Annotated in this window: 37 protein-coding genes; 26 read left to right on the top strand and 11 right to left on the bottom strand. The window is 71.4% G+C overall.

Features of this window, described 5'->3' with window-relative positions:
- Positions 1–169: 169 nt before the first annotated feature.
- The 4 genes from ADK54_RS36555 (at position 170) to ADK54_RS36540 (ending at position 3,926) form a co-directional block, all read left to right on the top strand.
- The gene (locus tag ADK54_RS36555) at positions 170–565 is read left to right on the top strand and encodes a DUF6507 family protein (protein WP_053730120.1); all 396 of its coding nucleotides are present in this window, start codon (positions 170–172) and stop codon (positions 563–565) included.
- Between the two features lie 271 nt (positions 566–836).
- Positions 837–2,732 carry an EndoU domain-containing protein gene (locus tag ADK54_RS36550; RefSeq protein WP_159048006.1) on the top strand — a complete coding sequence of 632 codons (1,896 nt, stop codon included), beginning with the start codon at positions 837–839 and terminating at the stop codon, positions 2,730–2,732.
- A gap of 20 nt (positions 2,733–2,752) precedes the next feature.
- On the top strand, positions 2,753–3,172 hold the full coding sequence (locus ADK54_RS36545; RefSeq protein ID WP_053730118.1) for a hypothetical protein: 420 nt from the start codon (positions 2,753–2,755) through the stop codon (positions 3,170–3,172).
- Positions 3,173–3,260: 88 nt separating this feature from the next.
- Positions 3,261–3,926, top strand: coding sequence for a pentapeptide repeat-containing protein (locus tag ADK54_RS36540; RefSeq protein WP_053730117.1), 666 nt, complete (start codon positions 3,261–3,263; stop codon positions 3,924–3,926).
- A gap of 210 nt (positions 3,927–4,136) precedes the next feature.
- Here the strand turns inward: ADK54_RS36540 and ADK54_RS36535 are convergent, their stop codons facing one another.
- The 3 genes from ADK54_RS36535 to ADK54_RS36525 all read right to left on the bottom strand — a co-directional run bounded on the left by ADK54_RS36535 (position 4,137) and on the right by ADK54_RS36525 (position 9,055).
- Entirely contained in the window at positions 4,137–4,976 is an 840-nt protein-coding gene (locus ADK54_RS36535; protein WP_053730116.1) for a serine hydrolase domain-containing protein, read from the bottom strand.
- 75 nt (positions 4,977–5,051) lie between these two features.
- Entirely contained in the window at positions 5,052–6,644 is a 1,593-nt protein-coding gene (locus ADK54_RS36530; protein ID WP_053730115.1) for a serine/threonine-protein kinase, read from the bottom strand.
- A 215-nt stretch (positions 6,645–6,859) separates the two neighbouring features.
- The gene (locus ADK54_RS36525) at positions 6,860–9,055 is read right to left on the bottom strand and encodes an MMPL family transporter (protein ID WP_053730114.1); all 2,196 of its coding nucleotides are present in this window, start codon (positions 9,053–9,055) and stop codon (positions 6,860–6,862) included.
- A 277-nt stretch (positions 9,056–9,332) separates the two neighbouring features.
- Between ADK54_RS36525 and ADK54_RS36520 the strand changes: the two genes are divergently transcribed.
- The 6 genes from ADK54_RS36520 to ADK54_RS36495 all read left to right on the top strand — a co-directional run bounded on the left by ADK54_RS36520 (position 9,333) and on the right by ADK54_RS36495 (position 16,726).
- Positions 9,333–10,550 carry a sensor histidine kinase gene (locus ADK54_RS36520; protein ID WP_053730113.1) on the top strand — a complete coding sequence of 406 codons (1,218 nt, stop codon included), beginning with the start codon at positions 9,333–9,335 and terminating at the stop codon, positions 10,548–10,550.
- Positions 10,547–11,236 (top strand): response regulator, encoded by a 690-nt coding sequence (locus ADK54_RS36515; RefSeq protein WP_053730112.1) that lies wholly within the window; start codon positions 10,547–10,549, stop codon positions 11,234–11,236. The genes ADK54_RS36520 and ADK54_RS36515 overlap by 4 nt, the downstream gene beginning before the upstream one ends.
- A 91-nt stretch (positions 11,237–11,327) precedes the next feature.
- Positions 11,328–12,689 carry an aspartate aminotransferase family protein gene (locus tag ADK54_RS36510; protein ID WP_053730111.1) on the top strand — a complete coding sequence of 454 codons (1,362 nt, stop codon included), beginning with the start codon at positions 11,328–11,330 and terminating at the stop codon, positions 12,687–12,689.
- Positions 12,690–12,786: 97 nt separating this feature from the next.
- Positions 12,787–13,458, top strand: coding sequence for a GntR family transcriptional regulator (locus tag ADK54_RS36505; RefSeq protein WP_053730110.1), 672 nt, complete (start codon positions 12,787–12,789; stop codon positions 13,456–13,458).
- Complete coding sequence (locus tag ADK54_RS36500) at positions 13,455–15,878, top strand: dolichyl-phosphate beta-glucosyltransferase (RefSeq protein ID WP_234392354.1); 2,424 nt, start codon at positions 13,455–13,457, stop codon at positions 15,876–15,878. Before ADK54_RS36505 ends, ADK54_RS36500 begins: the two co-directional genes overlap by 4 nt.
- A 197-nt stretch (positions 15,879–16,075) precedes the next feature.
- The gene (locus ADK54_RS36495) at positions 16,076–16,726 is read left to right on the top strand and encodes a hypothetical protein (protein ID WP_053730109.1); all 651 of its coding nucleotides are present in this window, start codon (positions 16,076–16,078) and stop codon (positions 16,724–16,726) included.
- A 57-nt stretch (positions 16,727–16,783) separates the two neighbouring features.
- Here the strand turns inward: ADK54_RS36495 and ADK54_RS36490 are convergent, their stop codons facing one another.
- The gene (locus ADK54_RS36490; protein WP_053730108.1) at positions 16,784–17,524 is read right to left on the bottom strand and encodes an SLATT domain-containing protein; all 741 of its coding nucleotides are present in this window, start codon (positions 17,522–17,524) and stop codon (positions 16,784–16,786) included.
- Between the two features lie 376 nt (positions 17,525–17,900).
- Between ADK54_RS36490 and ADK54_RS36485 the strand changes: the two genes are divergently transcribed.
- From ADK54_RS36485 to ADK54_RS36475, 3 genes are all read left to right on the top strand, one after another.
- On the top strand, positions 17,901–18,257 hold the full coding sequence (locus ADK54_RS36485) for a YbaB/EbfC family nucleoid-associated protein (protein WP_078966903.1): 357 nt from the start codon (positions 17,901–17,903) through the stop codon (positions 18,255–18,257).
- A gap of 117 nt (positions 18,258–18,374) precedes the next feature.
- Positions 18,375–18,974 carry a recombination mediator RecR gene (gene recR / locus ADK54_RS36480; protein ID WP_053730106.1) on the top strand — a complete coding sequence of 200 codons (600 nt, stop codon included), beginning with the start codon at positions 18,375–18,377 and terminating at the stop codon, positions 18,972–18,974.
- A gap of 32 nt (positions 18,975–19,006) precedes the next feature.
- Complete coding sequence (locus ADK54_RS36475) at positions 19,007–19,666, top strand: DUF5063 domain-containing protein (protein WP_053730105.1); 660 nt, start codon at positions 19,007–19,009, stop codon at positions 19,664–19,666.
- A 33-nt stretch (positions 19,667–19,699) separates the two neighbouring features.
- On the opposite strand, the gene ADK54_RS36470 is transcribed toward ADK54_RS36475, so the two are convergent.
- On the bottom strand, positions 19,700–20,542 hold the full coding sequence (locus ADK54_RS36470; RefSeq protein ID WP_159048005.1) for a helix-turn-helix domain-containing protein: 843 nt from the start codon (positions 20,540–20,542) through the stop codon (positions 19,700–19,702).
- Between the two features lie 290 nt (positions 20,543–20,832).
- Here ADK54_RS36470 and ADK54_RS36465 point away from each other — a divergent pair, with 290 nt between their 5' ends.
- From ADK54_RS36465 to ADK54_RS36445, 5 genes are all read left to right on the top strand, one after another.
- Positions 20,833–21,375 carry an RICIN domain-containing protein gene (locus tag ADK54_RS36465; RefSeq protein ID WP_053730103.1) on the top strand — a complete coding sequence of 181 codons (543 nt, stop codon included), beginning with the start codon at positions 20,833–20,835 and terminating at the stop codon, positions 21,373–21,375.
- A 221-nt stretch (positions 21,376–21,596) separates the two neighbouring features.
- Positions 21,597–22,877, top strand: coding sequence for an aspartate kinase (locus tag ADK54_RS36460; RefSeq protein ID WP_053730102.1), 1,281 nt, complete (start codon positions 21,597–21,599; stop codon positions 22,875–22,877).
- Positions 22,874–23,932 (top strand): aspartate-semialdehyde dehydrogenase, encoded by a 1,059-nt coding sequence (locus ADK54_RS36455; RefSeq protein WP_053730101.1) that lies wholly within the window; start codon positions 22,874–22,876, stop codon positions 23,930–23,932. The genes ADK54_RS36460 and ADK54_RS36455 overlap by 4 nt, the downstream gene beginning before the upstream one ends.
- Positions 23,933–24,199: 267 nt before the next feature.
- On the top strand, positions 24,200–24,871 hold the full coding sequence (locus tag ADK54_RS36450) for a SigE family RNA polymerase sigma factor (RefSeq protein ID WP_078966902.1): 672 nt from the start codon (positions 24,200–24,202) through the stop codon (positions 24,869–24,871).
- A 176-nt stretch (positions 24,872–25,047) separates the two neighbouring features.
- Positions 25,048–26,151 carry a hypothetical protein gene (locus tag ADK54_RS36445; protein WP_078966901.1) on the top strand — a complete coding sequence of 368 codons (1,104 nt, stop codon included), beginning with the start codon at positions 25,048–25,050 and terminating at the stop codon, positions 26,149–26,151.
- Between the two features lie 119 nt (positions 26,152–26,270).
- Here the strand turns inward: ADK54_RS36445 and ADK54_RS36440 are convergent, their stop codons facing one another.
- The 4 genes from ADK54_RS36440 to tatA all read right to left on the bottom strand — a co-directional run bounded on the left by ADK54_RS36440 (position 26,271) and on the right by tatA (position 30,517).
- Positions 26,271–27,071 (bottom strand): SURF1 family protein, encoded by an 801-nt coding sequence (locus ADK54_RS36440; protein WP_053730100.1) that lies wholly within the window; start codon positions 27,069–27,071, stop codon positions 26,271–26,273.
- A gap of 305 nt (positions 27,072–27,376) precedes the next feature.
- Positions 27,377–29,152, bottom strand: coding sequence for a prolyl oligopeptidase family serine peptidase (locus tag ADK54_RS36435; protein WP_053730099.1), 1,776 nt, complete (start codon positions 29,150–29,152; stop codon positions 27,377–27,379).
- Between the two features lie 113 nt (positions 29,153–29,265).
- Complete coding sequence (locus ADK54_RS36430; RefSeq protein ID WP_053730098.1) at positions 29,266–30,225, bottom strand: threo-3-hydroxy-L-aspartate ammonia-lyase; 960 nt, start codon at positions 30,223–30,225, stop codon at positions 29,266–29,268.
- Positions 30,226–30,247: 22 nt separating this feature from the next.
- The gene (gene tatA / locus ADK54_RS36425) at positions 30,248–30,517 is read right to left on the bottom strand and encodes a Sec-independent protein translocase subunit TatA (RefSeq protein ID WP_053730097.1); all 270 of its coding nucleotides are present in this window, start codon (positions 30,515–30,517) and stop codon (positions 30,248–30,250) included.
- 173 nt (positions 30,518–30,690) lie between these two features.
- Between tatA and ADK54_RS36420 the strand changes: the two genes are divergently transcribed.
- The 3 genes from ADK54_RS36420 to ADK54_RS36410 all read left to right on the top strand — a co-directional run bounded on the left by ADK54_RS36420 (position 30,691) and on the right by ADK54_RS36410 (position 34,456).
- A complete protein-coding gene (locus ADK54_RS36420; protein WP_078966899.1) occupies positions 30,691–32,202 on the top strand; it encodes an LCP family protein in 1,512 nt (503 codons plus the stop codon).
- Positions 32,203–32,339: 137 nt separating this feature from the next.
- Positions 32,340–33,860 (top strand): alkaline phosphatase, encoded by a 1,521-nt coding sequence (locus ADK54_RS36415; RefSeq protein WP_199827110.1) that lies wholly within the window; start codon positions 32,340–32,342, stop codon positions 33,858–33,860.
- An 83-nt stretch (positions 33,861–33,943) separates the two neighbouring features.
- On the top strand, positions 33,944–34,456 hold the full coding sequence (locus tag ADK54_RS36410; RefSeq protein ID WP_053730095.1) for a hypothetical protein: 513 nt from the start codon (positions 33,944–33,946) through the stop codon (positions 34,454–34,456).
- A gap of 62 nt (positions 34,457–34,518) precedes the next feature.
- Here the strand turns inward: ADK54_RS36410 and ADK54_RS36405 are convergent, their stop codons facing one another.
- Both ADK54_RS36405 and ADK54_RS36400 read right to left on the bottom strand, forming a co-directional pair.
- Positions 34,519–35,610: a type III polyketide synthase gene (locus ADK54_RS36405; RefSeq protein ID WP_053730094.1), complete on the bottom strand. Its 1,092-nt coding sequence runs from the start codon at positions 35,608–35,610 to the stop codon at positions 34,519–34,521.
- A 482-nt stretch (positions 35,611–36,092) separates the two neighbouring features.
- Entirely contained in the window at positions 36,093–37,754 is a 1,662-nt protein-coding gene (locus ADK54_RS36400; RefSeq protein WP_053730093.1) for an IclR family transcriptional regulator domain-containing protein, read from the bottom strand.
- Between the two features lie 212 nt (positions 37,755–37,966).
- Between ADK54_RS36400 and ADK54_RS36395 the strand changes: the two genes are divergently transcribed.
- The 5 genes from ADK54_RS36395 to pcaB form a co-directional block, all read left to right on the top strand.
- Positions 37,967–38,734: a CoA transferase subunit A gene (locus ADK54_RS36395; RefSeq protein WP_053730092.1), complete on the top strand. Its 768-nt coding sequence runs from the start codon at positions 37,967–37,969 to the stop codon at positions 38,732–38,734.
- 20 nt (positions 38,735–38,754) lie between these two features.
- Positions 38,755–39,456 carry a 3-oxoacid CoA-transferase subunit B gene (locus tag ADK54_RS36390; RefSeq protein WP_078966904.1) on the top strand — a complete coding sequence of 234 codons (702 nt, stop codon included), beginning with the start codon at positions 38,755–38,757 and terminating at the stop codon, positions 39,454–39,456.
- Between the two features lie 23 nt (positions 39,457–39,479).
- A complete protein-coding gene (gene pcaH, locus ADK54_RS36385) occupies positions 39,480–40,175 on the top strand; it encodes a protocatechuate 3,4-dioxygenase subunit beta (RefSeq protein WP_053730122.1) in 696 nt (231 codons plus the stop codon).
- A complete protein-coding gene (locus ADK54_RS36380; RefSeq protein WP_053730121.1) occupies positions 40,175–40,750 on the top strand; it encodes a protocatechuate 3,4-dioxygenase in 576 nt (191 codons plus the stop codon). The genes pcaH and ADK54_RS36380 overlap by 1 nt, the downstream gene beginning before the upstream one ends.
- 76 nt (positions 40,751–40,826) lie before the next feature.
- On the top strand, positions 40,827–41,966 hold a 1,140-nt coding region (gene pcaB, locus ADK54_RS36375), incomplete at its 3' end, for a 3-carboxy-cis,cis-muconate cycloisomerase (RefSeq protein WP_053730091.1).

Genomic DNA, 41,966 nt, shown 5'->3' with positions numbered 1-41,966 from the left:
GAGATCATCCGGCTGGTGCGCGGCACGCTGGAGCTGAACGACGGCACCGCGCAGTCGACGCTGTCGAAGGCGAAGGCGGCTGTCGACGCCATCGGCTGACACGCCACAAGCGACGTACAGAACGGGCCTTGCGGGCACCGGAGTTGGGGCAACGGGGAGCGGGGAGTTTGTGGTGACGGGGTGGGATGTGGGTCCGTCGGGTGTGCGGGGTGCGTTGCAGAAGGCGGCGGTGTCGGCTGGGGAGTTGTCGACGGCGGGGTCGAATCTGAGTGACACGTTGCCGCGGACGGCGACGGCTGCGGGCACGGTTGCGTCCGGGTATACGGGGCCGGCGTTGGCGACGGGTCCGGTGGCGGCGGCGCTGGGTGAGTTCATGCAGCACTGGCAGAAGGATCTTCAGTACGTGGTGGAGCGCACGGGCAAGTCGTTGACCGGGGCGGCCGAGGCGACGAACGAGTACGTCAAGGGTGATCTGAGGATGGCCGCGCAGGCCCAGCACGCAGCTCTGGCGGAGCCGATACCGGCTCCGCCGGGGTTCTCGGGGAGGCGGGGCGGCGGTGAGTGAGCCCGAGTCGATCGTTGCCTCGGGGATCCCTCAGTTCACCGGCGACCTGGACAGCCTGGACCATGACACGGCGCTCCTGACCGCGGATGCCGGGGCGTTTCGTGATGCCGGGGCGGGCATCCACTCCCACTTCCAGGGTGTGGCGGCGTTCTACAAGGCGCCCGAGGCGGAGCAGTTGTTCGCCACGACCGCGCCGGTGGCTGCGAAGACGGCGACGTTCGCGGACAGCCTGGAGAAGGTGTCCAGTGCTTTGAGTGCCTACAGCCAGGAGGTGCGGCCGCTGGCGAAGAAGCTCGAAGACCTGCAACGCCAGGCGTTCGCGTTCACCGCGAGCATCGCGGGTGACGAGCACTGGCAGCGTGATGAGAAGAAGCGGGACCGCAACGACGGCATCAAGGACGAGGTCCATGCCACGTTGCAGGCGTTCTACGAAGCCGAGATCACCTGCCACAACAAGATCACCGCGCTCGTGGGCGGCACCACCCTGGTGCTCGGCAACCACGGTGACAAGAAGCTGGTGCGTTTCGGCACCATCGAGTACGGAGCCACCGCCGATGACCTGAGCCACCTGGACAAGGCCCCGTGGGGCAGCTACGCGGAGCCCGAGTACACCGGCCTGAACTGGCTGTGGCACCAGGGCAAGAGCCTGGTGTGGGACGGCTTCATCGTCGACGGGGTCTGGGGCACCGTCAAGGGGCTCGGCACGCTCGTCGGCACCGATGGCTGGGACGCCGCCGGGCAGGCCTGGACGGGGCTGGGCAAACTCGCCACCGGCCTGGTGATACTCAGCTTTCCCGGTGCCCGGGAGGCCTTCATGGCCACGCCCGACCGCATGATGCCGAAATGGTTCCGCGATTCCCGCACCGCGCTGAAGGAGACCGGCAAGGCGCTGATCGCGTACGACGAGTGGGGCAAGAACCCGGCCCGCGCCACCGGCGCCGTGGCCTTCAATGTCCTGACCACCGTCTTCACCGGCGGCGCCGGCTCGGCCGCGAAAACCGGCGCGGTCGCCAAGACCGTCTCCGCGCTCGGCAAAGTGGGACGGGCTGTCGACCCGATGACGTACGTCTTCAAGGCAGGCACGTTCGGCGTCGGCAAGGTCGCCGATGTGTTCAAGGGCCTCAAGGGCCTGTCCGTCGGCCCACTGTCGGACGCCGCCCACCTCACCCACGACCCCAACGTCCCCCACGTCACCGACACCTACGCCGAATGGTCCGACGGCACCAAGCTTTCCTTCAAGGACGGCGAGTACACCGTCACCCGCCCCGACGGCACGGTGTCCGCAGCCCACGTCGAGCTCTCCGCTGCCGACCGGGCGTTGCTGGAAAACCACCTTCCCCACCAGGAACCGGTTATGGCCAACGCCCATCCGGGCGGCAATTCGGCAGGGCACTCCGGGGATCACGCGACTGGTAGCGGCTCAGACAGCGGTGCAGGTTCGCACACGCCTTCCAGCGGTGGCGGTCACGGCGACCCCCCGGGGACGGTCGCTGGCGGCCACGGCTCGTCCGGCGGCAGTGGCCACGGCACCGGTCCGCACGACCGAGCAGGTCACGGTTCCGGTTCCGGTCACGGCGGCGACCCCCATGACCCCGCGGGTCACGGGCACTCGCCTCAGGACCCCGCCGACCCCGGCACGGGTCAGCCGGTCGCGGATTCGGGTTATGGCGGGGACACGTCCACTCCCGATCAGGATCCGTCGAAGGTGGAAGAGCTTCCTCGACTACCGGAGGGCGGTCGTATCCCTGAGCACACCTTCGAGCACGTGCTGCAGGGCGAGCTCAAGTACGATCGAAATGGCAACCCCAAGATCGTCGGATACCATTTTCGGCCCGGCGGCCGTGACCTCGATCCCCACAGGGTGAAGGTCCCGAAGATCATCGAGATCGATCACAAGACGGGACTGACCACGGGCAATGTGTGGATGCGTGATCCGCGCACCGGGTTCATGGCGATGAAGCGGGCCAAGACGACCTTCTTCCCCCCGGGTTGGACGGAGAACCAGGTCAGGCGTGCCATGGAAAAGGCCTTTGAGAACGGCCGGGTGGTCGACCCCATCAACAACAGGTGGCGTGGAGACTGGAAGGGCATCCAGTTCGAAGGTTATTTCGACCCGATCACGGGTGACGCGAAGACCATTTACCCGCTCATGCCGAAGCCGAAGTAGGAAAGAAGGAGAACAGAGCAGTGATCCGCACTCAGTACTACGTTGAGGACGCGTTCGAGGTGCCGGAGTTCTCTGGGCCTGACGAGCTGAGTGTCCTGGGACAGTGGGTGACGGCCGACATCCAGCTCTCGCCGCTGTCCGTCCTGGAGGCGATCGACCTGGTGGCCGAGGCCAAGGCCAACCCGGGCTTCGCGCCGGAGGATCTGGACGGAAACGCGCACACTGTCACCATCAGCCCGCAGGGTGTGAGGGTGGAGAACTACTTCGTCGAGCACGTTCAGGGCGAATACACCCTCGACGACGCGTTCCGCGTGCTGGTCGACTTCTGGGACTACTGCTGCCTGGCTATTCCTGAAAAGGTCGACGCGCGCCGACGTCAGTACACCGAGGAGAACGGGCACGACCCGCTGGCCGGAATCCGCGACTTCCTCGGGACATGACCGCCCCGCTGAGTCGTCCGCGCCGGTCGCGACTGCGGGTGGCTCAGCAGTCACAGATGCGTCGAAAGCTGTGTGTGGGGGAGAGATCGTGTCATCTGGTACCCGTAAGAAATGGGAGCCGAAGACGCTCCCGATCGACCCTGCGGCGACGCGACAGTTGCAGGATTGGCTGGCCGAGGAGGGCTACAGCCTCTTTGGTATCGAGCACGACTTCCGAGGTGCGGACCTGTCGGGCGGGGACTTCACGAGCGCGTGGTTCATCCAGGCGGTCCTGGCGGGTGTGCGGCTAGCGGGAGCGAGTTTCTACCGCGCCGACCTTCAGTCAGCGGATCTCACCGGTGCGGATCTCACCGGCGCCGACCTCGTCAGGGCGAACCTTGACGAGGCTGTGCTCCGTTCGGCGCGGCTCGACGGCGCTGACATGGTCAAGGCCTCGCTGCACGGCGTCGATGCGCCGGGCGCGAGCTTCAGAGGAACGCGGATCATGGGGGCTTCACTCAGCGACGTCGATCTGAGGGGAGCGGACCTGACCGACGCGGTCTTGTTCGAGAACACCTTCAAGGTCACAGTCGACGACTCCACGGTGGTGCGTGGCCTGACCGGCACCGTTTTCGGGCCGGTCACGCTCTTCAGCGGCGAATCCTCCCGAGAGCTGGCCGGCGCGGAGCTCGCGGCGTGGATCGGTGAGCGGGGTGGGCGGGTGCGAGTGATTCCTCGACGCCGCCCCCCGCAGCAAGGGCGGCACGTTTCCTGATGCCGCCGCGCAGTACGCCCCACCGGTCGCGGACTGGGCTCGCGGTGCCGTTCAACTCCGTTCTGGGGAAAGTGAGTTATGTGCCGGTTCCGGCGCTGTGTGGGTATACCTGGCCGCTGTTATGGGGTGGTGTTTGCCCTCGGGTCCGGACCCGTTTGTCCATACGCCGCTGCTGAATTCGGTGGTGCGGCAGCTCCGTCAGGGGTGTGCTCAGCTTGCCTTCGACTCGGCGATCTTCGTCAGAAGCCCGATGCCGAGTTCGTCGGTCTGTTCGGCGTTGCCCGAGAGGCGGTGGATCAGGACCCAGGTGCCGTCCGGGAGGGCGCCGGTGAAGACGGAGGCGTCTCGGGTGGCGCCGTTGTGCCAGCGCAGGGGGCCCGCGGTCTGCCAGAACGGTGTGGGCTCGCCCAGTTCCTGCTCGACCAGCAGGGCCACGGTGAGGCGGGCGGCGGCGCGGGGGGTGGCCCACAGGCCGCCCGCGGGCAGGATGGCGCCGTTCATGGTCCAGGGGCGGACCGGGCGGCCGAACAGCCCGGGTCGGAGCAGCCGCCGCTGTGGTGGCGGGTCGGCCGATATCTCCGTTATGCCTAGCGGGGCCAGGACTTGGCGCGCCAGGAGATCCTCGTAAGAGGTGCCCGTTGCCGAGACGAGAGCGGCGCCCAGGAGGGCGTAGCCGAGGTTCGAGTACTCCTCGGCGTGCCCCGGGGCGGCGGTGGGCAGCGTGTCGAGCCGGCGTACGAGGGTGTCCAGGGCCTGGGCGTCGAACGGGGCGTACGGGTCGCGTCGGTGCAGGTGCGGTGGCAGGCGGGGCAGGCCCGAGGTGTGGGCGGCGAGGTGGCGCAGGGTGATGCCTGTGCCGGGCGGCGCGGGGAGGAACTTGTCGAGAGGATCGTCGAGTTGGAGCTTCCCGGCCTCGGCGAGGCGCGTCAGTACGGTGGCGGTGACGGGCTTGGTCAGCGAGCCGATCTGGACGTACCGATCGAGATCGTGACCGTCCACGGCCTGGGGGGCATCGGCGCTGCCGAGTATGCAGGTGGGAACGGGGCGCATTCGGGGAGGCTTTCAGGTTTGGGTGCGTGGCAGGGCAGGGCTGCTTCGATTCGAGTGGTGTCCCGAAAGGCGCCGCTACCCGCCACCCGCCCTCGTGTAGTCGAGGAACTCCCCCGTGCCCACCGTCTGGCGGTGCAGCCGGCCGTCCGGCATCAGGGATACCGTGCTCGGCTTGCCCGGGTTGCAGGCGCCTGTTGAGCCCGGGGCCACCTCGGACGGGCCTATCTGGAGCGGGGTGTCGGGCGATGCGGGGGGTTCGGTCAGGCGGGCCTCGAAGACGCAGTGGTAGCCCTCGCCGTCGGCCGTCAGAGTGAGGACCTGGTCGCCCACCCGGCCTGCCCGGATCACCAAGTGGCGTGCATTGGGGCCCGAGTTGCTCGGGATCACGGCCGACCAGTTGCCTATGTACGGCTGCGGTACGCCGTCGATGGGGGCCGGGGGTGTCGTCGTGCCCGTGCCGTCGGGGCTCACGTCCCCCGAGTGCGTTGAACTCGTGGACGGGGAGGTGGAGTTGGTGGTCTCCGGCTTGTTCCTCTGCTCGCCGTCGCTCATGAACGCGTACACCGAACCGCCCGCGCCCACCGCCACCACGAGCGCCACCGCTATCAGCGCCGCCGTCGACTTGGCGTTGCGCGTCGGTGGGGGCTCCGGTGCGGGGGAGTGGTACGGGTTGAAGGGCGGGGGCGGGGGTGGGGGCTGGTACGAGGGCGGGGGCTTGAGCTCGGTCGGCGCCGCGTGCGTATGCGGTGCGGGCTCGCTCCCGGGGTCCTCGATGTCCAGCAACCGCGCTGCGTGGCTGCCCAGTTGGGCCACCAGCGGCGCGGGCAGCCACGGGTCCGTCGCGTCCTCCGGGACGCGTTCCAGGATGCGGTCCAGGGAGGGGCGGGCCGACGGGTCCTTGTGCAGGCAGTCGCCGATCAGCTCCTGGAGCGACTCGGGGACGCCGTCGAGGTCCGGCGGCTCCTGCGCGATGCGGAACATCAGCGCGTGCACCCCGCTCGCCGCCTCCCCGAACGGCAGCTTGCCGCTGGCCGCGTACGACAGGACCGAGCCGAGGCAGAACACGTCGCAGGCCGGGGTGATCCGGTCGCCGCGGACCTGCTCGGGGGCCATGAAGCCGGGGGAGCCGACCAGCGCGCCGGTCCTGGTCAGCCCGGCGTCGGTGCCGGTCTCCAGGGCGCGGACGATACCGAAGTCGATGACTCGGGGGCCGTCGATGGTGATCAGGACGTTGGAGGGTTTGAGGTCGCGGTGGACGAGGCCGGCCGCGTGGATGTCCTTCAGGGCGTGGGCGAGGCCGCGCGCCAGGACCCGTACGGAATGCTCCGGCAGCGGGCCGTGCGGGCCCGCCACCACGGACTGGAGGGAGGGGCCCGCTACGTAGCCGGTCGCGACCCACGGCACCGGGGCCTCGGTGTCCGCGTCGAGTACGGGTGCGGTCCACTGGCCGCCGACCCTGCGCGCGGCGATGACTTCCTGGCGGAACCGGCCCCGGAACTCGTCCTGCTCGGCGAGGTCGGGGCGCACCAGCTTCACCGCGACGGTGCGGCCCCAGTCCGAGCGTGCGAGGTAGACCTGGCCCATGCCGCCGGACCCGAGCCGGGCCAGGAGCCGGTAGCTGCCTATTCGTTCCGGATCGCCCGGCTCAAGACGCTGAGTGCTGCCCATGTCGGACGCGCCTCCCCTGCTCACACCGCCCCTACGCGCTGAGAATAGTGCGGGGGCCCTCCGGGGGTGGGGTCGGGTTGCGTAGTTCCCCGTGCCCCTTAAACCCGTCTTCGGCCGCGGGCCGTGCGTGGTTGCTCGCGCCCACGCGGCGGAGCCGCATATGTCACAGCCCCGCGCCCCCTGCGCCCGGTCGGACCGGTGCCCGCCTCACGGTTTCAGTACGCCGTGACCCGGTCGGGTTCCGGGGCGGGGTGCGGGTGGGTGTCCGTGGTGGCGCGCGGGCGGACCGGCCACCAGATGGCTCGGCCCAGGAGCGCGGCCAGGGCCGGGACCAGTACCAGCGACAGGACCAGCGCGGAGAGCATGATGCCCAGCGCCATCGCGAAGGCGACCTGCTCGCTGCCCGGGGTCGTGGCGAGGCTCGCGAACGAGCCGGCGAGCACCAGGCCGGCCGTCGCGATGGCCGGTGCCGTGTGCCGTACGGCGCGGGCCACCGCGGCGCGGGCCGGGCCCGGCCCGCGCATCTCCTCCCGGATCCGGTCGGTGATCAGGATGTTGTAGTCGGTGCCGAGCGCCACGACGAACAGGAACAGGACTAGGGGGAGCGTGAAGCTGACGCCCGGTTTTCCGAGGGTGTGCTGGAACAGCAGGGTCGCCGCGCCGAGGGTGGCGGCGAAGCCGAGACCGACGGAGACCATCAGGATCACGGGGGCGAGCAGGCTGCGCAGGAGCAGCAGCAGGATCAGCCCGATCAGCGCGGCCGCGACGGGGAAGACGATCCTGAGGTCGTGGTCGACGGCGGTCGAGATGTCGGCGATGATCGCGGGCGTTCCGCCGACGTGGGCCGTCGTCCCGTCGGGCGTGTGCCGGGCGACCGCGTCCCGGACCGGCCCGGAGGCCAGGTCGCGGGCCTCGCGGCTCTGCGGGTCGGCGGTCGGGTAGAGGTCGATGCGGGCGGCTCGGTGGTCCTTGTTCAGTACGGTCGGCGCGACCTGGCCCACGCCCTTGACCCGGGTGAGCGCCTGGGCGAGGCCGTCGAGGCGGGTGGTGGTGAGGGGGCCGCCGTCCTTGGCGGTGACGTACACGCTGGTCGGGTCCGAGACGCCGGCCGGCAGCGCGCGGGAGATCTCGGCGGCGGTGGCCGCGGCCGGGGTCTTCTCGCCCGAGCCGCCCTGGCCGTAGTCCATGCGGATGCCGATCAGGCCGGTGGCCAGCGCGCCGAGCAGGGCGACGGAGGCGGTCAGCATCAGCAGCGGGCGCCGCGTGACCAGCGCGCCCAGGCGGGCGGCCCGGCCCTCGCGCGGCTCGCGGCGCAGCGCCCGGGACGGCCAGAACATCTTGCGTCCGGCGGCCGCGAGCAGCGCCGGCATCAGGGTGAGGCTGCCGAACAGCATCACCAGGACGGCCACGGCGATCGCCGGGCCGAGCGAGCGGAACTGCCCGAAGGTCGCGACGCCCAGGGTGGCGAACGCGGCCACGATGGTCAGCGCCGCCGAGGTGATCGCGGTGCCCACCCGGGCACATACCTGCGCGGCCGCCTCGCGCGCCAACTGCTGTGGCTGGGACCGGAGTTGCTCGCGGAAGCGGAACAGCAGGAACAGCAGGTAGTCGATGCCGATGCCGAGCAGGACCACGTTGATCAGGCTCGGGGTGCCCGCGTCGAGCTTGAGCCCGGTGAGCATCGCGGCCACCGCGACGGCGCCCGCCGCCGCGCCGCCGATGACCGCGACCGCGAGCAGCGGCAGGATCGCCGCCAGCACGCTGCGGAACACCAGCACGTTCAGCAGGACGATGAGCCCCGTCAGGAGAGCTCCCCCGACCGTCGTGGCGGTCTTGTTGGCATCGGTGGTGTCCACGGTGTCGGCGAGCGCGCCGGTGAAGCCCGTACGCATCCCCGCTTCGGCGAACTGTGTCCGGGCGGCGTCCCGGAAGGCCCGGTAGACCCCCTGTACGCCGGTGTCCGAGGGGTTCCCGGTCAGCTCGACGGAGAGCAGCTCGAAGCTCCGGTCCGGCGCGGTCATCGCCGGGGCGATGCGGGGTGTCTGCGAGCGGTCCGGGACCAGGAACTTCGGCGCGTCGTCCTCCCTCGGCATGACGACCCGCCGCCCGCCGAGCTTGGCCGCCTCGGCCTCGACGCGCTTCTGGTCGGCGGCGCCGAGGGCCTTGCCGTCCGAGCGGGCGACCAACACGGTCACCGTGGTGGCATCGGGATCCACCCCGAACTGCTCCTCCGCTATGCGCAGGGCGGCGGCGGAGTCGTAGCTGCGGGGCAGGAAGTTGCCGGTCTGGTTCTGGGTGACACGGGCGAACATGGTCGGGGCCAGGGCGGTCAGGGCGAGCCCGAGGACGGCCCAGAGGGCGATGACCTTCCAGGGGTGTTTGGTGGAGTATCCGGTCAGGGCGCGGATCACGAGGTCCTCCGGCGGACGGGCTAGGGGTGTCCCATGACCCATCGGGCGCCCCCTAGGAACGAAGTACGTCGACCGGGTGCTCCCGGCTGCTCTCCAGCCCATCAGGGGGAGGGGCGGGTCGGCGTCCTGGTTGCGGATGATCCGGGCGGGGGCCCTGGGTCCCCTGCGGGGCGGCGACCAGGACCGTGGTCCTGGGCCGGGGCGGGACCCGGCGCCGATGCCGACAGGGGGAGGGCCGTGACACGCTGGCCGGGACGGACAGAAGAAGGGGACAGGCATGCGCATGAGCCGAGACGTGGGGCCCGCCGGCCCCCGAGCCCTGCCGCGCCCCGACACCCCCCAACCCCTCTGGACCCGCAACGACGCCCTCGTGGCCGGGGCCTCCTGTGCCATCAACCTCCTCAGCTACGTCTTCGTCAGCGACCCCGGCGGGCAGCGCGGCGTCAGCGTCGCCGGGTGCCTGCTCGTCGCGCTGGCCGCCGTGCCCCTGCTCGCCCGGCGCACCCACCCCCTCGCCACCCTCGCCGCCGTCCTCGTCCTCGACTCGGCGGCGTCCCTCGCCCTGGCGCTCTCCACCCACTTCGGGGCCGTCCTCATGGTCGCCCTGTACTCGGTCGCCCGGGCCCGCGGCGGCCGGGTCGCGGCGGGCGCGGTCTTCGTGACGGCCGCGGCGAGCCTGCTCAGCCAGAGCGGTGGGCGGTTTCCGCCCTGGCAGGAGGCCCTCTCCGCGATCCTCTCGCCGCTCATCGTGGTCGGCGCCGCCCTGGCCGTCGGCCGCTGGCAGCGCGAGGTGGACGCCAATCGCCGGCTCCTCGCCGACCGCGCCGTGGCCGACGAACGCCGCCGCATCGCACGGGAGTTGCACGACATCGTGGCCCACCACATCACCACCATGCAGCTCATGGCCGGCGGCGCCCGCGCCAACCTCGCCCACCCCGAGGTGGCCCGGGACGCCCTGGTCACCCTGGAGGCCTCCGGGCGGCTCGCGCTCGGCGAGATGCGCCAGCTCCTCGACGTACTGCGGGCCGGAGACGAGCCGGAATCCGCGCCGGCCCAGCCCCAGCCCGGCGCCGACGACCTCGACCGCCTGGTCGACGAGGCCCAACTTGGCGGACTGTCGGCCGAGTTCAGTGTCCATGGGCCGCCTCGCCCGCTGCCGCCGACCGTCGGTCTCACGGTCTTCCGGGTCGTCCAGGAGGCCCTCACCAACGCCCGCAAGCACGCCGGGTTCGCCCACGCCTCCGTACGGCTGACGTACCGTCAACAGCACCTGACCATCGAGGTGTTGGACGACGGCAGAGGTGCGACGCCCCCGCATTCCGGCTCCGGCGGGTACGGGCTCATCGGCATGCGCGAGCGCGTCGCCCTGCACGGCGGCACCCTCACCGCCGGGCCCCGGGCCGACGGCGGGTTCGCCGTGCTGGCCGAGCTGCCCCTCCCCCCGGACGAGGCGGCGGTCGAGCGAGAAGCCGAGCAAGAAGGAGTACGACCATGACCGAGGCTCCGATCAGGGTGCTCATCGCCGACGACCAGCCACTCGTGCGGCGCGGCCTGTCGTTGATCCTGTCCCCCGACCCGTCCTTCGAGGTGGTCGGGGAGGCCGAGAACGGCGCGCAGGCCGTCGACCTGGCCCGCCGGCTGCGCCCCGACGTCGTCGTGATGGACATCCGGATGCCCGTACTCGACGGGGTCGCGGCGACCGCCGAGCTCGCCGCCGCCGCGCCCGGCAGCCGGGTCCTCGCGCTGAGCACCTTCGACATGGACGAGTACGTGGTGGGCGCGCTGCGCGCCGGGGCATACGGTTTCCTGCCCAAGGACAGCTCGCCGGAGGACCTGAGCGCGGCGATCCGTACCGTGCACGCGGGCGAGGCCGCGGTCGCGCCGCGCCTGCTCACCCGGCTGATCTCCACCTTCGTCACCGCGCCCCGCGATCCGCGGCCCGCCCCGACGGGACTCGGTGAGCTCACGCCCCGCGAGGTCGAGGTGTGGCGGCTGATGGCCACCGGCCTCGACAACACCGAGATCGCCCGCGCCCTGGAGCTGAGCCCGTCCACGGTCAAGAACCACATCACGAGGATCTTCGACAAGCTCGCCGTCCGGGACCGCGCCCAGGCGGTCATCGCGGCCTACGAGTCGGGGCTCGTGACCGCCCGCGCGGCGGCCGGGGAACGGCCCGGGTGAGGCGGAGCCCCGACACCTTGCCGAGCCTGGAAGGTCTCGGTGTACAAGATGGCCATGGCCGCTCCCACCTGCGCGTCCTTACCCTGGAAACATGACCCCTCAAGGCATCCCCGATCCTCAGGCCGGCGCGGCAGTGAAGGCCGCCGACCGTGCGCACGTGTTCCACTCCTGGTCCGCCCAGGGCCTGATCGACCCGCTCGCCGTGGCCGGCGCGGAGGGGTCCTACTTCTGGGACTACGACGGCAACCGCTACCTCGACTTCACCAGCGGGCTCGTCTTCACCAACATCGGGTACCAGCACCCGAAGGTCGTCGCCGCGATCCAGGAGCAGGCCGCGAAGATGACGACCTTCGCGCCCGCGTTCGCCGTGGAGGCCCGCTCGGAGGCGGCCCGGCTGATCGCCGAGCGCACCCCCGGGGACCTCGACAAGATCTTCTTCACCAATGGTGGTGCGGAGGCCGTCGAGAACGCCATCCGCATGGCCCGCCTGCACACCGGCCGCCACAAGGTGATGAGCGCCTACCGCTCGTACCACGGCGGTACGAACACGGCGATCAACCTCACCGGCGACCCGCGGCGCTGGGCCTCCGACAGCGGCTCGGCGGGCGTCACCCGGTTCTGGGCGCCGTTCCTGTACCGCTCACCCTTCCACGCCACCACCGAGGCGGAGGAGTGCGCGCGGGCCCTGAAGCACCTTGAGGAGACCATCGCCTTCGAGGGCCCGGCGACCATCGCCGCGATCATCCTGGAGTCGGTGCCCGGCACGGCAGGCATCATGACGCCGCCGCCCGGCTACCTGCCCGGCGTGCGCGAGATCTGTGACAAGTACAAGATCGTGCTCGTCCTGGACGAGGTCATGGCCGGGTTCGGCCGGACCGGCAAGTGGTTCGCCTCCGAGCACTTCGACGTCGTGCCGGATCTCATGACCTTCGCCAAGGGCGTCAACTCCGGATATGTGCCGCTGGGTGGCGTCGCCATCAGCCAGAAGATCGCCGAGACCTTCGAGCACCGGCCCTTCCCCGGCGGGCTCACCTACTCCGGGCACCCGCTGGCCTGTGCCGCGGCCGTCGCCACCATCAACGTGATGGAGGAGGAGGGCGTCGTCGACCAGGCCGCCCACATCGGAGCGACCGTCCTGGAGCCGGGCCTGCGCGAGCTCGCCGAACGGCACCCCTCGGTCGGCGAGGTGCGCGGCATGGGCGTGTTCTGGGCCCTGGAGCTCGTCCGCAGCAAGGAGACGCGCGAGCCGCTCGTGCCGTACAACGCGAGCGGTGCGGACAACGCGCCGATGGCCGCGTTCGGCGCCGCGTGCAAGAAGAACGGTCTGTGGCCGTTCATCAACATGAACCGCACCCACGTCGTGCCGCCCTGCAACATCACCGAGGCGGAGGCCAAGGAAGGCCTCGCCGTGCTCGACGAGGCGCTGACGGTGGCTGACCAGCACACCGTGTGACGCTTCTGTCCCGATCCAGCGGTAAAAGCCCGCTCTCCTTTGTCCGGTTTCCGGGCACCCCATAGGGTGGCCCGAAGCCGGAGGAGGGGAGCGAGTCATGCCCGCTAGCGGAGCGGTCACCCGCAGCACCCTCCGACAACAGATCGCGGACGCGCTCCGTGACGAAGTGCTCGCGGGGCGTATGCAGCCCGGCGAGGAGTTCACGGTCAAGCAGATAGCCGAGCAGTACGGCGTCTCCGCCACGCCCGTGCGCGAGGCGCTCGTCGACCTCTGCGCACAGGGCCTGCTCGACTCCGACCAGCACCGCGGCTTCCGCGTACGGGTCTTCTCCGTCGAGGACTACAAGGGCATCGTCGAGGCGCGGGCCCTGGTGGTCGACGGGATATTCCGGCGGGCCGCGGTCCCCGGCTCCCTGGAGGCGTACGGACCGGCCCTCGTCTCGGTACGCAGGCGGGGTGAGGAGGCCGCGCGGGCCGCGCGCGGCGGCGACCTGAACATCCTGGTCGGCTACGACCTGCGGTTCTGGCGGGAACTGTGCGCGCTCGCCGGCAACACCTACATCTCCGACTTCCTGCACCGGCTGCGCATGCAGAGCTGGGTGTTCGCGGTCCCGTACCTGCGCAGCCACTGCGACCTCAGCGACTGGCTGTGGACCGGGCACGGCGAGGTCGTCTCCGCGCTCGCCCGGGGCGACTTCGAAGAGGCGCGGCTGCTGATCGCCGCCTACAACGACGAATCCCTGATGTGGGCGGAGCGGTTGCCCCGGTGATCACCGACCCGGCCGGACAGGTCGAACTGAGCGTTGTCGTCCCCGCGTACAACGAGGAGCAGCGTCTCGCGCCCACCCTGGAGGCGATCCGGGACCACCTCGGCGACAGCTGCAGCTGGGAACTCATAGTCGTCGACGACGGCTCCGCGGACGAGACCGTGCGGGTGGCCCGCGAGGCCGCCGCCGTCGACCCCCGCATCAACGTCGTCGTCAGCGAGAGCAACCGCGGCAAGGGCCACGCGCTGCGGCTCGGGGTGCTCGCCTCCTACGGGCGCCGTGTCCTGATCACGGACGCCGATCTGGCCACTCCCATAGAGGAGTTGGACCATCTCGCCAAGGCGATGACCGAGGGCGAGACGGCCGCCGCGATCGGCTCGCGCGCCCACCCCGAGGCCCGCATCGAGGTCCACCAGAGCCGGCTGCGCGAGGTGCTCGGCCGGATGGGCAACCGGCTGATCAGGGCCGTCGCCGTCCCCGGCGTCCGCGACACCCAGTGCGGCTTCAAGCTGTTCGACGGCGAGAAGGCCCGCGCCGCGTTCTCGGACGCGCGCCTGGACGGCTGGGGCATCGACGTCGAGATACTCCAGTTCTTCCGCCGCAAGGGCTGGGCGGTGTCCGAGGTGCCGGTGCGCTGGTCGCACCAGGACGGCTCGAAGGTGGGGGCGGCGGACTACGGCAAGGTGCTGTGGGAGCTGGCCCGCCTCAAGGCCCGCGCGGTCCGCCGCGTCGACCTGGTGCTCGGCGCCCTGTATCTGCTCTCCTCCGTACTGCTCTACAAGAACCTGTGGGGCGACCTCGGGCGGAGCTACCTCACCGACTCGATGCAGGACCAGAACCAGTGGGAGTGGTTCTTCTCGGTCACCGCGGACAACGTGACCCACCTGCGCGACCCGCTGTTCACCACCGTCCAGAACTTCCCGGACGGCGTGAACCTCATGGGCAACACCCCGATGCTGGGCCTGTCCGTGCCGTTCACCCCGATCACGCTCGCCTTCGGGCCGACCGTCACCTGGGCGCTCATCCTCACCCTGGGGATATCCGCGACCGCGTACGCCTGGTACTGGCTCTTCGCGCGCCGGGTGACCGAGAACCGGTGGGCGGCCGGGCTCGGCGGGGCGCTCGCGGCCTTCGCGCCGCCGATGATCTCGCACGCCAACGCGCACCCGAACTTCTGCGTCCTGTTCATGATCCCGCTGATCATCGACCGTGCGCTGCGCCTGTGCGAGGGCCGGGACGTGCGCCGCGACGGGCTGATCCTGGGCCTGTTCACGGCGTACCAGATCTTCCTCGGCGAGGAGGTGCTGCTGCTCGCCTCGCTGGGCATGGCCCTGTTCGCGCTGTCGTACGCGCTGGCCCGCCGCGATGTCGCGCGTGCGGCCGTGCGGCCGCTGGCCAAGGGGCTCGGGTACGCGCTCGGGGTCTGCCTGGTGCTCATCGCCTACCCGCTCTACCGGCAGTTCGCCGGGGCGCAGAGCTATCACAGCGTGCTGCACGGCGACAGCGCGGGCAATTCGCCGCTCGCGCTGATCGAGTTCGCGGGGCGCTCGCTGATGGGCGACGACGCCACCGCCGACAAGCTGGCCCTCAACCGCACCGAGCAGAACGCGTTCTACGGCTGGCCGCTGGTGGCCCTCGCCTTCGCGCTCGTCGTACGGCTGTGGCGGCGGCCCGAGGTCAAGGCGCTGGCGTTCACGGGTGTGGCGGCCGCGGTCCTCTCGCTCGGCCAGAAGATCCGCATCCCGTACACGGACGTGGTCCTGCCGGGCCCCTGGAAGCTGCTCGCGCACAAGCCGCTCTTCGAGTCGGTGATCGAGGGCCGGGTCGCGATGATCTGCGCGCCGGTGCTCGGCGCGCTGGTTGCGCTCGGCGCGGGACGCCTCGCGCTCAGCCGGGTCCGGGCGACGCGGGCGGCCGGCTTCACGGCGATCGCGCTGGCCCTGCTCCCGATCGTCCCGACGTCGTTCCCGACCAACGCGCGCCCCGAGGTGCCCGAGTTCATCGCGTCGGGCATGTGGAAGAAGTACGTGAAGCCGGGGGAGTCCCTGGTCCCGGTGCCGCTGCCCGATCCCGGCTCGGCGGAGGCCCTGCACTGGCAGTCGTCGACGGGCCTCGGCTTCTCCGTGCCCGGCGGCTACTTCAACGGCCCCTGGGGCCCGGACCGCATCGGCATCTACGGGGCCTCCCCGCGCTGGACGTCGAACCTGTTCGGCGACATCCGCGCCGGCAAGCCCATCCCGGACATCGGCACGGACTGGCAGAACCAGGCCCGCGCGGACCTCGCGTACTGGCACGCGGGCGTCCTGGTCCTCGCCCCCCAGCCGCAGGCGCCCGAGCTGTACGAGACGGTGACCCGGCTGCTCGGCCGCGAGGGCACGAAGGTGGGCGGGGTGTGGATCTGGGACGTGTCATCGGTCCGGTGACACGTTCCGCGTCCGGGGCGCGCTCTCGGGTCTGCGCATCCGAGTAACGGACGAGTTGGTGGGTAAACCCTCCCGACCGGGGCGCGGGGGGATCCGGTCACCCCGCATCAGGAGTTGACGGGCACTCTTCGCGCGGCGTGCCCGGCGCACTACGCTGTCCCGACCATCGCGCGAAACGAGTTGAGAGCGAGCCCGTCTTGGCCTGTGACCTGTGGCTGGTCCCCCTCGTCGATGTGCTGTGCCACAGCCCCGACAACCCGTTCGCGGAGGAGATCGCCTCGTACGACAAGGCGCTCGGCGACGCCGGGCTCCCGCCCGTACCGGTCTTCGCGTACATGCCGGGCCTTTCCGGTGACGTGGCACCTGTCGCGGGGTTCGACTACGACGCGCTGCACTTCCTGCGCCGGGCCTACCTCCTCCAGCTGTGCGGCCTCGCGGTCACGCCCGTCGACGAGCTCGGCGGCGACTACGAGCAGCTCCTGGAGATGTTCGAGGCGACCGCCCAGCAGTCGCACCTGGTGTGGCACTACGACCACGCGGGTGCCTACGTCCCGGTCGACTTCGCGATCCCGCTGTCCAACGAGGAGCTCCTCGCGGGCGGCGGACCGCTCGGTTCCGCTCAGGGGCTGCTGCGGGAGCTGGAGTTCGTGGGGCCCGCGATCGGAATAGATCCGGCCAACCCGCCGACCGCACCCGCCCCGCCGGACCGGCCCACCTCACTGGAAGAGCCGGCCGGACCGATCCCGTACGACGAGAGCCCCTTCGCGCGCGAGCGGCACGTGTGGCTCGGGCTGCACGCGGCGGCGACCCGCAGCCTCGCCCAGGGCTCGATGATCATCTTCAGCTGAGCAGGACGACCGCCTTTCGGCCGAGGGGCCCAGACCCCGCCCCCGGCGCCCCGACGTTCAGCGCGGCCCCTCCGGCGGCCGCTGGCGCGGCATGTTCGGGCGGGTGGCCGGAGGGAGCGGGAAGCGGCCGGGACCGGGGGCGCCGTCCGTGCGCGGGGCGGCCGCGCTCAGGGTCTGCATGACGAGCGGCGCGGGTCCCGAGCGGAACTCCACCATCCAGTCCGCCGTCTCCGAACGGACCAGCTCGGTGACGTCCTCGGTGAACCTGCGCAGCACCGCCAGGCACCGCTCGGCCGCCTCGCTCGCGGTGCCCTCGGTGGGCCCGAGCACCTCGCGCACGCTCTCCGACGCCCAGTCGAACTGGAGGGCCTGGAGCCTGCGCTGTACGGCCTGGGCGGTGGCGACGTCCCTCATCCAGCCCGAGGTGAGCCCGAAGTAGCGGTCGCAGGCCATGCAGGCGGCGCCGAGCAGCAGACACAGATAGCCCCAGCCCGCGGCGCCCTCCAGGGTGCCGGTCAGGTCGACGAGCGGAAGCACGGCCCCCGCGATCGCGCCGCTCGCCGTGCCGCAGCGCAGGGCGCGGGCACCGCGGCGCTTCCAGAGCCGGTCGGCGAGGTACCAGTCCGCGGTGCGCAGGGCGCCGTCCTCGACCCAGCGGTACAGCGTGTCGAGACGTTCGGCCGGCTCGCCCCAGTCGCCGAGCGGGAACGGCCGCCCGGTCAGATCGCCCGTCTGCGCGCCCTCGTCCCGCCGGGCCTGGCCCGGGGGCCCCTCGGGCTGCATGTCCGGCTGGCTCACCCGGCCGCTCCCTCCGCACTGCTGCTGTGACCCTCTGTGACATAGAGTGACGTACGGGCACCTGGATGTGTATCTGGACGTACTGGACGTGTACTGGACGTAGTAAAGGCCGTGCCGCAGTGCGGCCGTCCGCGGTGCGCGCGTGCGCATTGACGCGTGGTGACGCACCCGACCGCCATTCCTACCGCCGAATGGTGGGCCCGGCGGGCGATATCCAGGTATTTCCGCCCGGAAGTGTCCCTTGATCAGGTATAGGAACGCGCACCGCATCACTCGAAAGAGTTGCGGAGCAGGGCGCCTGTCGACCACGTAGGCTCGGAGTGCCGAAAGCGGCAGCCGTCCTGCCGACCCGCCTTACCGAAACCTGGAGCGAACCGTGATCCCTGGTGGTGGCCAGCCCAACATGCAGCAGCTTCTCCAGCAGGCCCAGAAGATGCAGCAGGACCTCGCCCTCGCCCAGGAGGAGCTCGCGGCGACCGAGGTCGAAGGGCAGGCCGGCGGCGGTCTCGTCAAGGCGACCGTGACCGGCTCGGGCGAGCTGCGGGCCCTGGTCATCGACCCGAAGGCGGTCGACCCGGAGACCGCTGATTCCTTGCGGGAGCTTGGCGAGACCCTCGCGGACCTCGTCGTCGCGGCCGTGCAGGCCGCCAACGAGAACGCGCAGCAGCTCCAGCAGCAGAAGCTGGGCCCGCTGGCGCAGGGCCTCGGCGGCATGCCGGGCCTGCCGTTCTAGGACCGGGCCACCGGCGTGCGCCCGCCCGCCCGCGTGGACGTACCCGTGCGCCTGACCTACTGAGGCGGACGCACAGCAACTACCGTAGGCGTCAGAAAACCCACGAGAGGCGTTCCGTTGTACGAAGGCGTGGTTCAGGACCTCATCGACGAACTGGGCAGGCTGCCCGGCGTCGGTCCCAAGAGCGCGCAGCGGATCGCCTTCCACATCCTGCAGGCCGAGCCGACCGACGTGCGCCGCCTCGCGCACGCCCTCCTGGAAGTCAAGGACAAGGTCCGGTTCTGCGCGGTGTGCGGCAACGTGGCGCAGGAGGAGCGGTGCAACATCTGCCGCGACCCGCGCCGCGACCAGACGGTCATCTGCGTCGTGGAGGAGCCCAAGGACGTCGTGGCCATCGAGCGGACCCGCGAGTTCCGCGGCCGCTACCACGTGCTCGGCGGCGCCATCAGCCCGATCGAGGGCGTCGGCCCGGACGACCTGCGCATCCGCGAGCTGCTCGCCCGCCTGGCGGACGGCTCGGTCACCGAGCTGATCCTGGCCACTGACCCGAACCTGGAGGGCGAGGCCACCGCGACGTACCTCGCCCGCATGATCAAGCCCATGGGCCTCAGGGTCACCCGGCTCGCCAGCGGCCTGCCGGTGGGCGGCGACCTCGAATACGCCGACGAGGTCACCCTGGGCCGGGCCTTCGAAGGAAGGCGGCTGCTCGATGTATGACGCCCACGAGGGGTACGAGGAAGGTCAACTCGATGTCTGACGCAACGCTGCACGCGACCACCCAGGACCCGGACTCCTTCGCGGTCCAGATCGCCGACCAGGTCGAGTCCTTCATCGTCGCGGTCACGGAAGTGGCAAAGGGCGACGAGCCCGACAGCGCCGTGCCGTTCCTCCTCCTGGAGGTCTCCCAGCTGCTCCTCGCCGGCGGCCGGCTCGGCGCGCACGAGGACATCGTCCCGGACGAGCGGTACGAGCCGGACCTGGGCCCGGAGGCCGACGTCGACGAGCTGCGCGAGCGGTTCGCCCGCCTCCTGGAACCCATCGACGTGTACTCCGAGGTCTTCGACCCGTACGAGCCCCGCAAGGCGCCGGTGCCGTGCCGGATCTCCGACGACCTCGCCGACGTCGTCACCGACCTGCGCCACGGCCTGGCCCACTACCGAGCGGGCCGCACCACCGAGGCCCTGTGGTGGTGGCAGTTCTCGTACTTCTCCAACTGGGGCTCGACGGCCTCCGCCGCGCTGCGCGCGCTGCAGTCCCTGGTCGCGCACGTCCGCCTCAACCAGCCGCTCGAAGCCCTGGACGGGCTCGACACGGACGAGGACCTGACGGAGGACGCCCTGGAGGAGGAGGCGGGCCGCGTCATGATCGAGGAGCTGGCGGGCCCGCTGGGCCTGCGCGACCTCAAGTAGCCCTGGGCATAAGGGAGTTGGCGAGGCCTGCGGTCAAGCCATCTCCCATACCGGGGAGTTGATCCGGGCGGCCCGGGTGGACCAGTTCATCGGGACGGCCAGGACCTGGGTCGGGGTCAGGCCCGTCGTTGCCTTGAAGACGTGGTTGTAATGGGCCTGGTCGTGGAAGCCGCAGCGCTGCGCGACCAGGCACGGCGGCAGCCCGCTGTCCCGCAGCCGCAGCGCCGCCCGGAACCGCAGGATGCGGGCGATCGCCCCGGGCGAGCGCCCCACCTGTTCGCGAAAGTGCCGCTCCAGATGGCGCACGCTGCAGTGCGTGGTGGCGGCCAGGTCCCGCACCGTGACCCGGCCCCGACGCAGCTCCAGCTCCCGCCAGGCCAGGGCGACCTCCGGCGCCGTGCGCGGGCCCGCGCCGAGCAGCCCGCCGAGGTACTCGTCCAGGAGGCGGCACTGCTCCGGCCAGCCGGGCGCCGCCTCAAGACGCTCCGGCAGCCGGCGCGAGGCGGGCGGCAGCAGGTGCACCGGGTCCAGGTGCGGCACGTCCCACTCGTGCATCGGGACGCCGAACAGGCGGTACGCGCCCATCGGCGTCAGCCGCACCGCGACGCCCCGCACGGCCCCCTCGTGGTGACCGAGCAGGGCGGTGGTGAACGGGAGATCGGCCCGCGAGTGGCAGCTCACCGTACGGGCGGGTTCGACGAGCCCCACGATGTGCACCGGTGCGTCGAACCCGAAGACGACGGTGCTCGCCGTGTCCGGGAAGAGCAGTCTGCGCTGAGGGCTGTGCGGGGGGTAGTGGTAGCCGAAGTAGCCGAGGACGTGCGGCCGCAGCCGGGGCATCGGCGGCCGGAAGCGGAGCGGCGGTGATGTGCTCATGGAGATCCCCTTCGCGAAACTCCTCCGTCGTGGTGCGGACGCCGCGATGGTCCCCGCGCGCCTCCCCGCATCACAACGAACTCGCGCGCCAATCAGGGCAGTTGGTGGCCCAATCACACCGGGTAAGGCAAAAGACCCGTTTGATGTGGCAAAGGACCGGTCGGCTCCGGATGGTGTCGCGTCCGTACAAAGACGGGAGGTGCCCGGCCGGGCCAGGGTGGGTGACCGCCGCACCGGACATCGCTTCCGGCGGCGGCCTCGTGAGTCCATCCTCCCGACAGGAGACGACCATGAACATGTCCGCTCACCTCCCGTTCCGCGCGGCCCGGATCGTGGGGGCGCTCGCCGCCGCCGCGGCCCTCGCCTTCGCCGGTGTCGGCACCGCGTCGGCCGCCACGCCCGCCCCGGCCCCGCCGGCCAAGGCCGCCCAGGTCCTGCCCGGCACACCGGCCGCCCGCGCCCTCGACTCCGGCGCGCTCCGGAACGTCAACACGGGCCGCTGCGTCGACGACAGCGGTGCCTACGGCCTGCGGGCGTTCGGCTGCAACGGCCTGAACTACCAGTACTGGGGCCTGTACGGGCAGTCCGACGGCAACTGGGTCCTGAAGAACGGCAACACCGGCCGCTGCATCGACGACAGCGGTGCCTACGGCCTGCGGTCCTTCGGCTGCAACGGGCTGAACTACCAGCGCTGGGAGATCTACTACAACAGCAACGGCACGCTCACCTTCCGGAACGAGAACACCGGCCGTTGCATGGACGACAGCGGTGCCTACGGCCTGCGGTCCTTCGGCTGCAACGGGCTGAACTACCAGCAGTTCGTCGGGCAGTAGAACGCGCGACTGACACAATGTGGCCGGGGCCGCCCTGTGACCCCGGCCACATCGTCGCGTACAAACGGAATGCCAGGGCAGGCGGATCTCGCGAGCGGATCGGACAACGCCCGGTGATCAACTCGTGAGCGGGACATCTCACGAAGTGATACGGCGCGGGCGAATCCGGCCCGCTCGTTAGACTGAGCCGACCGCAGTAATGAACTGAGCGAGGAGCGCACGTGGGCCTTGTCGTGCAGAAGTACGGAGGCTCCTCCGTTGCCGATGCCGAGGGCATCAAGCGCGTCGCCAAGCGGATCGTGGAAGCCAAGAAGACCGGCCACCAGGTGGTCGTCGTGGTTTCCGCGATGGGCGACACGACGGATGAGTTGATCGAGCTCGCGGAGCAGGTGTCACCCATGCCTGCCGGGCGGGAATTCGACATGCTGCTGACCGCCGGAGAGCGGATCTCCATGGCACTGCTCGCCATGGCGATCAAAAACCTGGGCCACCAGGCCCAGTCGTTCACGGGCAGCCAGGCCGGTGTCATCACCGACTCGGTCCACAACAAAGCGCGGATCATCGATGTCACCCCGGGCCGCATCCGGACCTCGATCGACGAGGGCAACATCGCCATCGTCGCCGGGTTCCAGGGCGTCAGCCAGGAGGGCAAGAACATCACCACGCTCGGCCGCGGCGGGTCCGACACCACCGCCGTCGCCCTCGCGGCCGCGCTCGAAGCCGAGGTCTGTGAGATCTACACGGACGTCGACGGAGTCTTCACCGCGGACCCCCGCGTCGTGAAGAAGGCGAAGAAGATCGACTGGATCTCCTTCGAGGACATGCTGGAGCTGGCCGCGTCCGGCTCCAAGGTGCTCCTGCACCGGTGCGTCGAGTACGCCCGCCGTTACAACATCCCGATCCATGTGCGGTCGTCCTTCAGCGGACTTCAGGGCACCTGGGTCAGCAACGAACCACGTTCCCAGTCGGAAGGCCAGCAGGTGGAGCACGCCATCATCTCCGGAGTCGCCCACGACGTCTCCGAGGCGAAGGTCACGGTCGTCGGGGTGCCCGACAAGCCGGGCGAGGCCGCGGCGATCTTCCGCACCATCGCGGACGCCGAGATCAACATCGACATGGTGGTGCAGAACGTCTCCGCCGCGTCGACGGGACTCACCGACATCTCGTTCACGCTGCCCAAGGCCGAGGGCCGCAAGGCCATCGACGCCCTGGAGCGGTCCAAGCCGGCCATCGGCTTCGAGTCGCTGCGCTACGACGACCAGATCGCCAAGATCTCTCTCGTCGGCGCAGGGATGAAGACCAACCCGGGCGTCACGGCGGGCTTCTTCGAGGCCCTCTCCGACGCGGGCGTCAACATCGAGCTGATCTCGACCTCCGAGATCCGCATCTCGGTCGTGACCCGCGCCGACGACGTGAACGAGGCCGTGCGCGCCGTGCACACCGCCTTCGGTCTCGACTCCGACAGCGACGAGGCCGTCGTCTACGGAGGCACCGGGCGATGACCCGCAGACCGGCGCTCACGGTCGTCGGAGCGACCGGGGGCGCCGGTTCGGTGATGCTCCAGATCCTGTCCCAGCACGCCGATGTCTGGGGCGAGGTCCGGCTCGTCGCGTCCGCGCGCTCGGCCGGCCGCAAGCTGCTCGTACGGGGCGAGGAGTGCGAGGTCCTCGCGCTGAGCGAGGAGGCCCTGGACGGGGCCGACGTCGTCGTCTTCCTCGCCCCCGACGAGATCGCCGCCCGCTGGGCGCCGGTCGCGGCCGCCAAGGGCGCGGTGGTGGTGGACAGTTCGGCAGCCTTCCGGATGGACCCGGACGTGCCGCTGGTCGTCCCGGAGCTCAATCCCCATGCCGTACGGATGCGTCCGCGCGGCATCGTCGCGAGCCCGCACCCGACCACCCTCGCCATGAGCGTGACGGTGGGCGCGCTGCACGCCGAGTTCGGCCTGAGCGAGCTGGTGGTCTCCACGTACGAGGCGGTCAGCGGTGAGGGGCAGGCCGCGGTCGAGGCGCTGCGCCGGCAGATCTCGCTGGTGGCCGGGACCGGGCTCGGTACGAGTCCGGGCGATGTGCGCCGGGCCGTCGGCGACGACCTCGGGCCGTTCGTGGCGCCGGTCGCGCTGAACGTGGTGCCGTGGACCGGGGAGCTCGCCGAGGGAGGCTGGTCCTCGCAGGAACTCGGACTCCGGGACGAACTGCGCAAACTGCTGGATCTGCCGCGGCTCCCGGTGGCCGCGACCTGTGTGCGGGTCCCGGTCGTCACCACGCACTCGGTGTCGGTGCACGCCCGCTTCGAGAACGAGGTGGACGTGGCGCGGGCCCACGAGATCCTGGCCACCGCGCCGGGTGTGGTGCTCTTCGACAACCCGGCCGTCGGCGAGTTCCCGACGCCCGCGGACGTGGTCGGCACCGACCCCACGTGGGTGGGCCGGGTACGCAGCTCGCCGGACGATCCGCACGTACTGGAACTTTTCGTCTGCGGTGACAACCTCCGCAAGGGCACGGCCCTGAACGCCGCGCACATCGCCGAGCTGGCGGCCCGCGAATTCACCGCACGATGAGGTCTACCGATTTGTAGGATCTGTGAACGCTCTGTGAGCAAGTCGCTGGTCTGTACCACTTGAACTGCGCCAATGCCTTGTTACACGATTCATTTCCGTGTCCCTGCAACCGCAGTCCGGCATGGAGCGTCTATGCGGTCGCCCCTCAAGGTGCCGTAAAAATCGGGGCATTGGGGAAGAGCGGGTACGGATGAGGGCATGTGGTGCACCGCCAAAAACAGTGTCGTACGCGTACAACCCTGACGGGGAGGAACGTGTCCAACAGGCGTGGCAGAGGTACTCGATTTCCGAGCGGTACCGGCACGCGGTGGCACGGTCGTCCGCCCGCGTCGGCGCCTCGGTGCGCCCGGCGGCATGCCGGTGATCGCGCCCATGCCCGCCACCCGTCCGGCCCGCGTACCCTCCCAGGCGCCCTCGCGCGAGAGCGCTGACGAGGTCATGGCGGCCGGCACCACTGTCGATCACCTCACCGAGACCTACCGCGCGCACTACCGCTCGCTGCTCGGCCTCGCGGCCCTGCTCCTGGACGACACCGCCTCCTGCGAGGACGTGGTGCAGGAGGCGTTCATCCGGGTCCACTCGGCGCGCAGCCGGGTGCGCGAGCCGGAGAAGACCCTCGCCTACCTGCGCCAGACCGTCGTCAACCTGTCGCGGTCCGCGCTGCGCCGCCGCATCCTCGGGCTCAAGCTGCTCTCCAAGCCGATGCCCGACATGGCGAGCGCCGAGGAGGGCGCGTACGACCAGTTGGAGCGCGACGCGCTGATCAAGGCGATGCGCGGGCTCCAGCGCCGCCAGCGCGAGGTGCTCGTGCTGCGGTACTTCGCGGACATGACGGAGGTTCAGGTCGCCGAGACGCTCGGGATATCCCTGGGCTCGGTGAAGGCGTACGGATCGCGGGGCATCGCAGCCCTGCGGATCGCCATGGAGGCACCGGCATGACGGGGCCCGACCGGAACGGCGACAGGCGGCCGGGGGACGGCGGCACTCATGGGGAACATGGTGCCTACGCGGAGCGTGGCGGCCACGGAGAGCGTGGCGCCCATGGGGAGCACGAGAAAAGCGGGCCGGACCAGCGGCCCAGGAATGACCTGAACGACCTGACTGGATACGGATTCGTGAACAAAACGCCGGAAAAGAACAGCACCGGCACTCCCCCCTTCGGCCTCCCGCCCGCTTCCGCGGGCGCGGACACGGCCGACGAACTCGCGCTGCGCAGGCTGCTGCACGGCGCGGTGGACGACCTCACACCCTCGGAGGGGGCGCTCGACCATCTGCGGGCCGCGGTGCCCGTGCGGCGGGCCCGCAAGCGGCAGGCCGTCGTCGGCTCGGTCGCGGCCGCGCTCCTGGTGGCCACCGCCGTACCGGCGTTCATCCACGTCGCCAACACCTCGGGCAGCGCGGGCGACCAGCCCGCCGTCGCCGGACACGGCGAGCGGACGCACGGCACCTCGGACTCCGCTTCCGGCACCTCGGACGGCGTGCAGGAGAGCACCCCGCCCGTCGGCGTCGGCAGCCGGTCGGGCACTCCCGACAGCACGGGCCGTACGCCGCAGCCCAGCAAGGGCACGACCGGCGCCAGTGCCGGCGGTGCGACCGGGGCGGGCAGCGGGCCCGTGCAGGCGAACTCGCCGGTGTGCGAGGCGGGCGAGCTGAGCGTGAAGTCGGCGAGCGTCGGCAAGCCCGACTCGACCGGCAAGGTCTACGGCGCGTTCCGCATCGTGAACGCGTCCAACAAGCAGTGCGCGATCGGCGGCGCAGGCAAGTTCAACGTGCAGGCGCAGGGCGCGGCCAACCCGGCGAAGATCACCGTCGTCGAGCACGCGGCGGGCGACCCCGCCCCCGGCCTCCCCGACCCCTCGAAGGACACCACCCGCCTGGTCCTCAAGCCGGCCGCGGCGTACGAGGTGCGGTTCGCCTGGGTGCCGTCGGACACCTGCCCCAAGTCCCCGCCGTCGCCCGACCCGAGCCCGTCGAACGGCAGCTCCGGCAGCACCAGCGGGATCGTCTCCCCGACGACGGCCGCCGGCGGCCAGACCACCCAGCTCGGCGCGGACGGCGGCTCGCCCACCGCCACGGCGGACGGCACGGTAGCGGTGACCCACGTCGCCGAGCCGGGCGCCCCGTCCGCGGAGGCGAAGATCCCCAACGCGTGCGCCGGAACGATCTACAAGACGGGCGTACTGGACGCGGGAACACCGTCGGTGGCCCCGCAGCAGTAGCCCTGCTCGGAAGCGAAGTATTCGGGACGGCTCCTCGTTCGCGGAGGGGGAGGAGCACGAAGGGGGGCCCGCCTGGTGGCGGGCCCCCCTTTTTTTGTGTCCTTATTTGTGTCCTTCGCCTACCCGGCGAGCGGGGCGACGGGCGAGTCGTCCGTCGCGGTCTCGTTCTCTGCCTCGGGGGCGAGGCCGAGCTCGGCGTCCTCCAAGGCCTCCGCCTCGCGGCGTACGAGGCGGAACCACATGAAGACCACGAACCCGGCGAAGACGAACCACTCGCCGGTGTAGCCGAGGTTCTGGAACGCCTTCAGGTCGAGCCCGCTGTTCTGCGGGGCGCTGGCGGGTACGGGAGTCATCCCGGCGTCGGCGCCGGGCAGCGTCACCCAGGCGTCGTACACCTGGTACGGCACCAGGTTGACCAGGGCCGCCGCGCTGATCATGCCGACCTGGCCCTGCGGGAGGCCGCCCTGCGCGTGCACCCCGTCGGAGCCGGCGTTCTCGGAGGCCTGCAGTACGCCGGTGACGTCGACCTCGCCGGCGGGCGCGGCCGGAGCCTTGGCGCCCTGCGGGATCCAGCCCCGTACGACGGGCAGCGCCTTGCCGCCGTCGGTGCGCAGCAGAGTCAGCACATAGCTGCCCGACTTGCCGTCCACCTCGCGGTCGGGCACCAGGAACTGCTCGGCGTACCGTCCGCGTGCCTCGGCGGGGCGGCCGGAAGTGCGCTGGTCCACGGGGAGCAGGTCGGCGAGCGGTTCGGCCTTCTGCGTGGCGGGGTCGGGCGCCTTCGCGGCCGCTTCGTGGGACTGCACGCGGTCCTCGAAGCGGCCCAGCTGCCAGCTGCCCATGAAGATGCAGACGGGGATGGCGAGCAGGACGAAGACGTGGATTCCCCACCAGCGGGGTGTGAGCAGGAACCGGTACACACACCCCACGGTACGGAATCCTGCCGGGGGGCGGGGCTGCGGGGTCCCCGCAAGCCCCCGGGGCCTTGGCCCCGGGCCCCCTCGGGGGCGCTGCCCCCGGGCCCCCGCTCCTCAAACGCCGGAGGGGCTGGATGCGCTCGTCGTTCGGCTGCGGACGCTGCGTGGCTGGTCGCGCAGTTCCCCGTGCCCCTTGCAGGGTTGACCTTCGCAGGGTGCCCTTGCAGGCATACCCAGCCCGTCCGGCGATTGAGGACGAGCGCCCTTGAGGCGCGATACGGGGTCTGGGGCGGAGCCCCAGGGTCTCCTCAGCCCGCCAGGTGGCGTGCCGCGAAGGCGAGTTCCAGGCGGACCTGCTTGATGCGCTCCTCCACCACCAGCGAGCCGTGCCCCGCGTCGTAGCGGTAGACCTCGTGCGCCGCCCCCCGCGCAGCGAGCCGGTCCACATAGTTCTCCACCTGCCGGATCGGACAGCGCGGATCGTTCACCCCGGCGGAGATGTAGACCGGCGCCCGCACGGCGTCGACGTACGTCAGGGGCGACGACGCCCGGAAGCGGTCCGGGACCTCGTCCGGGGTGCCGCCGAGCAGCGTCCGGTCCATCGCCTTCAGGGCTTCCATCTCGTCGTGGTACGCCGTGACGTAGTCCGCGACCGGCACCGCCGCGAGCCCCAGCGCCCACGCGTCCGGCTGCGTGCCGAGGCCGAGCAGCGTGAGGTAGCCGCCCCAGGAGCCGCCCGCCAGGATGAGGCGCGCGGGGTCGGCGAGGCCCGAGGCGACCGCCCAGTCGCGGACCGCCGCGATGTCCTCCAGCTCGATGAGCCCGACCCGGTGCTTGAGCGCGTCGGTCCAGGCCCGCCCGTACCCGGTGGAGCCGCGGTAGTTGACCCGGACCACCGCGTAGCCGTGGTCGATCCAGGCCGCGGGACCGGACGCGAACGAGTCGCTGTCGTGCCAGGTCGGCCCGCCGTGGATCTCGAAGAGCGTGGGGAACGGGCCGTCGCCTGCGGGGCGTTGGACCAGGGCGTGGATGCGGCCGCCGGGCCCCTCCACCCAGGCGTCCCGCACCGGCACGGACCCCGGCGCCTTGAACCCGGGCGGGTCGAGCACGACCTCGCCCGTCGTGGAGCGCACTTCGGAGGGGCTGGCCGCCGACGACCACAGGTACTCCACCGTGCCGTCGGGCCGGGCCGTCGCCCCCGACACCGAACCCGCCGGGGTCTCGATCTCGATCAGCGAGCGCGTCGCGAGGTCGAAGCGGAACAGGCCGCTGCGCGCCTCGAAGCTGTGGACGACGAGCAGCCCGGAGCCGTCCGGGTACCACTCGGCGGACACGTCGCCCGGCAGGTCGAGCGCGAGGTCGATCTCCTCGCCGGAGGCCACGTCCCAGATCATCGGCTCCCAGCGGCCGCGCCGCTGGTGGGCGACCAGCAGCCGGGTGTCGCCCGCCAGCGGCGCGAACCCGAGCACTTCGAGCCCGAGCTCCTCGGTGCCGCCCTTGGTGTCGTCGAGCTCGGCGACCGCCGAGCCGTCCGGGCGCACCACGCGCAGCGCCGAGTGCATGGCGTCGCCGTGCTCGGTGTGCTCGACGGCGATCAGCGTCCCGTCGTGCGACAGGTCGCCCACGCCCGCCGACTCGCGGTGCCGGTAGATCTCGACGGGCGCGGAGCCGGGGCGTACGACATGGATCGTGGAGCCGTCGTCGTCGGTGGAGCGGCCGACCACCGCCGTGCCGTCCCGGCCGAGCGCGAGGCCCGCCGGGTAGGACGGTTCGAGCCCGGGCACGGCCGGCTCGTCGTCACCGCCCCGGAACGGCTGGCGCCGCCACACGCCGAACTCGTCGCCGTCCGTGTCGTCGAACCACCAGATCCACTCGCCGTCGGGCGTCAGCACCCCGTCGGTGGTGCCGTTGGGGCGGTCGGTGGCGCGGCGCTGCGACCCGGTCGCACGGTCCCACGCGTACAGCTCGTACGTCCCTGTCGCGTTCGACACGAACAGTGAGCGGTCCGGGGCGTCCTCCGCCCAGTCGGGAAGCCCCACCCTCGGCGCCCTGAACCGCTTCTCCCACTCCGGCATCTCGTTCATGCCCCCATCATGCGCCGTGCCGCTCCGCTGGGGTGGGCGGGGTTGTCGCGCAGTTCCCCGCGCCCCTAGCGGCATGCGGTACGGGCAACTCCAGGAGCGCGCCGATTCGGGGCTTACCCCACCAGCTCCGCGAAGCGGGACACGTCCACGTTGCCCCCGCTGACGATCACCCCCACCCGCCTCCCCCGGTACCGCTCGGCCAGAGCGACCGCCGCAGCCACGCCCAGGCACCCCGTCGGCTCGGCGACGATCTTCATGCGCGCGGCCAACAGCCGCATGCAGTCCACAAGTTGGGCGTCCGACGCCGTGACGATGTCGGTCACGCGGTCGCGGATCACCGGGAACGTGTACGCGCCCAGATGCTGCGTCTGGGCGCCGTCCGCGATGGTCGCCGGGGTGTCGATGTACACGATCCGGCCCGCGCGCAGTGAGCGCCGTCCGTCGTCGCCCGCCTCCGGCTCGACCCCGTACACCTCGCAGGAGGGTGACAGTGCGCCCGCCGAGAGGAGGCTGCCGGACAGGAGCCCGCCGCCGCCCAGTGGCACGAACAGCGCGTCGAGCGGGCCGGTCTCCTCGAAGAGTTCCTTCGCGGCGGTGCCCTGACCGGCCATCACATGGGGGTGGTCGTACGGCGGGATCAGCGTCAGGCCGCGCTGCACGGCGAGCGCCCGGCCGATGTCCTCGCGGTCCTCGGTGTAGCGGTCGTACGAGACCACGCTCGCCCCGTACCCCTTGGTGGCCGCGAGCTTGGCCGTGGGGGCGTCGTGCGGCATGACGATGGTCGCCGGAATGCCGAGCAGGGAGGCGGCGAGCGCGACGGCCTGGGCGTGGTTGCCGGACGAGTAGGCGACCACGCCCGCGCGGCGCTGCTCCGCGTCGAAGCGCGACAGCGCGTTGAACGCGCCGCGGAACTTGAAGGCCCCCATCCGCTGGAGGTTCTCGCACTTGAAGAAGAGGCTCAGGCCGAGCTCGGCGTCGGTGAGCCGCGAGGTCAGGACCGGGGTGCGGTGGGCGTGCGGGGCGATCCGCTCATGGGCGCGGACCACGTCGTCGTACGTCGGCAGCTGTTCCATGCCTGCCGAGCGTACGGCGGGATCATTGAACCGGGCGCGCGTCCGTGGAGGTCGGAGTCTGGACCGGAGTCTGGACCGGGGCCTGAGCCGGGGTGACCTGCGGGGGTGCGGTGGCGGCGGGTGAGGATTCGGTGCCGTCCTCGCGCATCGCCTTGGTCTCGCTCTTGAGGATGCGCAGGGACTTGCCCAGCGCGCGTGCCGTGTCGGGCAGCTTCTTCGAGCCGAACAGCAGGATCAGTACTACGGCCACGATCAGCAGATGCCAGGGCTCAAGCCCGTTGCGCAGGAACATCCCGCCGTCCTCCCTCGTTCGCGTCCTACAGCCTTTTCGTCCAGCCGATTTCTTCGTACGGCTGGGGCTGATGGCTCTCAGTGAGACTTGCTACATTGCGCAACTGTACAACCAGAGTGTGCGACTCACCGTCTCCTCTACAGAAGAGGCGTGAATGAGGGATGAGGGGTCCGATGGCGGGCAGCCACAAAGCGGGAGCGGCAAGCAGGCGCGAGGGCGGCAGCTCCGCCGCGCCACGGCGCCGCAACAAGCGCAGCCGCGCCCGCATCGCCGGGGTCACGGTCCTGTCGGTCGTCGTCCTCGCGGTCGCCGGAGGTGGCTGGATCTACTTCCAGCTGAACGGCAACATCAAGACCTTCGACGACGGCGGAGTCTCCGCCAACCGCCCCGCCGCCTCGACCAAGGGCTCGAACGTCCTGGTCATCGGCTCTGACACGCGCTCCGGCGACAACGCCTCGTACGGCCACGGCACGGGCGACATCGGCCGTTCGGACACCGCGTTCCTGATGCACGTGTACTCGGACCAGAAGCACGCCGTCGCCGTGTCCATACCGCGCGACTCCCTGGTCGACATACCCCCGTGCAAGCTGCCGAACGGGACGTGGACCAAGGACAAGCACAATGTGATGTTCAACTCGGCCTTCGAGGTGGGCGAAACGGTCGAGGGCAACCCGGCCTGCACCCAGAACACCGTCGAGAAACTGACCGGTCTGCGCGTGGACCACACCGTGGTCGTCGACTTCGCGGGCTTCGCGAAGATGACCGAGGCCGTCGGCGGCGTCCAGGTCTGCGTCCCCAACGACGTCTACCAGGGCGACCTCAACCCCAATCTGCACCACAAGGGCGACCGGATCTTCGCCAAGGGCCCGCAGACCGTCTCCGGCCAGAAGGCGCTCGACTACGTGCGCATACGGCACGGCATAGGCGACGGCTCCGACATAGGCCGCATCCAGCGCCAGCAGGCGTTCGTCGGCAGCCTGATCAAGAAGGTCAAGGGCAACGGGCTCGACCCGACCAGCCTGCTGCCGCTCGCCACCGCCGCCACCAAGTCGATGACCGTCGACCCGGGCCTCGGCTCGGCGAACAAGCTGATCTCGTTCGCGATGTCCATGAAGGACATCGATCTGCACAACACCAAGTTCGTGACGCTGCCCTGGCGGTACGAGGGCCCGCGCGTCGCGGTCGTCAAACCCGAGGCCGACGCGCTGTTCGCCGCCCTCAGGGCGGACCGTACGGTCGACGGCCAGGACGCCGCCGGGAAGGGCGCGAGCGCCGCGCCGAGCCCGGCCGCCTCCGCCCCGGCCCCCGCCTCCGGCCAGGGGATCAGCGTCGCCGTCTACAACGGCACCATCGAGAAGGGCCTCGCGGGCAAGGCCGCCGAATCCCTGAAGTCGGCGGGCTTCACGGTGACCAACGCCACGACCGCCGCCACCCAGGACTACACGCACACCGTCATCGAGTACGGCGCGAACGACGAGGCCAAGGCCAAGACGCTCGCCACGCACTTCCCCGGCGCACTCATGCGCCAGTCGAAGACGCCGGGCCTGAGCGTCATCCTCGGCACCCAGTACAAGGAGAGCGGGGCGGACGCGGCGCCCAGCGCCCCCGCCTCGGTGCCGCCCGCGGTCGCGGACAAGGCCCGCTCGGCCGACGACAACATCTGCTCCAACCTGTCGTACGGGTAAGAGCGACCAGAGGTAAGGGGCGCACCCAGAGCAGGCAAAGGGCCGGGACGCAAAAGTTATGCGGCAGGTAAAGGCGTTCGCTTGGCGGCCGCCTGAACCTCCCGGTCCGTTCACATGCGACTCATAGCTTCACCGCCATGACACACAAGGCAATGAAGGTGCTCGCGGTGTTCGCGGCGGCCTCCGCGGTCGCCGCGGGCTCGGCCGTCACCGCCAGCTCCGCACCCCAGCACGGCGGTCACGGCGGCGGTCGCGAGATACGCAACGTCATCTACCTGCTCGGCGACGGCATGGGCCGCACCCACGTCACCGCGGGACGCGAGCGCTACTACGGCGCCCAGGGCAAGCTGAACATGGAGCGCCTGCCCTACACCGGCGCGGTCGCCACGTACGCCGTCGAGAAGGGCAGCGACCAGCCCGCCCTGGTGACGGACTCGGCGAGCGCCGCCACCGCCTGGGCCTCGGGCGTCAAGACGTACAACGCCGCGATCGGCGTGGACAGTTACGAGAAGAAGCGCGCCACGCTCATGGAGCAGGCCAAGGCGGCCGGCTTCGCCACCGGCAACGTCTCGACCGCCGAGATCACCGACGCCACGCCCGCCGCCCAGTTCAGCCACGCGCTGCTCCGCGGCTGCCAGGGGCCGACGTACTCGGACGCGGCCTGCCTGCCGAAGAACGCCGACGGCAGCTATGAGAAGGCGCCCGCCGACAAGACGCTGATCACGCCGATCGCCGAGCAGATCGCCCGCAACGGCACCGCCGACGTGGTGCTCGGCGGCGGTCTCGCCCGCTTCGAGCCGGACGACCAGAAGGCGCTCCAGGCGCAGGGCTATCAGGTGCTGGGTTCGTTCGGCGACCCGAAGCTGGCCGCGCAGACCGCGGATTCGCAGAAGGTCGCCACCAAGGCGGACCTCGACAAGGCGCGCGGCAGGAAGGTCGTCGGGCTCTTCAACCGCGGCAACCTGACCGTCGAGCAGGCGAAGGCGTCCCTGCCCGCGGGCGCCCCGCAGAAGCAGGAGCCGACGCTCGCCGAGATGGCGAAGAAGTCGATCGACCTGCTCGACGGCCGCTCGAAGAAGGGCTTCTTCCTCCAGGTCGAGGGCGCCCAGATCGACAAGCGCTCGCACGCCAACGACGCCGCCCAGACGCTCGCCGAGGTCAAGGCGTTCGACGACGCGGTGAAGGCGGCCACCGACTTCGCGAAGAGGGACGGCCACACGCTGGTCGTCGTCACCGCGGACCACGAGTGCGCGGGCTTCAACATCATCGAGAAGGGCACGTACACCAACGCCGAGTCGGCGGCGCCCCCGGCGAACACGGACGCCGGCAATCCGGCGAACAACTCCCTTCCCTCGCGGGCCACTTCGGGCGTCAAGGACCCGGCCCGCTCGTCCGGCATCGTGAACGGCGCGGGCGCGGGCGACGCCAAGAACTTCGGCCCGGCGACCTTCCGCACCCCGGACGACCCGAAGGGCGTCAAGGACGGCAGCCCCGAGGCGAGCCTGTGGCTGACGTACCTGTCCGGCAACCACACCGGCGCGGACGTCCCGATCTTCGCGTACGGCCCGGGCGCCGACCGCTTCGCGGCCAGCCAGCTCAACACGGACCTGTACGGGAAGATGTACGGCTCGCTGTTCGGCCGCTCGCCCCGCGGCTGACCCCGCCCGTCGATGAGGGGCCGGGGGCAGGCCGCCCCCGGCCCCGTTCACCGCAGTACGCGCAGGAGCAGGAGTACCCACCCATGAGACGCATCGCCCCGGCCGTCCTGGCTGCCCTCGCGCTCGCCCTGGCCACGGCCTGCGGCGGCGGATCCGGCGGGAGCGGGGCCGAGGACGCCCCGGACCCCGTCCCCTCGGTGAGCTTCGCGGCGCCCGAGCAGGCCGCCGCCCCCGCCGCGTACCGGAAGCTGGCGAAGGGTGAAGTGCGCCTGGAACAGGGACCGTTCACGGACCGCGTGAAGATCACCGGCAGCGCCCTGGCCGCCGGATCCGCCGTGACCGGCCACCTCGCCGTCACCTCGGACGTCAGCGAACTGATCGCCCTGGAGCTGAGCGCCGCCTACTACGACGCGGACGGCAAGCTGCTCGGCACCGGCTCGTTCCAGTACGCGGAGGCGGGCCACGACGACCATGCAGGCGCCCCCGCCCCGGCCGCCGAAGGCGCCGGCATCGACTTCGAGGTGCGGCCCAAGGCGTCGCTGACCGGCACGCCGACCAGCGCGGTGCTCTCCGTCCCCGTGCTGGTCAACGAGTAAACGAGTAGGGAAACGAGCGGCGGGCAAGGGAAGCGGGCAACGAGCCGGGAGACGGCCGGAGTTCAGATCCGGGCGGCCATCGCGTCGAGCTCGTCGTCCATGTCCGGGCCCGCCTTCCAGCTGCCCACGCCGATCTCCGCGGTGATGCCCGGGCCGAAGCCCGCGATCACGCCGCGGGCGCCGTCTTCCATGCCGCCCTCGTCGAAGAGGCGGGCCAGGGCGTCGAAGACCACCGAGCTCGCGATGTTGCCGCGTTCGGTGAGGGTGGTGCGGCTGAAGCGGAACATCTCGGGACCCAGTTCCAGGAAGTGGCACAGGTCGTCCAGGATGCGGGGGCCGCCCGCGTGGATGATGTAGAAGTCGAGCGCGCCGACCTCCCAACTGTGCTGTGCCACAAGGGACTTGAGGGCAGGGGCGAGCATCTCCATGGTGCCCGGGACCCGCTTGTCGAGCTGGAAGTGGAAGCCCGTCTCGCGCACCGCGTACGAGATCCAGTTCTCGGTGTCCGGCACCAGGTGCGAGCCGTTGCGCTCGATCCGCATGCCGGTGCCGCCCTCGCCGCGCACCACCGCGGACGAGAGGGCGTCTCCGAAGAGGCCGTTGGAGAGCAGCGAGCCGACGCCGATGTCGGTGGGCTGGTAGAGCAGCGAGCAGAACTCGCACGACACGATCAGCACGTTGGAGCCCGGGTAGGCCGTGATGAAGTCGTGCGCGCGGTTGATCGCGGCGCCGCCCGCCGCGCAGCCCAGCTGGGCGATGGGCAGCTGCCGGGTGTCGTTGCGGAAGCCCATCGTGTTGATCAGCCAGGCGGTCAGCGAAGGCATCATGAAGCCCGTGCACGACACGTAGACGATCAGGTCGATGTCGGCGGGCTCGACCCCGGCGTGGGCGAGCGCCTCGCGCACCACCGCGGGCGCCCGTCTCTTGGCCTCGGCCTCGTACACCTGGTTGCGGAACTCGAACCCGGGGTGGGTCAGGGTGTCTTCGAGGGGCTGGACGAGGTGGCGGGTCTTGACGCCGGTGTTCTCGATGAGACGCAGGACGAGGTCGCGCTGCGGGTGCCCGGCGTGGGTCTCGCGGGCGAGCGCCAGGGTCTGCTCCTGGGTGATGACGTGGTCGGGCACGGCGACCGCCGGTCGGCACAGGGTTGCCATCTAACTTCCCTTCGTTGACGGGTGGTTGGTCACCAGGCGACCGGCAGGCGGAGAGCCTGCCGCCGGATGGAGTGGGTGTGCCACGGCACGCCGGCGGCGGCGCCCACCGCCCGGATTCCGGGGACGCGGGTGACCAGCCGGGCCTCGCCCTCGCCCTACGCCATCCGGACCCGCACGAACCGGCTCCTCGGCCGGCGTCCGCTGGAGCCGCGAGCCGCGTGCGAGCGCATCGGCGTAGCCGAAGGGGCAGCTCCACACGGGCTCTGTGGTCTCCACGAGGCGTACTCCGGTGTGTCAGGGACAGGCTGGGGCGGACTAGCCCTGTATCCCCGAATGCCGTCATGAACATGTCCGGCTTCGCCCGAATTAACCGATTAGAGGGAAAGTGCTGTCGCTCAAGGTGACAAATGCGTCCCGATCAGGATCCGGGGCCGCCGGGTGCCCACTCGGACGGTGCCGGTACCGGCCAGGGGAGGTGCCGGTTACGACAGCGGCGTGCGGCAGAAACGGCTGACCACGTGCAGGTCGGCCTCGATGGCCGCGGCCGTGGCGCGCAGCTCGGGCAGCACCTCGGCGAGGCACTCCGGCACGGTGCGCCGCGTGGTGTGCATGGCCACGTTCACGGCCGCCACCGCCCGCCCCCCGGCGTCCCGCACGGGCACGGCGATCGAGCGCAGCCCCTCCTCCAACTCCTCGTCGACCAGCGCGTACCCCTGGTCCGCCACCCGTTCCAGGACCGAGGCCAGCGCGGCCGGGGAGGTGACCGTGTGCGGAGTGAGCGCCGCCGGCTCCGCACGGCCGAGCCGGGCCGTGCGCTCCCCGGCGTCCAGATCGGCGAGCAGTACCCGGCCCATCGAGGCCGCGTACGCGGGGAAGCGGGTGCCCAGGGTGATGTTGACGCTCATGATCCGGGTGGTGGAGACCCGGGCCGTGTACTGGATGGCGTCGCCGTCGAGCACCGCGAGCGACGCCGAGTCGTGCACGGTGCGCACCAGGGCGGCCAGGTGCGGCGCTGCGATGTCGGACAGCGTCGTACGGGACAGGGGCGGGCAGCCGAGCGCCAGGACGCGCGGGGTGAGGCGGAAGGCGCGGCCCTCGGTGGCGACCAGGCCCAGGTGATCCAGGGTGATCAGGGCGCGCCGGGCGGTGGCGCGGGCGAGGCCGGTGGCCTCGGCGACCGCGCTGAGCGTGAGCTCGGCCCGGTCGGCGCCGAACGCGGTCAGCACGGTCAGGCCGCGGGCCAGCGATTCGACGAACTCCGAGCCGAGCTCCTGCTTCGAGGCCGAGGTCCAGGCGGCGAGCGCGTGGGGCCGCGCCGGCGCGGTGTCGAGCGCGGGGGCGTGGTCGCGGGCCAGCTCGGCCTCCATCGCCGAGGCGGCGGCTCGCAGGCGGGGCAGCACGGCCTTTGGCAGCGATGCCGCGCTGTGGCGGCTGGTGTGGCTGACCACGCTGACGGCGCAGACCGGGGTGCCCGCCGGGTCGCGGAGCGGCGCGGCCACGGCGATGAGGCCCGGCTCGATGAGCTGGTCGTCGCTCGCCCAGCTCGCGGTGCGGGCCGCTTCGGCGCGCTCCTCGAAATCGTCGGCCGCGGTTCCGGCTTCGGCTCCGGCTTCGGCGGGCGGGGCGGCGGGGAAGGCGAGGCCCGCCGGGTCGGCCGCGCGTCGGTGGTGCCAGGCCTGCCACTGCTCGGGCCTCCAGTGCGCGGCGAACAGGAGGCCCGGCGCGGTGCGTTCGGCCGGGAGGAGGTCGCCGATGCGGAAGGTGAGGGACATCGCTCGGCGCCGGGTGCTCTGGTGGACGAAGCGGATGCCGTCGCCGTCGGGTACGGCCAGGGACACCGACTCATCCAGTTCCTCGGCCAGTTGGACCGCGTACGGGCCGAGCAGGGCGGGCAGCCGGAGGGCGCCGAGGTAGGCGTTGGCGAGCTCCATCAGGCGCGGGGCGAGCGTCGCGGTGGGCCCGTCGAGGCGCAGGTATCCCATGCGGGCGAGCGTCGCGGCGACCCGGTCGACGGTGGAGCGGGCGAGCCCGGTCACCCGTACCAGCTCGCCGAGGCTGAGCCGTCCATCGGCGTCACTGAGCGCGCGCAGCACGGCGACCCCGCGCATCAGCGGGCCGACGGCTTCGGCCGGGGCGGTGCTCATGTGGCCTCCGAGGGTGGGGAGTTGGGGCACGGGGATTGAGTCATGGGAGTCGAGACGCGGGGATCGAGGCACGGGGTGTTGACGCGTGCGCCGGCTGAACGCACACTCGGGGCGAGCGCGATTCTGAACTCTAGTTCATCTGGCGAACACATAACGAGAGCTCCACGGGCAGTTGCCGAGCGAGAACGGGCGTGGGCGTTTCCATGGACAGAATGGACAAGGTCGTACGGGTCCCCGCCGACGCGGTGGCCGACATCCCCGACGCGGCCTCCCTCGCGGTCGGCGGCTTCGGCCTCAGCGGGGTGCCGAACGTGCTGATAGCCGCCCTGTACGCGCAGGGCGCCACCGAGTTGAGCGTGGTCTCCAACAACTGCGGGGTGGACGGCGGCGGCCTCGGCGTGCTGCTCGCGGCCGGCCGCATCGCCCGGGTGACCGGCTCCTACATCGGCACCAACAAGGAGTTCGCCCGCCAGTACCTGGGCGGTGAGCTGGAGGTGGAGCTGGTCCCGCAGGGCACCCTCGCCGAGCGCCTGCGGGCGGGCGGCTGCGGCATCCCCGCGTTCTACACCCCGGCGGGCGTCGGCACCCAGGTCGCCGAGGGCGGGCTGCCGCTGCGGTACGGCGCCGGGGGCGAGGTGGCCGTGGCCTCACTGCCCAAGGAGGTGCGCGAGTTCGGCGGGCGCGAGCACGTCCTGGAACACGGCATCACCACGGACTTCGCCCTCGTACGGGCCTGGAAGGGCGACCGGCACGGAAACCTGGTCTTCCGCCGCGCGGCCCGCAATTTCAACCCGCTCGCGGCGATGGCCGGCCGGGTCACGGTGGCCGAGGTCGAACACCTCGTGGAGGCGGGCGAGCTGGACCCGGACGCGGTGCACGTGCCGGGGGTGTTCGTGCAGAGGGTCCTGCCCTTGACGCCAACTCAGGCTGTGGGCAAGGGAATTGAGAAACGCACGGTACGGGTGGAGGAGCGCCGGTGAGCGGGTGGACGCGGGAGGAGATGGCGGCGCGGGCGGCCGCCGAGCTCGGGGACGGCAGCTGTGTGAATCTCGGCATCGGGCTGCCGACCCTGGTCCCGGGCCAGCTACCCCCGGGTGTCGCGGTGGTGGTCCACTCGGAGAACGGCATTCTCGGCGTCGGACCGTATCCCCTGGAGGCGGACGTGGACCCGGACCTCGTCAACGCGGGCAAGGAGACGGTGACCGTGCTGCCGGGCGCCGCGTTCTTCGACTCCGCGCTGTCGTTCGGGATGATCCGCGGCGGCCACGTCGACACCGCGATCCTCGGCGCGATGCAGGTGTCGGCGGGCGGCGACCTCGCCAACTGGGCCGTGCCGGGGCGGCTGGTGAAGGGGATGGGCGGCGCGATGGACCTCGTGCACGGGGTGCGCCGGGTGCTCGTGCTGACCGAGCACACCGCGAAGGACGGCACTCCGAAACTCGTGGAGCGCTGCACCCTGCCGCTCACCGGCCGGGCCTGTGTGCACCGGGTCATCACCGATCTGGCCGTGCTCGATGTGCACCCCGACGACGGTTTCGTGCTGGTCGAGACGGCGCCGGGGATCGAGGTGGAGGAGGTGCGCGCGAGAACGGGGGCGTGGGTTCACATCCGTACCGCAGGCGGCGACACCGCGGGAAGTGATACCGCAGGCGGCGATACGGCAGGCAACGATTCGGGCTCGGGAGAGGTGGCAGGGCGATGACGCTCACTCAAGGGCAGGTCGGCATGGTCGAGGAGGTGCCCGCACGAGGTGTGGTGGGCCCGTACCGCAGTGGCGCGTTGCGCGAACCGTTGCGGGCGCCGGTCTCCGTGGGCGGGGACCCGGAGGCGGTGGAGCTGTACGGCCCGGTGTTCGGCGCCACCGAGGTCACGCCGCTCGACGCGGACCTGACCCGCCAGCACGTGGGAGACCCGCACGGAGAGCGGATCACGGTGTCGGGGAGGGTGGTCGACCGCTCGGGCCATCCCGTCCGGGGCCAGCTCGTGGAGATCTGGCAGGCGAACGCGTCCGGTCGCTACGCCCACCGACGCGACCAGCACGCTGCCCCGCTCGACCCGCACTTCACCGGGGCGGGCCGGTGTCTCACGGATGCCGAGGGGAGGTACGCGTTCACGACGATCAAGCCGGGGGCGTACCCCTGGGGCAACGACGAGAACGCGTGGCGTCCGGCACACATCCACTTCTCGCTCTTCGGCCGGGCGTTCACCCAGCGCCTGGTCACCCAGATGTACTTCCCGGGCGACCCGCTCCTGGCGTACGACCCGATCCTGCACACGGTCACCGACCAGGCGGCGCGGAACCGGCTCGTGGCGGCGTACGACCCCGAGCTGTCCATCCGTAACTGGGCGTTGGGCTACCGCTGGGACATCGTGCTCGACGGCCCGGCCGCGACGCTCCCCGACCCGGAGGTGACCGCGTGATGCCGGAGCCGATCGGACTTGACCCGACCCCCTCGCAGACGGTCGGCCCCTTTCACGGCTACGCCCTCCCCTTCCCCGGCGGCGGGGAGATCGCGCCGACCGGGCATCCGGCCTCGATCACTGTCCACGGGTACGTGTACGACGGGCACGGGGAGCCGGTGCCGGACGCGCTCCTGGAATTCTGGCAGGCCGCGCCCGACGGGTCCCGCACGGACGGGGCCGGCTCGTGGCGCCGGGATCCGGCGAGCGGGGCCTTCCTCGGCCGGGACGGCATCGGCTTCACGGGCTTCGGCAGGGTGGCGACGGGCGCGGACGGCCACTGGTCGGTACGCACCCTGCCCCCGCCGCCGGCCGCGCCCTACCTCGCGGTGTGCCTGTTCGCACGGGGCCTGTCGCGCCACCTCTTCACCCGGGCGTACGTCGAAGGGCTGGTCGGGGAAGGGGAGTTGAAGGGGCTTGCGGGGGAGCGGGGGGAGACGATGCTGGCCCGGCGGGAGGGCGAGCGAGCCGGGCTCTTCCGCTTCGACATCCACTTGCAGGGGGAGAGGGAGACGGTTTTCCTTGACTTCCAGTGATGTGCCTTCGAGTGACGCGCCTTTCAGCGGCATGACTTCCCGTGACATGGCTTCCAGTGACGCGCCCTTGAGTGACGTGCCTTCGCGTGACGCGTCTTCGTACGGTGGCGGCGGGGATGTCGGCCTGCTGACCCCGGTGAGTGCGGGGAGCCCGGCCGAGGGGGCGACCGGTGACGCGGCGGTGCTGCGGGCGATGCTCGACGCGGAGGCGGCGCTGACCAGGGCGCAGGCGGAGATCGGGGCGGTGCCGGGGCGGGCGGCGGAGGCCGTCACGAAGGCGGCGGGCTCCGTCGGGTTCGACGCGCGGGGGCTGGCCCTGCGGGCCGGGGCGGGCGGCAATCCGGTGATCCCCCTCGTGGCGGACCTGAGGGCGGCGGTGGCGGAACTCTCGCCGGGGGGTGAGGAGTTCGTCCACCGGGGTGCCACCAGCCAGGACATCCTGGACACCGCGCTGATGCTGGTCGCCGCCCGCACCCTCGACCTGATCGGGGTCGACCTGGCGGCGACGGCCGCGACCCTGGCCACCCTCGCCGACCGGCACCGGGCGACCGTGATGGCGGCCCGCACCCTGACCCAGCATGCGGTCCCGACGACGTTCGGCCTGAAGGCGGCGGGCTGGCGCTCCCTGGTCCTCGACGCACACGACCGTGTCGTACGGGTCCGGTCCACCCTCCCCGTACAACTGGGCGGCGCGGCGGGAACGCTGGAGGCGTTCGAGGCGTACGGGATGGAGGGGGAGGCGCTGGTGGACGCCTTCGCCGCCGAACTGGGCTTGCGTGCACCGGAGTTGCCGTGGCACGTGCTGCGTACGCCGGTGGCGGATCTGGCCGGGTCGCTGGCGTTCTGCGCCGGGGCGCTGGGGAAGGTGGCGGCGGACGTACTGGTGCTGTCCCGCACGGAGGTGGGGGAGGCGGCCGAGGGCACGGGCGGGGTCTCCTCCGCGATGCCGCACAAGAGCAACCCGGTGCGGTCCGTGCTGCTGGCCTCGGCGGCCCGGCAAGTACCGGCGCTGGTGTCGACCCTGTACGCCTCGATGGCCTCGGAGGACGAACGCCCCCCGGGTGCGTGGCACGCGGAGTGGTCCCCACTGCGGGAGGCCTTGCGACTGTGCGGGGGTGCGGCGCGAGGGGCGGCGGTGCTGTGCGGGGAGCTGTCGGTGTTCCCCGCACGGATGCGGAGCAACTTGGCGCGGGGGGAGCTGGGCGAGGCTGCGGGG

Source organism: Streptomyces sp. WM6378 (assembly GCF_001279695.1).
GTDB lineage: Bacteria > Actinomycetota > Actinomycetes > Streptomycetales > Streptomycetaceae > Streptomyces.
This window is presented reverse-complemented; position numbering and strand designations above follow the sequence as displayed.

Coding starts and splice junctions, on each gene's coding strand:
- ADK54_RS36535 (WP_053730116.1), bottom strand. CDS start 4,976: ATGCGCCCCGTTCCCACCTGCATACTCGGCAGCGCCGATGCCCCCCAG.
- ADK54_RS36530 (WP_053730115.1), bottom strand. CDS start 6,644: ATGGGCAGCACTCAGCGTCTTGAGCCGGGCGATCCGGAACGAATAGGC.
- ADK54_RS36520 (WP_053730113.1), top strand. CDS start 9,333: ATGCGCATGAGCCGAGACGTGGGGCCCGCCGGCCCCCGAGCCCTGCCG.
- ADK54_RS36515 (WP_053730112.1), top strand. CDS start 10,547: ATGACCGAGGCTCCGATCAGGGTGCTCATCGCCGACGACCAGCCACTC.
- ADK54_RS36510 (WP_053730111.1), top strand. CDS start 11,328: ATGACCCCTCAAGGCATCCCCGATCCTCAGGCCGGCGCGGCAGTGAAG.
- ADK54_RS36505 (WP_053730110.1), top strand. CDS start 12,787: ATGCCCGCTAGCGGAGCGGTCACCCGCAGCACCCTCCGACAACAGATC.
- ADK54_RS36475 (WP_053730105.1), top strand. CDS start 19,007: ATGTCTGACGCAACGCTGCACGCGACCACCCAGGACCCGGACTCCTTC.
- ADK54_RS36470 (WP_159048005.1), bottom strand. CDS start 20,542: ATGAGCACATCACCGCCGCTCCGCTTCCGGCCGCCGATGCCCCGGCTG.
- ADK54_RS36465 (WP_053730103.1), top strand. CDS start 20,833: ATGAACATGTCCGCTCACCTCCCGTTCCGCGCGGCCCGGATCGTGGGG.
- ADK54_RS36455 (WP_053730101.1), top strand. CDS start 22,874: ATGACCCGCAGACCGGCGCTCACGGTCGTCGGAGCGACCGGGGGCGCC.
- ADK54_RS36435 (WP_053730099.1), bottom strand. CDS start 29,152: ATGAACGAGATGCCGGAGTGGGAGAAGCGGTTCAGGGCGCCGAGGGTG.
- ADK54_RS36430 (WP_053730098.1), bottom strand. CDS start 30,225: ATGGAACAGCTGCCGACGTACGACGACGTGGTCCGCGCCCATGAGCGG.
- tatA (WP_053730097.1), bottom strand. CDS start 30,517: ATGTTCCTGCGCAACGGGCTTGAGCCCTGGCATCTGCTGATCGTGGCC.
- ADK54_RS36420 (WP_078966899.1), top strand. CDS start 30,691: ATGGCGGGCAGCCACAAAGCGGGAGCGGCAAGCAGGCGCGAGGGCGGC.
- ADK54_RS36415 (WP_199827110.1), top strand. CDS start 32,340: ATGACACACAAGGCAATGAAGGTGCTCGCGGTGTTCGCGGCGGCCTCC.
- ADK54_RS36410 (WP_053730095.1), top strand. CDS start 33,944: ATGAGACGCATCGCCCCGGCCGTCCTGGCTGCCCTCGCGCTCGCCCTG.
- ADK54_RS36405 (WP_053730094.1), bottom strand. CDS start 35,610: ATGGCAACCCTGTGCCGACCGGCGGTCGCCGTGCCCGACCACGTCATC.
- ADK54_RS36400 (WP_053730093.1), bottom strand. CDS start 37,754: ATGAGCACCGCCCCGGCCGAAGCCGTCGGCCCGCTGATGCGCGGGGTC.
- ADK54_RS36395 (WP_053730092.1), top strand. CDS start 37,967: ATGGACAAGGTCGTACGGGTCCCCGCCGACGCGGTGGCCGACATCCCC.
- ADK54_RS36390 (WP_078966904.1), top strand. CDS start 38,755: ATGGCGGCGCGGGCGGCCGCCGAGCTCGGGGACGGCAGCTGTGTGAAT.
- pcaH (WP_053730122.1), top strand. CDS start 39,480: ATGGTCGAGGAGGTGCCCGCACGAGGTGTGGTGGGCCCGTACCGCAGT.
- ADK54_RS36380 (WP_053730121.1), top strand. CDS start 40,175: ATGCCGGAGCCGATCGGACTTGACCCGACCCCCTCGCAGACGGTCGGC.